General features: G+C 65.6%; 41 protein-coding genes and 1 tRNA gene. 16 read left to right on the top strand and 26 right to left on the bottom strand.

The window, feature by feature from the left end:
• Nucleotides 1-6: 6 nt before the first annotated feature.
• The 5 genes from C486_RS15555 to leuS form a co-directional block, all read right to left on the bottom strand.
• Nucleotides 7-666, bottom strand: coding sequence for a class I SAM-dependent methyltransferase (locus C486_RS15555; protein ID WP_008457771.1), 660 nt, complete (start codon nucleotides 664-666; stop codon nucleotides 7-9).
• Nucleotides 667-688: 22 nt separating this feature from the next.
• Nucleotides 689-1,588 (bottom strand): thiamine-phosphate synthase family protein, encoded by a 900-nt coding sequence (locus C486_RS15550; protein ID WP_008457769.1) that lies wholly within the window; start codon nucleotides 1,586-1,588, stop codon nucleotides 689-691.
• 138 nt (nucleotides 1,589-1,726) lie between these two features.
• Nucleotides 1,727-2,332, bottom strand: a complete 606-nt coding sequence (locus C486_RS15545; RefSeq protein WP_008457766.1) for a DUF420 domain-containing protein — start codon at nucleotides 2,330-2,332, stop codon at nucleotides 1,727-1,729.
• Between the two features lie 160 nt (nucleotides 2,333-2,492).
• Nucleotides 2,493-2,786: a HalOD1 output domain-containing protein gene (locus C486_RS15540; protein WP_049888390.1), complete on the bottom strand. Its 294-nt coding sequence runs from the start codon at nucleotides 2,784-2,786 to the stop codon at nucleotides 2,493-2,495.
• A 117-nt stretch (nucleotides 2,787-2,903) separates the two neighbouring features.
• Nucleotides 2,904-5,666: a leucine--tRNA ligase gene (gene leuS / locus C486_RS15535; RefSeq protein ID WP_008457763.1), complete on the bottom strand. Its 2,763-nt coding sequence runs from the start codon at nucleotides 5,664-5,666 to the stop codon at nucleotides 2,904-2,906.
• A gap of 216 nt (nucleotides 5,667-5,882) precedes the next feature.
• Here leuS and C486_RS15530 point away from each other — a divergent pair, with 216 nt between their 5' ends.
• A complete protein-coding gene (locus C486_RS15530) occupies nucleotides 5,883-6,659 on the top strand; it encodes a hypothetical protein (protein ID WP_008457761.1) in 777 nt (258 codons plus the stop codon).
• Nucleotides 6,660-6,776: 117 nt separating this feature from the next.
• Complete coding sequence (locus C486_RS15525) at nucleotides 6,777-7,751, top strand: SDR family oxidoreductase (protein ID WP_008457759.1); 975 nt, start codon at nucleotides 6,777-6,779, stop codon at nucleotides 7,749-7,751.
• Nucleotides 7,752-7,790: 39 nt separating this feature from the next.
• On the opposite strand, the gene C486_RS15520 is transcribed toward C486_RS15525, so the two are convergent.
• On the bottom strand, nucleotides 7,791-8,252 hold the full coding sequence (locus C486_RS15520; protein WP_008457758.1) for an SPW repeat protein: 462 nt from the start codon (nucleotides 8,250-8,252) through the stop codon (nucleotides 7,791-7,793).
• A gap of 324 nt (nucleotides 8,253-8,576) precedes the next feature.
• Between C486_RS15520 and C486_RS20410 the strand changes: the two genes are divergently transcribed.
• Together C486_RS20410 and C486_RS15515 are read left to right on the top strand one after the other, a co-directional pair.
• Nucleotides 8,577-8,828 carry a hypothetical protein gene (locus C486_RS20410; protein ID WP_083866042.1) on the top strand — a complete coding sequence of 84 codons (252 nt, stop codon included), beginning with the start codon at nucleotides 8,577-8,579 and terminating at the stop codon, nucleotides 8,826-8,828.
• 29 nt (nucleotides 8,829-8,857) lie between these two features.
• Nucleotides 8,858-9,832, top strand: coding sequence for a carboxypeptidase-like regulatory domain-containing protein (locus tag C486_RS15515; RefSeq protein ID WP_008457756.1), 975 nt, complete (start codon nucleotides 8,858-8,860; stop codon nucleotides 9,830-9,832).
• 505 nt (nucleotides 9,833-10,337) lie between these two features.
• Here the strand turns inward: C486_RS15515 and glmS are convergent.
• From glmS to C486_RS15505, 3 genes are all read right to left on the bottom strand, one after another.
• Nucleotides 10,338-12,149, bottom strand: a complete 1,812-nt coding sequence (gene glmS, locus C486_RS15510; RefSeq protein WP_008457752.1) for a glutamine--fructose-6-phosphate transaminase (isomerizing) — start codon at nucleotides 12,147-12,149, stop codon at nucleotides 10,338-10,340.
• The gene (locus tag C486_RS21795; protein WP_008457750.1) at nucleotides 12,149-12,292 is read right to left on the bottom strand and encodes a hypothetical protein; all 144 of its coding nucleotides are present in this window, start codon (nucleotides 12,290-12,292) and stop codon (nucleotides 12,149-12,151) included. Before C486_RS21795 ends, glmS begins: the two co-directional genes overlap by 1 nt.
• 387 nt (nucleotides 12,293-12,679) lie before the next feature.
• The gene (locus C486_RS15505) at nucleotides 12,680-13,327 is read right to left on the bottom strand and encodes a helix-turn-helix transcriptional regulator (protein WP_008457748.1); all 648 of its coding nucleotides are present in this window, start codon (nucleotides 13,325-13,327) and stop codon (nucleotides 12,680-12,682) included.
• Between the two features lie 350 nt (nucleotides 13,328-13,677).
• Between C486_RS15505 and C486_RS15500 the strand changes: the two genes are divergently transcribed.
• The 4 genes from C486_RS15500 to C486_RS15485 all read left to right on the top strand — a co-directional run bounded on the left by C486_RS15500 (nucleotide 13,678) and on the right by C486_RS15485 (nucleotide 19,200).
• The gene (locus C486_RS15500) at nucleotides 13,678-15,084 is read left to right on the top strand and encodes a nucleotide sugar dehydrogenase (protein WP_008457746.1); all 1,407 of its coding nucleotides are present in this window, start codon (nucleotides 13,678-13,680) and stop codon (nucleotides 15,082-15,084) included.
• A 117-nt stretch (nucleotides 15,085-15,201) separates the two neighbouring features.
• Nucleotides 15,202-16,272, top strand: a complete 1,071-nt coding sequence (locus C486_RS15495; protein ID WP_049910618.1) for a DUF354 domain-containing protein — start codon at nucleotides 15,202-15,204, stop codon at nucleotides 16,270-16,272.
• Nucleotides 16,272-17,234, top strand: coding sequence for a glycosyltransferase (locus C486_RS15490; protein WP_008457743.1), 963 nt, complete (start codon nucleotides 16,272-16,274; stop codon nucleotides 17,232-17,234). The genes C486_RS15495 and C486_RS15490 overlap by 1 nt, the downstream gene beginning before the upstream one ends.
• Nucleotides 17,224-19,200: a hypothetical protein gene (locus tag C486_RS15485; protein ID WP_008457742.1), complete on the top strand. Its 1,977-nt coding sequence runs from the start codon at nucleotides 17,224-17,226 to the stop codon at nucleotides 19,198-19,200. Before C486_RS15490 ends, C486_RS15485 begins: the two co-directional genes overlap by 11 nt.
• 319 nt (nucleotides 19,201-19,519) lie before the next feature.
• Here C486_RS15485 and C486_RS15475 read toward each other — a convergent pair whose 3' ends face one another.
• Both C486_RS15475 and C486_RS15470 read right to left on the bottom strand, forming a co-directional pair.
• Entirely contained in the window at nucleotides 19,520-20,104 is a 585-nt protein-coding gene (locus C486_RS15475) for a metal-dependent hydrolase (protein WP_008457740.1), read from the bottom strand.
• Nucleotides 20,105-21,094, bottom strand: a complete 990-nt coding sequence (locus C486_RS15470) for a DUF1616 domain-containing protein (protein ID WP_008457738.1) — start codon at nucleotides 21,092-21,094, stop codon at nucleotides 20,105-20,107.
• 390 nt (nucleotides 21,095-21,484) lie between these two features.
• On the opposite strand from C486_RS15470, the gene C486_RS15465 reads away from it, so the two are divergent.
• The gene (locus C486_RS15465; protein WP_008457736.1) at nucleotides 21,485-22,096 is read left to right on the top strand and encodes a DUF7344 domain-containing protein; all 612 of its coding nucleotides are present in this window, start codon (nucleotides 21,485-21,487) and stop codon (nucleotides 22,094-22,096) included.
• A gap of 53 nt (nucleotides 22,097-22,149) precedes the next feature.
• Here the strand turns inward: C486_RS15465 and C486_RS15460 are convergent, their stop codons facing one another.
• Nucleotides 22,150-22,545: a hypothetical protein gene (locus C486_RS15460; protein WP_008457734.1), complete on the bottom strand. Its 396-nt coding sequence runs from the start codon at nucleotides 22,543-22,545 to the stop codon at nucleotides 22,150-22,152.
• Between the two features lie 210 nt (nucleotides 22,546-22,755).
• Nucleotides 22,756-24,468, bottom strand: a complete 1,713-nt coding sequence (locus C486_RS15455) for an asparagine synthase-related protein (protein ID WP_008457732.1) — start codon at nucleotides 24,466-24,468, stop codon at nucleotides 22,756-22,758.
• A gap of 211 nt (nucleotides 24,469-24,679) precedes the next feature.
• Between C486_RS15455 and C486_RS15450 the strand changes: the two genes are divergently transcribed.
• Nucleotides 24,680-26,008 carry a polysaccharide deacetylase family protein gene (locus C486_RS15450; protein WP_008457731.1) on the top strand — a complete coding sequence of 443 codons (1,329 nt, stop codon included), beginning with the start codon at nucleotides 24,680-24,682 and terminating at the stop codon, nucleotides 26,006-26,008.
• 82 nt (nucleotides 26,009-26,090) lie between these two features.
• Here C486_RS15450 and C486_RS15445 read toward each other — a convergent pair whose 3' ends face one another.
• Nucleotides 26,091-27,065 carry a glycosyltransferase family 2 protein gene (locus tag C486_RS15445; protein ID WP_008457729.1) on the bottom strand — a complete coding sequence of 325 codons (975 nt, stop codon included), beginning with the start codon at nucleotides 27,063-27,065 and terminating at the stop codon, nucleotides 26,091-26,093.
• Between the two features lie 176 nt (nucleotides 27,066-27,241).
• Between C486_RS15445 and C486_RS21790 the strand changes: the two genes are divergently transcribed.
• On the top strand, nucleotides 27,242-27,382 hold the full coding sequence (locus C486_RS21790) for a hypothetical protein (protein ID WP_008457727.1): 141 nt from the start codon (nucleotides 27,242-27,244) through the stop codon (nucleotides 27,380-27,382).
• The gene (locus C486_RS15440) at nucleotides 27,382-28,440 is read left to right on the top strand and encodes a glycosyltransferase family 2 protein (protein ID WP_008457725.1); all 1,059 of its coding nucleotides are present in this window, start codon (nucleotides 27,382-27,384) and stop codon (nucleotides 28,438-28,440) included. The genes C486_RS21790 and C486_RS15440 overlap by 1 nt, the downstream gene beginning before the upstream one ends.
• 106 nt (nucleotides 28,441-28,546) lie before the next feature.
• Here the strand turns inward: C486_RS15440 and C486_RS15435 are convergent, their stop codons facing one another.
• The 5 genes from C486_RS15435 to C486_RS15415 form a co-directional block, all read right to left on the bottom strand.
• Complete coding sequence (locus tag C486_RS15435) at nucleotides 28,547-30,169, bottom strand: oligosaccharide flippase family protein (protein WP_008457723.1); 1,623 nt, start codon at nucleotides 30,167-30,169, stop codon at nucleotides 28,547-28,549.
• A 170-nt stretch (nucleotides 30,170-30,339) separates the two neighbouring features.
• Nucleotides 30,340-31,848: a hypothetical protein gene (locus C486_RS15430; RefSeq protein ID WP_008457721.1), complete on the bottom strand. Its 1,509-nt coding sequence runs from the start codon at nucleotides 31,846-31,848 to the stop codon at nucleotides 30,340-30,342.
• 438 nt (nucleotides 31,849-32,286) lie between these two features.
• Entirely contained in the window at nucleotides 32,287-32,949 is a 663-nt protein-coding gene (locus tag C486_RS15425) for a helix-turn-helix domain-containing protein (RefSeq protein WP_008457719.1), read from the bottom strand.
• A gap of 108 nt (nucleotides 32,950-33,057) precedes the next feature.
• Complete coding sequence (locus tag C486_RS15420; RefSeq protein WP_008457717.1) at nucleotides 33,058-34,743, bottom strand: alkaline phosphatase family protein; 1,686 nt, start codon at nucleotides 34,741-34,743, stop codon at nucleotides 33,058-33,060.
• Nucleotides 34,744-35,017: 274 nt separating this feature from the next.
• A complete protein-coding gene (locus C486_RS15415) occupies nucleotides 35,018-36,355 on the bottom strand; it encodes a phosphoglucosamine mutase (RefSeq protein ID WP_008457715.1) in 1,338 nt (445 codons plus the stop codon).
• A gap of 703 nt (nucleotides 36,356-37,058) precedes the next feature.
• Here C486_RS15415 and C486_RS21100 point away from each other — a divergent pair.
• Complete coding sequence (locus tag C486_RS21100; protein WP_152419182.1) at nucleotides 37,059-37,388, top strand: hypothetical protein; 330 nt, start codon at nucleotides 37,059-37,061, stop codon at nucleotides 37,386-37,388.
• Here C486_RS21100 and C486_RS15410 read toward each other — a convergent pair whose 3' ends face one another.
• On the bottom strand, nucleotides 37,389-38,597 hold the full coding sequence (locus tag C486_RS15410; protein ID WP_049910615.1) for an inorganic phosphate transporter: 1,209 nt from the start codon (nucleotides 38,595-38,597) through the stop codon (nucleotides 37,389-37,391).
• A gap of 759 nt (nucleotides 38,598-39,356) precedes the next feature.
• Here C486_RS15410 and C486_RS15405 point away from each other — a divergent pair.
• The 3 genes from C486_RS15405 (at nucleotide 39,357) to C486_RS15395 (ending at nucleotide 40,879) form a co-directional block, all read left to right on the top strand.
• Nucleotides 39,357-39,599: a hypothetical protein gene (locus C486_RS15405; RefSeq protein WP_008457711.1), complete on the top strand. Its 243-nt coding sequence runs from the start codon at nucleotides 39,357-39,359 to the stop codon at nucleotides 39,597-39,599.
• A 408-nt stretch (nucleotides 39,600-40,007) separates the two neighbouring features.
• On the top strand, nucleotides 40,008-40,337 hold the full coding sequence (locus C486_RS15400) for a hypothetical protein (protein WP_008457709.1): 330 nt from the start codon (nucleotides 40,008-40,010) through the stop codon (nucleotides 40,335-40,337).
• A 2-nt stretch (nucleotides 40,338-40,339) separates the two neighbouring features.
• Nucleotides 40,340-40,879 (top strand): winged helix-turn-helix transcriptional regulator, encoded by a 540-nt coding sequence (locus tag C486_RS15395; protein ID WP_008457707.1) that lies wholly within the window; start codon nucleotides 40,340-40,342, stop codon nucleotides 40,877-40,879.
• Here the strand turns inward: C486_RS15395 and C486_RS15390 are convergent.
• The 6 genes from C486_RS15390 to C486_RS15355 form a co-directional block, all read right to left on the bottom strand.
• Complete coding sequence (locus C486_RS15390) at nucleotides 40,876-41,424, bottom strand: hypothetical protein (protein WP_008457706.1); 549 nt, start codon at nucleotides 41,422-41,424, stop codon at nucleotides 40,876-40,878. The two genes, C486_RS15395 and C486_RS15390, sit on opposite strands and share 4 nt — an antisense overlap.
• On the bottom strand, nucleotides 41,424-41,711 hold the full coding sequence (locus C486_RS15385) for a thrombospondin type 3 repeat-containing protein (protein ID WP_008457703.1): 288 nt from the start codon (nucleotides 41,709-41,711) through the stop codon (nucleotides 41,424-41,426). The genes C486_RS15390 and C486_RS15385 overlap by 1 nt, the downstream gene beginning before the upstream one ends.
• Nucleotides 41,695-42,564 carry an FAD:protein FMN transferase gene (locus tag C486_RS15380; protein ID WP_008457702.1) on the bottom strand — a complete coding sequence of 290 codons (870 nt, stop codon included), beginning with the start codon at nucleotides 42,562-42,564 and terminating at the stop codon, nucleotides 41,695-41,697. The genes C486_RS15385 and C486_RS15380 overlap by 17 nt, the downstream gene beginning before the upstream one ends.
• Before the next feature lie 2 nt (nucleotides 42,565-42,566).
• A complete protein-coding gene (locus C486_RS15375) occupies nucleotides 42,567-42,875 on the bottom strand; it encodes a hypothetical protein (protein WP_008457700.1) in 309 nt (102 codons plus the stop codon).
• Nucleotides 42,876-43,404: 529 nt separating this feature from the next.
• Nucleotides 43,405-43,477 (bottom strand) — tRNA-Gln (locus C486_RS15365).
• Between the two features lie 375 nt (nucleotides 43,478-43,852).
• The coding region (locus C486_RS15355) for a pyridoxal phosphate-dependent aminotransferase (RefSeq protein WP_008457695.1) at nucleotides 43,853-44,711 on the bottom strand (859 nt) is incomplete at its 5' end.

The following is a 44,711-nucleotide window of genomic DNA, read 5'->3' as shown; positions in this document are numbered from 1 at the left end:
GCCCGCTCAGAGATGTGTATAAGAGCCAGCCACACGCTCGCGGAGACGGGCGTGTGCGTGACTGATCTTCTTGTCGAGCCGGCGATGTGGATCGCTCTCGTAGCGGAGTTTCGTCGTCGGCGGCGTCGAGAGGACGACGATCGCCCGGAACACGGCGTTGACCGGCGGGGCGTACCACGTCCCGCTTCTGGCGGCGTTGGCGAGGACGACCGTCCCGTCGGGCCCGGCGAGGTCACACCAGTCGTCGACCGCGTCCGCCGGCTCCGCGAGCATGCCGACGACGAACGTCGCGAGGACAGCGTCGATATCGCCGGCGACCGTGTCCAGCACGCCGGCTCCGTCACGCCCGCCACCGACCGGTGGCTGCGTCGCGTCCTCCTGCAGGACGTGGACGTTGTCGTACGCCGCCGTCGCCGCACGCGCCCGCTCGAGGACGGGTCGCGTCACGTCGAGTCCGATCACGGTCCCCTCGGGTCCGACCCGCTCGCGGAGGACGGGGAGGTTCGCGCCCGTGCCACAGCCCATCTCGACGACCGTGTCGCCGGGCTCGAGGCGACAGGCGGCGGCCGCCCGATCCCGGAGGCGGGCGATACCCGGCGTTCGTCGCGCGATCAGATCGTAGAGGCGTGCCCAGCGACCGTAGAACTCCTGTGTTGACTCCGTCATTGGCTGTTGTCGCGTGCGCCGTTCAGACGAGCGACCGGAGCGTGTCCGCGACCGACTCCGCATCCGGGCCGAGGACGTAAATCAGCGGTTCGATTCCCATGCCGCCGGTCTGGTAGAGCACCGTCGCCTCGGGTTCGTTCTCGATCGCCGCGCCGACGCTCGAGGCGACGTCGCCGGATTCGTCGAACTCGGCGGCGACGTGGCCCTGCTCGGTCAGGGCATCGATCAGGCCCGGCTCGTACGTGACGTTGATCGCCGCCGAGACGTCCGCACCGTGGCGGCGAGCGGCCAACAGCACCCGCGCGACGTGCTCCGAGACGCCGAACTCGGGGTCCGCGGGGACCGTTGCGCGCCCCTTTACGTCGAAGATGCGGCCGGGCACGCCCGCGACGTCGTCGACGTCGTCCGCGTCGGGCGTACAGGCGACCAGGTTCGAGCCGACTGCAGGGATCAGGCTCGTAAACCCGCTTGCGGTCTCGAGGATGCCCAGCCCTCGCCGGAGCGACGAGAGCACCCGCTCGCTGGTCCGCAAGTCGCTTTCGGGGTCGTGGACGCGGAAACTCGCGCCGTGATCGGCGAGTTCCGGCACGGCCTCCTCGTGGAGTTGGGCGAGCAGGTCCCCGCCGGACTCGAGGTCGCGGATCAGGACCTCGATCTCGATGAGGGCTTGTACCGGCGAGATTTCGCCGGCGGCCAGTCCGGTGCCGAGCTCGTCGACGAGATCCAACACCCGATCGTCCGTAGCGATGCGGTCGTTGACCGTCACGTCGCCGTGGGCGTACTTCGAGACGGCGCTCTGGCTGATGCCGAGCACGTCGGCGACCTCGCTTTGCGTGAACCCTCGCTCTCGGAGATCGCCGGCGAGCAGCGAGCGGACGGTCGGAAGGAACTCGTCTACGACGATTTCTTCGACGAATTGCATTCGTTGCTCGACGGTACGGCGGGCGACGGGATAACTTGTGGGTCCCGCCCTCGAGCGGGGACCACCGGCGGGACGGCTCGTGCTCGCGGGCGATCGTAACGAAACGGGTGCGATGCGTTAGCGTCGGTATGCGACGCGTTAGACGGCGACGGGGAGGATCATCGACGCGAACTCGTAGGCGAAGACGTGGTTGAGCAGGACGTAGGTGACGACGCCGAGGAAGAGGCTCAGAATCCACGCGCCGGCGGCGATACGGCCCACTTTGGCGTGTGGCGTCTCCCGGAGTTCCGCGGGCGTGTGACTCAGCCCGAGGACTAGGGCATAGAGGACGACCGGGACCGAGACGATCGAGAGGATGATATGGATCGCCAGCATGACGAGATACGGGTAGTAGGCTATATCGGGGCCGACGAACTCCTTGGTTCCGCCACCGCCGACCTTGAGCAGGTAGACGACCAGAAAGCCGAGGATCAACACGAACCCGCTGACCATCGCCAGCCGGTGTTTCTCGACGTCGCCGGCGCGGATCCAGTACCAGCCGAGCAGCAAGACGGCCGTCGCGGTCGTGTTGATGACTGCGATCACGTGAGACAGCAGATTGACCTGTGCGTTCGTCAGGTCGGGATAGATCGGAACGTCCAGCAGAAACGTTCCGAGCACCAGCGCATACCCGACGATCGTCAGGAGGATCGTTGCGCCCACCGGTTGCTGCCGGAGTCGCCGTTTGGCGTCAGCGGTTGCCATTATCGGACGTTAGGAACACCGCCGTATCATGCTTGCTGTTCCGGGTGCGATCCGAGAGCGATCGCTCCGGCGCGTGATCGCGCCTGGTCGATCCCCGCCGAAGCGTTCGCCGCGGGAGAAACGGATCGCGAGCAGCCACGACCATCCGTCGAGGGGACCATCAGTCGTCCGAGTCAGTCGGCTCGCCGAGCGTTACCTGTCCGTCCTGATCGACGGTTACATCGTAGTTACAGAATGAAAACGAAACTGTTCCTCCGGGCCTGCTCGCGCCGTTAGAGCGGTCCGCGAAGAGTGCGTCCAGTGCCGCCGGATCGACGACGGCGTGGAGGGATTGGTAGTCCGGTGGCGAGATCGCCGCCGGCGAAACGCCTTCCGCCTCGGCGACCGCCTCGATCACTGCTTGGCTCGGTGCTCGTTGGGACGACGAGCCGACGCTACCGCCACCCTCCACCATCGTATTTGGGTCTACCGAAGCCGGTTGAATAAAACTGTCCTTCCCGAGTTCCCGGAGCCGCTCGAGCGGACCGCGCCCGCGCCGCCGATAGCGACCCATCGCCCCGGTCGGTGACCCCTAACTGATTCGAATCGCGGGTTTGCCGGGTCGGGCTTTGGCGGCCTGCGCGTCGTCGCCGGTGGCCCGTCGAACGGTGACGGCCGCATCGAACTCGTCGGTGATGAGCCAGGACGCGCGGTCGAGAATCGCCAGCTCGCGGTCCGCGCTTCGTCCCTCCTCGCCGTCCCCGCCGTCGCGTCCGACGAGTTCGCCCGCGAACGCCGCGACGCGAGCGGGGTCGGGGGCGGCGACCGAGTCGTCCGCCAGAACCGCGTCGACGACCGAGTCGACGGGGTCTGCCCCATCGTCACCGCTGGCGGTTCGACTCGCCAACTCGGCGGCCCGGTACTTCCAGTCGGGGGCGACGACCAGTTCGATCCGTTCGGGGTCGTCGATGTCGGCGACGCCGACGATGTCTCGAACGTCCTCGAGCGTCCGATCGACCAGGCGGCGCTCGAGCCGATACCGCGAGGCGTCGCGGTCGGGTTCGGGCCAGTCGGCCTCGACGGCGAGCCCGTCCCCGCGGAGTTTGTTCCAGAGTTCCTCGCCGAGGTGGGGTGCCATCGGGGCGATCAGCGCGGCCAGAGTCAGCAGGCCGCGCCGGTAGACGTCGCCGTGCGGGCGGTCGTACTCGCGGTAGCGCCGGAGCAGCCGCGCCAGTTCCCGAATCTCGGTTGCGGCGCGGTGGAACCGGTACCGGTCGTACTCCGCCGTGACCGCGGCGATGGTTCGGTCGATCTCCCGGGCGACGTACTCGTCGTGGTCCCGTCGCTCGACGCGGGCATCGCCTTCCTCGACGAAGGCGGTCGCCATCCGGTAGAGGGTCTGCTGGAGTTCGTAGGCTCCGCGGACGTTGTTGGCGGTCCACTCGAAGTCCTGTTCGGGATGCGCCGCCGAGAGCACGAACAGGCGCGTCGTCTCCGCGCCGTACTCCTCGGGGGTGACGACGTTGCCCTTCGAACTGGACATCTTCTCGCCGTCGTACAGCACCGTCCCCTGGCTCATGAGCTCGCGGATCGGCTCCCGGCGCTCGAGGAGGTCGAGATCGGCAAGCGCCTTCGTGAAGAAGCGGGTGTACAGCAGATGCAGGATGGCGTGCTCGTCGCCACCGACGTAGAGATCGATCGGGAGCCAGTCGTTCGCGACATCGGTATCGAACGGCGCGTCCGCGAGAGCCGGCGAGAGAAAACGCAGGTAGTACCACGAGGAATCGACGAACGTGTCCATCGTGTCCGTTTCGCGCCGGGCGGGTCCGCCACAGTCCGGACAGGTCGTCTCGGTCCATTCCTCGGCCGCGTCCAGCGGGTTCCCCGTCGTCCGGACGAACGCCGGGAGCTCGACCGGGAGGTGCTCGTCCGACACCGGAACGCGTCCGCACTCGTCACAGTGGACCATCGGGATCGGCGTCCCCCAATAGCGCTGGCGGGAGATCAGCCAGTCCCGGAGCCGATAGGTGACATCGTTCGCGAGCGCGTCGTGGTCCGCGACGATCCGCTCGCCGGCCACCCCGCTCTCGAGGCCGTCGTACTCGCCGCTGTGCTCGAGGACGCCATCACCGGTGTACGGGCCGCCTTCGTCGGTTTCGGTCCCGCTACCGCCGTTGTCGTCCGCGTCGGGAACGATCACGCGCTCGATCGGCAGGTCGTGCTCGCGCGCAAACGAGTGGTCGCGCTCGTTGTGGCCGGGAACGCCCATCACGGCACCGGTACCGACGTCCTCGAGGACGTAGCCGGCGACGTAGACCGGGAGTTCCGCACCGGTCAGCGGGTGGACCGCGGTGGCGTCAGTCTCGATACCGGAAAACCCGACTCGGCCAGGGTCCTGCTCGCGAACGGTCGCGATGTACTCGGCGACGGCGTCGTCGTCCTCGGCCAGGGTGCGAGCGAGGTCGTGCCCCGGCGAGACGGCGAGATAGGTCGCGCCGTAGATCGTCTCTGGACGGGTGCTGAACACGTCGACGGTTCGGTCGTCGTCACCGTCGCCGTTCCCGTCAGCGCCGCTGTAACCGGCCACGTCGAACGTGATCCGTGTCCCTTCCTGCCGGCCGATCCAGTTGCGCTGGATCTCACGGACGCCCTCGGGCCAGCCCTCGAGATCGGCGAGTCCCGCGTGGAGTTCCTCGGCGTAGTCGGTGATCGTGAAGAACCACTGATCGAGTTCCCGTCGCCCGACCGGGGTCTCACACCGCCAGCAGACGCGATCGCCGTGGCCGCTCGCGGCGTCGCCGGGTCCCTGCTCCGCGGCCTCACCGTGTTCGGCCTCGCGCTCGACGACTTGCGCGTCGGCCAGTACCGTCTCGCAGTCGGGACACCAGTTGACCGTCGCCGCCTCGTATTCGACGAGTCCCGCCTCGTAGAGGCGCTTGAACAGCCACTGATTCCACCGGTAGTACTCGGGCTCGCAGGTCGTAATCTCCCGTGACCAGTCGTAGCCAAAGCCCATTGTCTCGAGTTCCTCGCGCATGCGCCGGATACACGCCTGGGTCCAGGACTCGGGGTCAGTCCCGCGGTCGAACGCCGCGTTTTCGGCGGGGAGGCCGAACGCGTCCCATCCCATCGGATGAAGAACGTCGTCGCCACGCATGCGACGATAGCGCGAGTAAGCGTCGGTGATCGCGTAGTTGCGGACGTGCCCCATGTGGAGCGTGCCCGACGTGTAGGGAAACATGCCGAGGACGTAGGTCGGGTCCGTGGCGTCGGCATCGAGCGCGTAGACGTCGTCGCGCTCCCAGACGTATTGCCAAAACTCCTGTACCTGCGCGTGATCGTAATGACTCGTCATTGTCGGCGGTGTCCGTTGTTCCCACTGGACGGGCCGACTATATCATTGTTCGGCCGCCCACGGCCTTCGTCCTGTGCCGCGACCGACGCCGTTTCTCGAGTCCGAAGCGAGCCGATACGAACGGAAATGATCGCGTATCAGCCGACACCCGTCGGTTCGCTCCGCTGTGGGCCGAGAGTAACAAAGCGGGCGGACCGTCTACAGTCGAGGCGTCGAATGTCACGCCTTCGAGACGATCTCCCATCGGCGTTCGCGTTGCTGGTTCCCATCGTGGCCGTCCTGCTCACGTTCGGCGTCCTGACGGTAGTCGTCGCCCCGGATCTGCGGGCGGACGAGACGAATTCGTCTGCCACTGCAGTGGAGCACGACGACGCGTCGGCCGCCGAGTCAACCGCGCCGACCGACGACCGTGACGACGCGGTCGTCCCCGAACCCGAGCCCGACTCGAGTCCGGACGGGGACGACGGCAGTGCGACGGAACCGCCAGGCGACCCGGTGCCGCCGACCGATTCCGACCCGTCGGTCGCCGACCCCGACGGAGACGACGACCCGGCGGACGATGCCGCCCGACCGTCACCGGGCGGTCCCGCCGAGCCGGCCGACCCCGCGACTCCCGATGAACCACCCAAACCGGACGACGTGGACGAAGCAACTGATCCGGATACCCCCTCTGAACCGGACGAACCCACTGATTCGGACGAACCAATCGAACCGGACGAGTCCGACGACGCGGACGACGACTTCGATGGCGGTTTCGAGCGGACGCTCGAGGACGCCGGGCTGATCGACGATGCGGACGACTCGGCGGCGAACGACCGTGATCCGTCGGCAGATGACGAGCGGGAGCCGTCGACCGGCATCGAACGGGGGCTGCCGGAAGACGACGAACTGGGGCTCCCGGACGTGCCGCGGGGACCGCCGGACGGTCTCGAACGGGGATCACCGGCGGATCCACGAAGTCCGTCGGACCCCGTTGCTCCGTTCGAGGACTGACGGTTCCGTTCCCCCCTTCGGGGATCGACGACCGCTCTCGGAGCCGTCGATAGCCATGACAGTCCTCGAGTCCGGGATCTGGGGACTGCCTTCTACGATGCCATCGTAGAACGGCGCATGGCGACGACCGCACTCGTGACCGGCTGTTCGTCGGGCATCGGCTACGAAACGGCGCGCGCACTGCTCGCGGCGGGATGGCGGGTCTATGCGACCGCTCGTGATCGCGATCGGGACGGCCTCGAGCGACTGGCCGACCGCGGGGCCGACATCGCGGCACTGGATCTGACCGCCCCCGACGATATCGACCGCGTCGTCAAGCGCGTCCGCGACGAAGCCGGCGGCGTCGAGTGCCTCGTCAACAACGCCGGCTACGGGCAGTTCGGCCCGGTCGAAGACGTGCCCACGAGGCTGCTCGAGCGCCAGTTTGCCGTCCACTGTTTCGGGCCGCACCGACTGATTCGGGCGGTGCTTCCGGGGATGCGCGACCGCGGCGGTGGCCGCATTATCACCGTCACCAGCGCTGCGGATCGGCTCGCGCTCGCCGGGATCGGTGCCTATACCGCCTCCAAGTGGGCGATGGCGAGTCTGAGCGACGCGCTGCGACAGGAGCTGACCGGCTCCGGGATCGATGTCGTCGTCGTGCAACCGGGTATCGTGCGGACGCCGTTCTACGACCGCGCCGTGACGGCGGTCGATGACGCGGCCGCGGCCGCTCGACCGGTCGACGGCGCGGCGGCGATGGAGACGGACCGGCAAGAGTCGAGCAGGAACGTAACCGTCGTCAGCCCCGCGGGGTACGCCGATCTCTACCGCATCCTCCGGCGACTCCGCGCCGTCGAAGGTGGCGGTCCGTTGATCAACGATCCCGACCGGGTCGCCGCGACGATTCGGGAGGCCGCGACCGTTCCGAACCCCGACACGCACTATCGCGTCGGCCCGGTCCCCGTCCTCGGATCGCTATACGGTACGCTCGTTCCGGGCGCAATACGGGATCGGCTCACCACGCTCGGGATTCGACTGGCTGCGAGCGAGCCCGTGCTCGACCTGCTCGAGCGGCACGCGGCGGACGCACCGCCCGATCGATACCCCTGATCGCGGCGAACGGCGACGAAAAAAGCCGCGTCCCGGTCGTTATCGCGTCCCGGCGGCCGTTCCGCGCGGGACGCCGCGACCGGCAGCGTAGGCGATGTACGCCGACAGCGCCGCGGCGACGAGTCCCGAGACGATGTTGCTCCAGGCCAGGCCCGCACTGGCGACCTCGAGGCCGCCGATCGCGAACTGCCCACCGATCGCGAAGTGGGAGACGACCATCCACAGCGCGAGCAGGGCGACGAGCGACATCACGCCGGTACTGGTCGGGTGGGCGGTGATGATCCGGTAGTAGTTGTACCCCGCCAGGAGGAAGATCGCACCCCCGACCAGCAGGTTGTTCCACAGCATGGACTGGGCCGGGCCGTAGACGAACGGTGACGCGGCCAGCCACAGGCCGATCAGCGAGACGAAGCCGCTCAGCCACTTCTGGCTGTCCGGCTCACCTTGGTCGCGGGTGTGCGATTCGCCGGCCGCCGGGTCGTTTGTCGTGGATTCGCTCATGGGCTCTCAACCGGGACTCCGACAGGAACACTGAAAAAGCGCGCCGACCGTTCACGCTCCACGCTCGAAATCCGTCCGGAGATTCCGTGTTCGGCGATCGGTCAACGAGCCGTGAGAGCGGCCAAAACCGCCGTTACGACTCGCCAATCGGCGACTTGTGCTCCCCCGCCGGACTGGGTAATACGGGATTACTGGCCGCTCGATCGCACAGCCGAGTGCTAGTGACGGTATCGCCACCACAGTCCGCCGTCGAAGACGGTTTGCGGTAGTGAAACGGTTTTATCGTCCGTATAGTGAACCCTCGAACCGGGGAAGCGTCGCGTAATGAATTCACTCGGACGTGACCGATCGAACTCCCGGGCGACTGGCCGCCGTCGGCAGGTGAGCCGCCAGCACTCCGGGGCACGGGACCCGACTCGAGGCGCGTCGGACGACGCGGCGGCTACACCAGTAACGTCCGAGACGGAAAGCGTTCCGACCGGCACCCGCGCGAGCGCTGGCCGACCGAAAGCGGACGTGTCCGATGGAGAGTGGAACGCGTCGGTCGCGGACGGAGACGGGACGGTGCGCGCGTAACAACTGATCACGACTCACAAGTGTCACGTATGCGTCGCAATGTCCAACGACAGCGAACGGAGACCAGATCGATTCGGAGCAGCGTCCAGATTCTGCTCACCGTCAGTGGCATCGTGTTCCTGCTGGCCGGGTTAGTACTCGCTGCGAGCGGTGCGTCCGTCAGTAGCGCCGTCGGATCGGTCACTGACCGATTCGACGACTCGCAGCAGCCGGCCGACGACGACATCGAGTCGTCGGATGACAGCGCTGCGGACGCCGGCAGCGGGAACGAAACCGACGAAACCAGCGGCGAGAACGACGAGAGCGAGGACGGGACCGCTGCTGACGGCGGAGGCGACAACGGTGGCAGCGACGGGAGCACCGACAGCGGCGACGGCGAGACGGACGGGGATCGCAGCGACGGCAATACCGATGACAGCGGGACGGACGGCGGTAGCGACGGCACCAGCGGTGACGGCGATGACGGACCGCACACGGTGACCGTGACCGTGGAAGATCGGGCCGGGAACGCGATTGCCGGAGCCAACGTCAGTCACAATGGGACCGTCGGCGCTGGACGAACGACCGACGAAAACGGCGAGGTCGCCTGGAAGGTCGAGAACGGCACCTACACCGTGTCCGCGAACGCGGACGGGTACCTGTCCGCGGAAGACAGCGTCGACATCGACGGCGGCAACGCGTCGCTCACGCTGACGCTCGAGGCGGAACGCGACGGGTCGGGAACTGACGACTCGAGCGACGACGGGAGCACGGTGACGTTCGCCGTGGAAGACGGGAGCGGCGAACCGCTCGACAACGCGACCGTTGCGCTCGAGCGGGAACCGCTGAGTCTGCAAGGCAAAGAGCGCAAGCCCGTCGATCGGAACGGCGAGGTCGACTTCGAGCGCGAGGACGGCGAGTACACGTTTACCGTGATCGGAGACGGGACCGAGTCGGACGAGCGGACCGTCGATGTCGATGGCGACACGAGACGGCGCGTGACAGTGGCGACGACCGACGGCTAGGGACTGGTCGGTCGCCGGTATGCTGTCGCGGTGTGTCGCTCGTTGGTATCAGTGCGGACTTCTGGCCCTTCCGTCGGCGTCACCGACCGCCTCGAGCACCGCGTGATGTCGGCTCGTTGCCGTGCCGACGGCACCGCCGCCTCGAGCCCTGTTCGGCAGCCGCTTACTGTCCTCTTGGTGAGTGCGTTCGCTGCACGGCGACCGCAGGACCAACGTGCGGGCGTCGCCACCGAGCGCGCGGCTCCGTCCCGTGGAATCGTCCATCGTCGACTGTCCGGCCGCGGTCACGACAACCGACACTCCCGATTCCTCGAAGCGAGAGCCCTCCGATCGCTCGAGCGGTGTGGCATCGTGTCCGCGCGGCGTGGGCTGCGGCCTCGGTTCGACAGAGCAACGGCAGCGCTCGGGGGTCGGCCGTCATGATCGCTCACGGGATCGGCTCGAGAATCGACGGTCCGCTTTCGAACTGACGCATCAAAAAGGCGTTATTCGGCGAACGGGACGGTCATTCGACCGTGACGCTCTTCGCGAGGTTGCGCGGTTTATCGATCGGGCGCTCGAGTTGCGTCGCGGCGTGGTAGGAGAGCAACTGGAGCTGGACGTTCGCGAGCAACCCCACCCAGACGGGATGGGTGTTGGGGACCGGCAGGTGCGCATCGGCGATGTCGACGAGGGGCTGCTCGTCCGGACCGACAGCGACGATCGGCGCACCGCGAGACTGGGCCTCGATCGCGTTCGTCTTCGTCTTCTCGTCGTCGTCGCCGCCGGTCACGACCGCGAACACGGGCGTGTCCTCGGTCACGAGCGCGAGCGGTCCGTGTTTCAGTTCTCCGGCGGCGAATCCTTCGGCGTGCTCGTAGGTGATCTCCTTGAACTTCAACGCGCCCTCGAGCGCCACCGAGTGCCCGAGTCCGTGCCCGATGAAGAAGTACGAGTCACTGTCGAACAGGTCCCGTGCGAGGGGTTCCGCCCGTTCCCTTTCGAGGACGGTCTCGACGTGCGCTGGAAGGGCTTCGAGCGCCTCGAGCATGGCCGCTCGGTCCGCGACGGGTGTCGCGTCCGGAACGTCGCCGGCGATGCGCTGGCTGAGCAGGGCGAGCGTGACCGCCTGCGAGGAGTAGGTCTTCGTCGCCGCGACGCCGACTTCCGGGCCGGCGCGGATGTAAACGGCGTCGTCGGCTTCGCGTGCGGCGGTCGAGCCGACCACGTTAGTGACGGCGAGTGTCCGCGCGCCACGGGCGGCTCCGTTCCGGACCGCGTCGAGGGTATCGGCGGTTTCGCCGCTCTGCGTGACCGCGACGACGAGCGTGGTCTCGTCGACCGGTCCGGCCGTCGATTCGTACTCGCTCGCGCGGAGGACATCGGCCCGTACGCCCGCCTCCCGCACTAACTGCCCGCCGTACATCGCCGCGTGATACGACGTCCCGCAGGCGACGAACTGGACGGACTCGATCCCGTCGAACGAGCCGGGCGGGAGGTCCTCGAAGGCGACGTCCCCACCATCGATCCGCCCCTCGATCGTGTTCGAGAGGGCCGTCGGCTGCGTCTCGATCTCCTTGCGCATGTAGTGGTCGTACTCGCCTTTCCCTGCATCGTCCGGGTCCCAGTCGACGGTGTCGACGGCTCGCTCGATCCGTGTGCCGTCGAGATCGGTGATTCGGTAGGCGTCCGGCTCGAGAACGACGAGGTCGCCGTCCTCGAGATAGATCACGTCGTCAGTGTGATCGAGGAACGCCGGCACGTCGCTGGCGAGATACCACTCCTCGTCGTCGAGACCGAGGACGAGCGGGGAGCCCTTTCGCGCCGCGTAGACGCGCTCCTCGCCGTCGACGATCGCAGCGATCGCGTAACTCCCCTCGAGCGTGTCGACGGCCTTGCGGACCGCCCGCTCGGTGTCGTCGGTCGACTGCAGGTACTCGTCGATAAGGTGCGGGATGACCTCCGTATCGGTCTCGCTCTCGAACTCGTGGCCCGTCGCGGCGAGATCCGCCCTGAGTTCGTCGTAGTTGTCGATGACGCCGTTGTGGACGACCGCCACGTCACCCGCCGTGTCCGTATGCGGATGGGCGTTCTCGTCGGTCGGTGGGCCATGGGTGCTCCAGCGGGTGTGACCGATCCCCATGTTCCCGTGGGGACGGCCGTCGAGCGACGACTTGAGGTCGGACACTTCGCCGGACGTCTTGTGAACCGTGACGCCGGACCCGTTCTGGACCGCGATCCCCGCCGAGTCGTAGCCGCGGTACTCGAGGTTCTCGAGGCCCGAGAGAAGCGTCTCCGCCGCGCTGCCGCGGCCGATGCGCGCGATAATACCGCACATCAGCGCAGCACCTCCCGAGCAGCGGCCGTCGACCGCGATGGCCCACCGACCGTGGGGCAGCCGAGGTCGCTGCCGATGGTCGTCTCGGTCGTTTCGAGCCGGTTCGAGACCGCTGCCTGAACTGCAGTACTGGTTCGTGTCATTGGTAGCTCGACCTCGGCCGACGGTCCTGTCGACGGCCGAGGCTTCACTCCAAGGACGTGTGACAGGGGCCATTACTATAGCACGAATAAGGCGGTACTGCGAATACGACGGTCGCTACCGGCCGTATAATCCTCCGTTCGACCCTCGAAACCCCCTTTCCGATGCGACGGGGCGGGACGACTGGCGGCGATCGATTGCCCCGCGTCGGGACGATACCGGTGCCCGCCGTGGCCGTCCCCTGTTTCTTTCCCGTCGCCCGACGGTCGGCTCGAGACGGGCCATCGTCGGGGGTACTCCTCGCCGACGAGAACTGCGATGGACGCGAGCGATGTGGCGGTGGGAAAAAAAGCGATGTGACTGGTGGGTGAACGGCAGTCGGATCGTGCCTACTGAGCGGGGGTCTCGACTTCGTCCGTCGCCTGCTCTCGAGTCGCCGGTCGATCGGCCAGCGTGATGACGTTCTCCCGCCCGACCGAGCGTTTCTCGATCGTGCCGTCGGCGTGCATTCGCGAGCAGATCCGGCTCACTTTCGACTTCGACCAGCCGGTCCGCTCGGTAATTCGATGCTGGCGAATCCGACCGTGATTCGCGATGAGGAGTCGAACCACCTCACCCTCGTCGCTCAGGAGCCGCGATGGCGTTTCCGGCGAGAGATACGACTCGTACCCGCGGTGGGTGTCGTTCGGTGGCTGCTCGGAGTCGTCTCGGTCGCCGACCGCGTCCGCCATCAGCGGCAGCGACGACGCGTCGATATCGCGATCCGAGAGCGCGGCGGCCAGCCGGAGCCCGACGAGTCCGCTGATCAGCAGGAACAGCGCCGCGATCAGGGCGGACTCCCAGAACGACGTCACGCGAAACAGTTGTATCCAGGACAACGTTCCGCCGGACCGATCGCCGAGCCGCGGAACGACCGTTCTCGATGCCATCACGTGCACGTCGTGCTGCTGTGTCGGAGCCGGGCCCGGATCGGCCGAGACGGTGCTCCGCATCGATGCGAGCCGGGCGCTGACTCCGAGCTGGGGCGTGGACACCATGATTCCCGTCTGCTGCAGTCGGTACGCGATCGAGTCACGAGCGTCGCGATGTCGCCGACCGCATCGGGGATGCGATCCACGCCACCTTCATTATAGAGCAGTACAGGTGGGGTTAACAACGTTCTAAGCGCTCGGTCGGCCGTCCACCCTTGGACCGCCGACGCCGCCAGCGGCGCGTCCGCCGGCCACGAGCCGCTCGGTGACGCTCCCGTACTCGTTTATTCGCGGTATAGTAAACCACCGCCACCGACTCGTCGGTTCCACGGGACGCCCCGCCGATCGCGGGTGCACCGATCCCGAAGTGATCGTTGCACGCGGTTGTGTGACGGGGCAGCGACACCGCATCACCCATGACCACGATACTCAGCGACACGGAGACGCGAACCGACGATCGGGAGAGCGACCAGGACACACGACAATCGAGCCCCGACGGCGGCGGCACTGCCCTCGAGCACTCGAGAACACAGTCGACGAATGCAGCGACGATCTGCGTCGTCGGATTGGGATACGTCGGGCTCCCGCTCGCAGTCGGGTTCGCCCGGTCGAACTACCGCGTCATCGGCTACGACGTCGACGACGTGACGGTGAGTCGACTGCAGGAGGGGATCGACACGACCGGTGACCTCTCCGACGACGCGATCCAGGACGGCGACATCTCGTATACGACCGACGCGACCGATATCGGCGCGGCGGACTACGTCATCATCGCCGTTCCCACGCCGATCGACGACGACGATCGGCCGGACCTCGGCTACGTCGAGAGCGCGGCAACCACCGTCGGATCGAAGATGGGCCCGGGTACGACGGTCGTCCTCGAGTCGACGGTCTACCCGGGCACGACGCGCGAAACACTCGTCCCGGCGCTCGAGGACGCGTCCGGACTGACCGCGGGCACGGACTTCTTCGTCGGGTACTCCCCGGAACGCGCCACGCCGGGCGACGCCGACCACGGCCTCGAAGACGTCGTCAAAGTCGTCAGCGCGCAGACAGAGACGGTGCTCGAAGACGTGGCGACGTTGTACGAGTCGATCGTCGACGCGGGCGTCCATCGCGCGCCGTCGATCGAGGTCGCCGAGGCCTGCAAGGTCGTCGAGAACGCCCAGCGGGACCTCAACATCGCGTTCGTCAACGAACTCACGATGGCGCTCGACACCATGGACATCGACGGCCGAGCCGTCCTCGAGGCCGCGGGCACGAAGTGGAACTTCCACGAGTACCGTCCGGGGCTGGTCGGCGGCCACTGCATTCCGGTCGATCCGTACTTCTTCGCGTACCGGTCGGCCCAGGAGGGGTTCGACCCGGAACTCATGCAAACGGGCCGGCAGGTCAACGAGTCGGTCCCCGACCACGTCGCCGAGTTGACGATCAAGGCGCTCAACCAGTGTCACAAGACGCTCCGCGAGAGTCGCGTCCTGGTGCTGGGGCTGGCGTACAAACCGGACGTCGGCGACATTCGAAGTTCGAAGATCGGCACCGTCATCGACGAACTGCAGGAGTACGACATCGACGTTGCGGGGTTCGACCCGTTCGCGGACGACGAGGCGGCCCGAGAGTCGTTCGGCATCGAGATCCAGGATCGACTCTCGTTCGAGGGCTTCGACGCCGTCGTGCTCGCGACGCCCCACGAGGAGTTCGACCATCTCGATCTCGGGACGGTCGCGGACGACCTCGCCGACGAGCCCGCCCTGATCGATGTGACCGGCGCGGTCGACGAAGATGTCGCCGCCGACGCGGGACTCGCCTACCGGAGGTTGTGACGCGATGCGAGCCCAGCGACGCGTCTTCGACGGATCAGTGGCCCGGGCGGCACGTCGACCGCCGTCGACGGCGACTGCCGTCTCGAGCCGCCGGCCTGTCGCGGAGGTGGGTCGCCGATGCGGGTGATGATAACGATCCAGCACCCCGGCCACGTCCACTTCTTCCGACACCCGATCGCGGAACTGAACGCGCGAGGCCACGACGTTCACGTCTTCGCTCGCGAGAGCGGCGTCGCCGTTCGGCTCCTCGAGGCGTACGACATCGACCACGAGGTCGTGGCCGGCGACGCCGACTCGCTGGCCTCCCTGGCGGCGGTGCAGGCGACGTACGAGTTCCGACTGCTACGGCGAGCGCAGCGGCTCGATCCCGACGTGATTACCGCGATCGGCGGCGTCGCCGCCGCTCACGTCGCGTCGCTTACGGGGGCGACGAGTCTCGTCTTCTACGACACCGAGCACGCGACCCTCATCACGACCCTCGGCTACCCGTTCGCGGACGTGATCGCTACGCCGGCGTGTTATCGGGACGAGATCGGCTCGAAACAGGTGACGTACCCGGGCTATCACGAACTCGCCTATCTCCATCCCGAGCGGTTCACCCCCGATCCAACGGTGCTCGAGGAGGTCGGGCTCGCCCCAGACGCACGGGTCGCCGTCGTCCGACTCAGCAGTTGGGACGCCTCCCACGACGTCGGCCACGGCGGCTTCGACGACCCTCAGGAGATCGTCGACCGGCTCGAGGATGCGGGTCTGCAGGTCCTGCTCACGGCGGAGGGAGAACTCCCGCCCCCCCTCGAATCGTACCGGTTCGAGACCTCGCCGACCCGGCTGCACGACCTGCTCGCGGCCGCCGATGTCGTCCTGAGCGAGGGGGCGACGACCGCAGCGGAAGCCGCCGTGCTCGGCACGCCCGCGGTCTACGTGAACCCGCTTTCGCTCGGCTACACGACGGAACTCGAGGCGGAATACGGCCTGTTGTTCGAATACGACGGCGATGCGAGACACGCGCGCGGGCTCGAGAAAGCCGTCTCGGTCGTCGAGGAACCCGCCGAGACGTGGACGCGGCGTCGCGAGCGCCTGCTCGCCGAGCGGATCGATGTCACGGACTACGTCGTCCGGCAACTCGAGACGCTCGCGCAGCCGCGTCCCGCGGGCCGATCGACGCCGACAGCCGATCGAGGGCACTGATGAAGGTACTCCAACTGGTCACGTCGCCGCGGCCCTTTTTCGACCAGCAGGTGGCCGCTCTCGAGGCTCGCGGCGTCGACTGTACGGTCCTCGAAGTCCCCGGCGAACACAGCGGCGCGTCGGGCCGGTCGGCGGTGGAGTACGCCCGCTTGTATTCGACCCTCCTCTCGGAGGTCCGCTCGACGGCGTACGACCTGGTGCACGCGAACTACGGGCTCGTCGCCCCGTTCGCGTTTGCCCAGCCGACGCGACCGGTCGTCGTGACGCTGTGGGGAACCGATCTCATGGGCGAGCGGTCGTGGCTCCGATCGATCAGTCGCCACAGCGCCCGCCGGTCGGACGCCGCGATCGTCCCGAGCCGAACCATGGCACGCGAACTCGCGACCGACCACCGACTGATCCCGTTCGGCGTCGACACCGATCTGTTCCGACCGATGGCTCGAGCACGCGCGCGCGAGTACATCGGCTGGGAAACCGACCGCCCGGTCGCACTCTTCCCGTACGACCGGACCCGATCGGTCAAGGACTTTTCACGCGCTCGCCGGCTCGTCGAACGTGCGGACGTCGATGTCGACCTCCGAACCGTCTCCGGCGTCGCTCACGAGACGATGCCCTACTTCATGAACGCGAGCGACGTCCTGCTGGTCACGTCGACACGCGAGAGCGGCCCGATGGTCGTCAAGGAAGCCGCCGCGTGTAACCTGCCGGTCGTCTCGACGGATGTCGGCTTCGTCCGCGAGACGGTCCACGGCGTGACCAACTGCGTCGTCAGCGACCACGACGGGGCGCTCCTCGGCGGCCTCGAGCGGGCCGTCGAAAACGGGGGTCGCTCCGACGGCCGCGATTCGGTCGACGGACTCGCCGTCGAGTCCCTCGGGGAACGCCTCCACGGACTGTACTGCGAGCTAGTGGGCCGAGAGGAAGCGTTCGGGAATCCGACGGGGGTCAGCAATGACGTATAGCTCGCTGTCGGAGCTGCGACCGCTGCGTCTCGACACCGTCGCGGCGATCGGCGGCGTCCTGCTCGCGGCGGTGCTATTTCCGTTGCGGTTTCTCACGTCACAGATTTACCTCGATACCGTTCCAGTACTCCTCGGCACCGCGTGTACGTTGTATCTCCTCTCCCTGTATCAGCGGGACGACTCCGGGGCGTTCCCGACCCTGCCGTCGGCGGTATCGATGGCACTCCCGAGTGCCGTCCTGGTCGGGCTCGCGGGGCTCATACTGCTGCCCGTCGTTCAGGGGGCGCGAACGCACCTCTTCTTCGGACTGGCGAGCGTCGTCGGGACGCTAATCATCGGCCAGATCGTCTTCGCGAGCGATCGCGACCTCAATCCCGGCCTGTTGCTCCTCCAGATCGTCTGCTTCGCGTTCATCTTCCGGTTTACCGCGCTGTACGCGACGCCGGGATATATCGGGATCGACATCTGGACCCACCACGAGTTCATCGACGCGATTCTCGCGGACCAGTCCCTCGGCGCGATCTCCCACGACAAACACTACGGGTCGCCGTTTTACCACCTGTTGGTCGCCGCGTCGTCGCTGCTGTACGACGTTCCGATTCGCGCCGCGCTGTACCTCTCCGTGGGCCTCGTGATGCCGCTCTCGGTCCTGCTCGTCTACGCGACCACGAACCTGCTCGTCTCGCCGCGATGGGCGGTGCTGGCAACGGCGCTGTACGCCTTCGCGAGCCACGTCGCGAGATGGGGGATGCACCTCATCCCCACGAGTCTGGGGCTCGTCTTCTTCCTCGCGATGTTGTACGCGTTACTCCGAGTGATGCGGATCGAGTACACGATCCGGGACTTCTCGCTGCTCCTGCTGTCGAGCGTCGCGGTTATTCTCACCCATCAGGTGTCGACGTTCATCATGCTCGTCCTGTTGCTCGCGGCGTTTCTCGCACAGCTCGTGTTCGTGGTCGGCCCGCTCGGGCTCACACGCCTCGACGCGAGCGTCTTCCGGACGAAAAAGCCGGTCAACCTCGTCGGGCTCGTCGTGTTCAACCTCGGCCTGACGATCTTCGTCTGGTCGCTGACGCCGTATCGACAGGACTCGTTCCTGGCGACGGTCCTGAGTTACTTCACGCAGACGCTCGAGGAGAGCGCCGGCTTCCTCAATACCGCGGGCGACTCGTCCGACGGGGCCAAAGCGGCGGCGGAGGCCGCGCCAACGCTGATGGAACGGCTCGTCCCCTACGTGGACAACCTCGGGTTCCTGCTCCTGCTCGGTGCCACGTTCGTGGGCTGTCTGTACGTCGTCCACAGGCGACGCGCCGAACAGTCGGTGTTCACCCTCCTGCTGGCGGCGGCGTTCATGCTGGTGTTCATCCTCGGGCTGCCGATGTTCGGCATTCGGAGCTTCATTCCGACGCGCTGGTTCGCGTTCCTCTACGCCCCGATGGCCGTCCTCGGGGCGATCGGCGTGCGGACGCTGCGGGGGAACATGACGCCGGCGCTGGTCGCCGCCGTGTTGCTCGTCATCGTACTCGTCTATCCGGGCGCGATGGTCCTCGCCGCCGAGAGCAACGCGGAAAACCCGGTCTTCTCGAGCCAGCACGAGCGCCTCGCATACGATGAATCGGAGCTCGCCGCCGCCGAGTCGATCGGCGAGCTGACCGGGTCGCCCCAGGGTGCGGAAATCCGCCCCGATCAGCAACTCCACACCGATCATCCGTATCAAACCCTGTTCAGTCGGACCGGCGCGTATCCGTCGACGACGACGGCCACGGTTCCAGAGGACGGCGTCGCGGACCACGATTACACGGTCTATCGATCGGCTCAGTCGACCGAGGCGACGTACGTTACGGACGGCGACGGGAACACGCGGATCGCACAGCTCTCTCGAGGCCAACTCTGTCGCCCGGACCAGGCCACGGTCTACACGAACGGGGATGTGACGATGTGTACGCCCTCGCCCGCGAGTAATTGATCGGCCGTCGACATCGATGTCCGCCCGTCGTTTTTCGGGCTGCCGTACCCACCTCCGATCGCGGGCGGACCGACGGACCTGTCCCGATCGGCGGACGGGTCGCCGGCGAACGGCCGTCTATCGGCCGTCTCCCGCCGTCCGGATGTGACGGGTTTCTCGATGCTGAGACGCCACCCATGCGATCCCGAACTCGAGAGGATGATCGCCACTGCTCCCCTGTACGATTCTCGACGCACGCCCGGTCGGAGCCGCGTCAGGGCTCGGCTGAGACCGTCACCCCGACTGTATAAATCCCGATTCGACGGCAGTTAGTCGCCGATCAGCGGTGCCGGCGGGCGCGCAGCAGCTGCCAGGCGTCGGCGAGGACGGGCGCGCCGTCGAACAGCCACAGCGTCAGAACGGCGAGCCCCAACAGGAACTGGAAGGCGAGCTGCACCGTCAGCCCACCGGTGAGGAGGTGGTGCACGTATCGGACGAAGTATCGAACGAAGTGATCGAGGAAGCCACCGTGAGACGTCGCTGGCGGCGATGCGATCGGCCAGAGGACGGTCCGAAGGTCGACGCCCCGTCCCCTGAGCAACTGGCTGAGCATGTCCGCAATCGGGTGTGTGAGGTACGCGAGCGCGAAGGCACCGACGCCAGCGGGGACCCGTTCCCACCGCCGGGCGGCCACCGCGTATACCACGAGGCAAACGAACGGAGCGACGAACAGCGAGTGCCCGACCGAGTAGCCGCTTTCCGTGAGACCGACCGTCCAGGCGAGCGGTTTATCGACGAGATCCGGGAACTGTGACCCGACGGCGACGGCGATCGCTTCGCGGGCCGAGGGCGACGTTCGAACGACGACGTTCGCCGTCAGCGAGTACAGGACGTACGCGAACGCGAGATGTTCCCACGGCCACATCTATTCCACCTCGATCGGAAGCCGGACGGCACGATAGGCGTTGTCGACCGTCGGCTCCGCCGGCGGCTCACCGTCGTACAGGAGCAGCGTCAGCCGAAGGTCGTCCCCCCGCATCGTCGGCGTGATCTCGAGGGACTGTCGGTGTGCGTCGCCATCGGGAACCATCGCCGTTTGTCTGTCCATCTCGGTCGATTCGCGGACGGTCACGCCGGTTCCGTCGTCGCTCACCCGCTGGAGTAGTACCACGGTCGTGTAGGTCCGTGTGTCGTGTTCCCGGTTCGTGATCGTCGCCTGCAGTTCCTGTCGTTCTCCCGCAGTATACGTCGAGTCATACATCGTGTCCGTGTCTCCGGTGACGTTCTGTGAGCCGACCGACAGTTCCGTGAACCCCTCGTGCTGTGGCGGGTTCGCGAGGGCGAAGCCACCGCTTGCGAGCAGGAGCACCAGCCCGATTCCGATCGCGACGTTGTACGGTCGGTAGTTGGATCGCTCGTACGGACTCGGACGTCCTCGAGTGAAGAACGGAGTGACCGACGGGAGCGAGGGCGTGAACCGCCGGTCCGGCGGACAGCGGGACCGAACGCCGATCGCGAGGAGAGCGAGAAGAACGGTTACCACCGCCAACCCGGAAAGGATCGGTTCGAGGGTCACACCCCCTGGAGTAACGGTTGCAAAAAGGGTGATCGCGGGAACGATCGCGACACTCAAGACGACTGAAAGGATCGTGCGTTCGATCGCCTCGAGTCCACCGCTGACCAGCACCGGGCTGCCCAGGCCGGTCTTCTCCTCGTCAAAGGTCCGATAGTCGTCGTTCGGTTCGTCCGGAAAGAGCGCCGAGACGAGTGCATACCCGGGCAGAAAGAGAACGAGCGGAATCGTCACCGCGATTCTCACCAGCCCGTTTCCACCTGCAAGAATGCCGAACGTGAGGACGCCAGTGACCGCGATGGCGACTGCCAGGTCGAAGAACCACCAGTGGGTATCGCTCATTTCGTCGTCTCTAGGGGACAGTGGTGGTTTATTATCGCCGAGATAAGCCCTGATTCCACGGGTCGATCCGACGGCCTTCTAACCCCGAACCATAACGATCCCGACACTGATTCCGCTTAAGTCTCTTTCGCTCGTTCTTGAACGTCATCGAATCCGGAATGATCGTAAACTCGGAATGAACGTCGGAAAGACACACCGGTCTCTTTCTCGAAATAAACGTCCAGTATTCTTTCCCTGAATCGCACCCTGATGCGCCATATAGTCCGAAATACGGGAATAAAAATAACCCAAAAGAAAATCAGACATCGTGAATATATCTAAATCGTATCGTTCCAGAATACACGATATCTATCCTTTATTACCCACTTCTGAATAGGGAGGATTGGCGCAATGAAAGCGAAACATATCAGCTCCGAAGAGAAGGACGAGGCGGATGTGATCGACGACGATCAGGGCGCGGATGAGGACGCCGATTGCCGCTCCGAGGAGCCTGCGTTTTCGAAGGACGAACTCTTTCATCTCCTGCAGAACGAACGCCGTCGGATGGTTCTCCGGTATCTCAGGGGCACCGAAGGGCCCGTACGCATGCGCGATGTCGCAGAACAGGTCGCGGCGTGGGAGCACGAAACCACCGTCGAAGACCTCACCTCGACACAGCGCCAGCGCGTCTATATCCCCCTCTATCAGTCACATCTCTCCAAGCTCGACGATGCGGGCCTGATCGAGTACCAGCAAAACCGCGGGATCGTCGAGCGAAAACCCCCCGCCGATCGCGTCGACAAGTACCTCGAGGGGGAGTCGACCGCGGAGTCGGCGGACGAGGAGCAGGCCGAGAACCCGCAGTGGGACGATTACTATATCGGCGCGACGGTCGTCTCCTACGCCATCCTTCTCGGTGCAGTAATGGAATTGCCGTTTACCTCGTTGCTCTCGGGGATCGGTCTGAGCGCGCTCATCCTCGCGCTCTTTACCGTGCTGACGATCAGACGACTCGTCGAGTGACGGCCGCCGCGGCTGTCCACCGACGCGGAGACATCGGCACGCGAAGCCGTCCGTTACGAAATCAAGACGGATACCGAGACGAGCGTGAGAAAGACGAGCAACAATCCGATCGAAATCGTTGCGAGCACGGCCGGCGAGAAGCGTCGCTCCTTGCCCGTTCGAGCGGCGGGCCACTCGATCAGGCCCTGCGTTTCGTCGAACTCGATGGCCCCCGACGCGTCGAGTGCCGGCAGACGGTCCCGATGCAGTCGCTCGTGGACGAGTGCCCACGTCTCGATCGGCGGATGGGCCGGGTCGATCAGCGCGTCGGTGACTTCGTCGACGGTCGCGGGCGTCTGCATCTCGTCGAGGAGAGCCACGAGGGCATCATCGGAGTCCGGAACGAACGCCGCGGCTCGAGACTCGGCGTCCGGTTCCACCGCACTGTCCTGCCCCGGGTCGTAGACCATCGTCAGTCCGGAGCTCGTATCGGATCCCCCAGGAGACGCTTCGTCGGAATCGGACGAAGAGCGCAACCACGGCGGCGTCAGACGCATATTCCGCGCTTAAACACCATGGTATATAAGGCTTCTCACGGTTTACGCCTGTGAACGGAATAAATGCCACGGAGAGCGGCTTTCGCGGACGACACCCGCATCATCGCTCGTCCGAGTCGCCGACTACCCGAACGTGTTAGCGACCGTCCGTTCCGGCGGTCGCAGCCACGGCTGGAGTCGGGCCTGTGAGTCCCAGCACTCGAGCCACCCGCGCAGGTCGGTGAGCCTGAGTTTGTACCTGGCTGGCAGGCGATGGACGTGCTCGAGGTCGCCCAACAGCCGCCGATCGAGGTCGTCGCGCTCGAAGAGCGCCTCGCGGTCCGGCCACGGCGGTTCGAACGACGAGAGAAACGGCGTCTTCCGGCGAACGAAGCCTTCGACCTCGTTGAGCAGCGTCGAATCGTGCGGGCGGTCGGGCGGGCGGTGTCGCAGGATGTCGTCGTCGATCCGGGTACACGCACGGAGGAACGTGTCCGTCGTTCGGTCTGCCGGCGGCGTCATGAGGTGCCAGTCGATCAGGTCGCGGTCCGCGGCCAGAAACGAGGTCACGAAGTGATCGGACAGGTGCGTATGGAACGGCATCGACGGCTGATTCGCGATGCCACAGCAGGTGAGTGCGTTCTGAACCGTCCCCGCGCGATCCCGTCTCGCCGCGAACTCGTCGGCGAGAGCGTCCCTGACGAACGCGTCCGGATCCGCGTCGAACGACGTGCGCTCGGCGAGCGCACGGCTGGCGTCGCGGCTGTAACCGACCTTCTCGAGGAGCGTCTCGACGGGAGCCGGGTCCGGATCGAGCCGCCCGGTTGGAACGCGTTTGTCGAGGACGTCGACGGTCTCCGAGGCCGTGAAATGGCCACGGAAGAACGTATCACAGAGGAGGCCGTGATACATCGTGTCGACAGCGATGTCGTCCGTGTAGCCGGCGTGGTGGATGTGCAGGGACTCTTTGATCCCCTGTGAGTAGCGCACCTTCGACTCGTCGGGCCGGAGATAGCGCTCGTCCGGCGGGAACGCAGTGTGGCTCGTACCGTACTGGGCGGCGACCGATCGCGCGCCGCGGACCTCCTGTGCCTCGAGCGAGCCCACCGTGTAACTGCGGGCGATCGCGTCGACTCGCGAGAGGATGATTCGCGAGTCATAGCCCGCCGAGAGGAGCACACCTGCTCGGCCTGGGAGCCCCGACCGCCGTCGGAGCGCCCGCTCGAGTCGCTCGGCGAGTTCGTCGACCGGGTCGAACGCCTCAGGAGGCTGCGGATCGTAGACGAATCGATCGAACGGCTCGACCGACGCGGGCATGAGCCGGCTGTCGATCGGGAGCCGACGGAGTTCCGTGACGGCCGTCTGCTCGCCGAGGATCACCCCGAGATGGAGGAACTCCAGGACGCCATCCCGGGAGAGCGTCGGCTCCGCGATCGTGCGGCCGATCGCGGCAGCGTCGGTGCCGAAGACGCGGGTTCCCGGATCGTCGGTATAGAAACACTCCCGGGACCGAACGGGATCAGTAGCGACGAACGCATCGCCGCTCGACTCGGCGTCGACCACGGCCAGATACGATCCGTTGAGGGCCGTCAGCGCCTCCTGTCCGTCCGCCGCGTAGCGCTCGAGGAGCCACCGCGCGGCGTTGGAGTCGTCGCCGGGGACGTACGCCTCGCCCCAGACGAGACAGCACCCCTCGTCGCCGGTGTACGCGGCGCTCCACCCGGGTGTGCCGAGGTCGGAATCCCTGATGCCGACCGTCAGCGTCGGCCCGGCAAGTACCTCATCGAAGTCGTCGCTGGACCTGAGTCGCTCGAACGCGTCGATACCGCCGAATACACCGAAAAGTTCCCTGTTCATCGTCGAAGACAGCCTCACGGACGGCGACCCGTGGTGAGCGCCGACCGCTCGTCGGTGCCGGACGCCGCCGTGGATTTCCTCCGATCGAGCACTCAATTACTATGCGACGGTTAAGCCCCGAGCCGACGGATTCGGCACCGCTCGGACGATCGTCGCGACGGCCTATCGGATCCATAATAATGGGATCGCTGTCGGTAGCTTCGGAGCGTCAATGTCACGGAAACGCGCGACGCGACGTCGGTTCCTCGCACTGTCGGGTGCGACCGGGATCGCCGGTATGGCCGGCTGTGCGGATCGGATCAAGTCGGCGTCCGACGAGGTCGGCGGCGATTCAGCGGCCGATACCCCGAGCGGTTCGGACGGCCCCACGCCGGGGCTCACGGACGGGGTGCCGCCGCTCGAAACCGCATTCGACAGCCGAGACCGGTACCGTAAGCCGGGCGAGTCGCTCGATGACTTCGCCGATCTCGACCGCTGGACCGTCAGCCAGGGATCGGGCGACGCGGACACGGACGTGGTGTTCGACGGCGAACAAAGTTTCAAGCTCCAGTCCAACGGCAGCGAGAACATCGTCGCGGAGCGGAGTCTCGAGGGTGAGGACCTGACGGAGACGGATCTCTCCGTCGCGATCCGGACGACGACGCCACAAAGCATCGCGGTCAACCTGCGTCTCGTCGATCAGTTCGGCAGCGAGAAGGTGTACTCGCTCCGGGAGATCAGGTATCGTGCGCCCGATGTCGGCTGGTTTCGGACGAGCCCCGGCGTCTTCCAGCAGGACGACGTCGAGCCGTCGCTGGACTATCTTGATCGGCTCGAGATTCGGGTGCTCCACTCCATGCCGGAAGCCGAACTCTGGGTCGACGATCTGCGGGCTCACGGGACGCCCGAGCAGGGGTACGTCATGCTGAGCTGGGACGACGGGATGCGTGACTACTACGAGACGGCCGCGCCGCTCCACGACGAGTACGGGTTTCCGGCGGTCCAAGCGCCGGTCCCGCGGTGGGTCGAACAGAGCCGGGACGGGGTCATGTCGCTCTCGGAACTTCAGGAGCGCCAGGACGCCGGCGACCAGATCGTCGTCCACGGGACGCACGATCCGATTCACGAACTCGACGACGAAGGCGCGCTCGACGAACGGCTCAGGAACGACAAACGGTGGTATATCGACAACGGCTTCGAGGGAGCGAACTACATCGTCCATCCGCACAACAGTTTCGACAAGACGAGCCTCGAGCGGACGAGCGATTACCACTACTGCGGCGGCTTCAACCAGGCCGGGAACGTCAATACGACGAGCGTCTACGGCTTCGACCCGTTGGTGTTGCCGCGGACGATCGGCCACGACCTCGGGATTTCGAAACGGTGTGTCGATCTCGCCGCCCGGCACAACCAGTGTACGATCCTGAACTTCCACACGTTCGAGGCCGACAATACGATGCCCACGGACGACTACGAGGCGTTGCTCGAGCACATCGACAGTGCCGACGTCGAGGTCATCACCTTCGACGACCTCTGGCGGCTGCGAACGAACGACCGCTGATTTTCGGCCACAGCCCCCGTCACGATCCGCACCGGTGGACTCGACCCTCCGATCGTTCCGGATCAGCGTCCAACCGGTGTCTTCACCGGGATCGGACACGCCGACAGAGCGGGGTCACGACGAGGAGGACGGCCAGCGCCGCGGCGATCGGCCTCGAGCGCCGCCGAACGCCCATCCCGGCGGCCCAACAGACGCCGGGATACGCCCGCGGCGAGACGGTGGCCGCGCGGACGTGCCACGCGCCGCGGAGGAACCGTCCCTCCGCGAAGTACCGCTTCGCGAGGACGAGTTCGTGACTCGAGCGGATATCGTACCCCGCGTCCTCGAAGCGATCGATCTCGGCTTCGTACGCCGAGCGGTACTGCTCGCTCGCGTTCGCGACGACGGCCGCCGACGGGTGACCGGTCTCCTCGCGGCGGACGAGCACCGCGTCGACGTAGGCGAGTTTCCCGTGTTCGAGTACGCGCAGACAGAACTCCGGGTCCTGAAACCGGTCGAGGTCCGGGTCGAAGCCGCCGGCGGCCCTGGCGACCGCGGTCCGGACGAGCAGCGTCGAGCCGGCTCCCGGTTGGACATTGTCCGCGAGTATTTCGCCGATCAGATCCTCGTTCCCCTCCCGCGTCGGCTCGTCGGCCCCGCGAGCGAGGACGGCCGCGGCGGCCGACCGGAGCCGGCCGCTCGCGCCGGACAGGTCGTACGCCGAGTCACAGTAGGCACCGACCCAGTCGCTCGAGCGCTCCTCGAGAACCGCGAGTTGGCGCTCGAGCTTCTCGGGGAGCCACTCGTCGTCGGAGTCCAGGAAGGCCACGTACTCCCCGCGTGCGTACTCGAGGCCCGTGTTCCGGGCGACGTTTGCACCCTGATTGGTCGCGTGGACCACCGGCCGAACCCGCGGGTCCTCGTACGCGGCCAGCACCGCCTCGGTGTCGTCGGTCGAGCCGTCGTCGACGACGACCACCTCGAGGTCGTCGACCGTTTGCTCGAGCGCGCTGTCGATCGCGCGCGGAAGCGTCGCCGCTCTGTTGTACGTCGGGATGATGACGCTGACGCGAGTCATGGCGGCACTTCCGGCCCGGCCGGGTTTATTATCGCCCGGCTAAGCGTCGGAGGCCGCAGCACCCGATCGCGTCATCGACCGGTGACATCGCCGCAGTCGCGAGTTCGGTGGCCAGCTCGGCGATGACCGCGCTAACGGCCGTATAAGCAAGAGCGAACGGCGCGTCGACGCGGTCGATGACGAATCGAAACCGACGACCGGTCGTAGTCGCGGTCGCATCGGCCGACGCGTTCGAACCGAGCGATCGCGTCGAGACCCGCGACGGCTGGACGGCGACGATCGACGCCAGCGACCACGATGGCGGAGGGGACCACTGATGTACCGAGGCGCGAGCGTCGGCGTCGTGATACCCGCCTACAACGAGGAAGGGTTCGTCGGCGACGTGATCCGTGAGATGCCCGCGTACGTCGACCGGATGTACGTGATCGACGATCGGTCGACGGACGGGACCGGCGCGGAGATCCGCGAGGCCGCCCGGGAGGACGCGCTCGAGAACGCGGGACGTGTCGACGAGGCCGGCGAACGGCTCGCGGCCGACGGCGGCGCGTCCGCACTGGCAAACCGGGCGACGGTCGGCGACGCCATCGGTCGGGTCGTCCCGATCGAGCACCGCGAGAATCGTGGTGCTGGCGGCGCGATCAAGACCGGCTATCTCGCCGCGCTCGCGGACGGCGTGGACGCGACGGTCACCGTCGACGCGGACGGCCAGATGGACCTCTCGCAGATGCAGCGGCTCCTCGATCCGATCGTCGCGGGCGACGCCGAGTACGCGAAGGGCAACCGACTCCTGTCACGAGAGTACCGGGCGGCCATGCCGCGGTTTCGGCTCGTCGGCAACGCGACCCTGACCGTCCTGACGAAGATCGCGTCCGGCTACTGGAAGACGATGGACCCCCAAAACGGGTATACGGCGATCTCACACGACGCGCTCGCGGCGATCGACGTGCCGGCCCTCTACGAGTATTACGGCTACTGTAACGATCTGCTGGTCAAGCTGAACGTCCACGGGATGCGCGTCGCCGACGTGGCGATGCCGGCCGTCTACGGCGACGAAGAGTCGAGCATCACCTACTCCCGATACGTCCCGAAGGTGTCACTGCTGTTGCTGCGCGACTTCCTGTGGCGGTTGCGAACCAAGTACCTCGTCCTCGACTTCCACCCGCTCGCGTTGCTCTACCTGTTCGGGGCCGCGACGGCCGCGACCGCCGTTCTCGGTGCCGGGACATCGCTGGGCGCTGTGCTCTCGAGCAGCGGGGTTCCGGCCCTCCGGGTCGCGACGAGCCTGCTGTTGTTCGTCGCGGGAATCGGGGTCCTCCTGCTCGCGATGGTCTTCGACATGGCGGAGAGCGAACCGCTCGAGACCCAGGTTCGATAAGCGACGGGGATTCCGGTCCGTCCGGGTCGGCCGCGTCGATCTGTCTCTTCGCCCTGGGTCCCGATGGTGGCACGAGCGTGAGCGCGACTCGCTCGAGGACCGCCACTCACACGCCGGGATCGAGTATGCCCAGTGCGAGCCCCGAGACGAGCAGGGACAGGCCGACGACGAACAGGAGGAGTTGCAACCAGTTACGCGTCGCGTCGTCGCTCCCGCCGCCCGCGATCCGATCGTGAATCGCGTCCGCCGTCGATCCGATCGGGTCCGGAAACACCGACAGGATCTCGAACGGTTCGGCCGGGTCCAGCGCACCGACCAGGAGCGCGAACGTGACGAAGATTGCGAATCCGATGGGCGGGACGACAGCGAGCGCGAGCCACGGGTTCGCGATCGCCATCGAGAGGGCGATGATGGGAACGGCCGCGAGAACGGTCGTCAGAACTGCGCGACCGATCCGGGCGTCCGCGAGCGGATCGAACCCGACGCGTCGAGCGCTCCAGCAGTGGCAGACGAACATCGACCCGTATCCGACGCTGGTCGCGACGGCTGCACCTTGCATCCCGTAGCGCGGAATGAGGGCGAGGTTGAGTCCCAGATTGAGCAGCGCCGCGCCGCCGGTGGCCGCGACCGGGTACCGGAGCGTCCCTTCCCCCTGCGAAATCGCGAGAATCGGTCGCGCGAGGGCGAAGCCGAGCGCGCCGGGGAGCAACAGCAACAGGGGCGTGATCGCCGGCTCGGCCTCGGCACCGAAGTAGATCGGGACGGCGACATCCGCCAGCGCCGCGAGCCCGACCGCCATCACGCCCGTCAGCAGAAACGTATAGCGCGTCGTCCGCGAGGCGAGCGCGGAGATCTTCCCGTAGCGGTTCTGCGACCACAGCTCCGACGTCGAGTGGACGAAGACCGTCTGAATCGCCATCGGGACGAACCAGAGGAACTCGGCGAGCGTCAGCGCCGCCCGATAGTTACCGACCGCCGCGTCCGTCCGGAACCGGTGGAGCATCACGACATCGATGTGGTAGAGCGACATCAGCAGGAAGATCAACGCGATACTCATCGAGTTGAACGCGAACATCTCCTTCCGGGGAAACCGCGCCGACGTCCTGGTGAACACGCACGACAGCGAGACGCGTCGATGGACGAGGACGAGTCCGACCGCGGCGACGAGACCGCTCGCGAACACGTGGCCCGCAAGCGCCCCCATCACGCCGACGCCGACGTAGGTCAGCGGGATCGCGACCGCGACGAAGCCGAGTTTGTCGAGGACCTTGAGCGGTTCCGAGTACCGCTCGAGGCCGAATCCCATGAGCGTCTTCCGCGCGTAATCGCGAAACTGCGCCGAAATCACGAGCGCCGCGAGGACGTAGAAGTACGTCGTGAGCTCGGCTCCGAACGCGAGGGCGACGATTCCGGCCCGGGTCGCGAGGACCAGCAGGAGGGCCCCGATAGCCGAGAGGGAGACCGCCAGCCGGAAGTAGAAGCCGACGACGTGTTCGCTCCAGTTCGCCGCGGCGCGGTCCTCCGCGAGGAACTTTCGGACGCCGTCGGTGACCCCGGAGCTGACGAAGATCATGTAGATCGCGAAGACGGACAGCAGAAACGCGTACTCGCCGAACGCCGACGCCCCGAGGAACCGGTAGAGCAGCGGCGTTGAAAGCGCGGTGACGACGAGGACGACGATTTTCGCACTGACGACGGAGACGACGCCGCTCGCAATACTTCTGTTCACGGGTTCGCCCCCACACGTTCGAGTCGACGATCGACAGCCCCGTTCGCCGCCGACCGGTCGCGATCCGACGGACTCACTGTAGCAGTACCGGGGCGACAGCGAAGCCTTATTATACGGGAGGTAAACGACCCTGAACGCGACATCGAGTCGGGCGCGGGCGCGAATCGCGACTACTCGTACGTGTTCTCCCAGGTCGTCACGCCGCTCGCGCCGAGGTCGCGAATACCGCCGACCAGCCGGTTTTTCTTGAAGGTCGGATTCGTCGACGACGAGTAGAGGCAGACGGCCTCATGGTCGGCCGACGACTCGAGCGTCGAGTCGCGAACGAGCGCGCCGGACCCGAGATCGATGTATGGATACTGATTGGCCCGCAGTTCGCTCCGGTAGACGGTCAGATCAGCGCCCGTGTTGACGATGGCGTTTCGATCCACGCCGTCGCGTCCGTGCTGTGTGACATCGACATGACTGAACCGGCAGTCGTCCCGTTCACAGCGAATGCCGTCCCGGAACCCGCCGCCATCGCCCGCACGTCCCGAAATCGTGAGGTGCTCCGCGAGCACCTGTCCGGCACTGTCGCTGTCCCGAATCCAGAGCGGGTAGCCGCCCCCGGTTGCGTGGGTGATCTCCGTGTCGATGATCGTCGCCTCGCCACACTCCGGCGAGATGACGATCCCGTGGTTTACCTCCGGCCCCTGCAACTGGATGCGAGTCGTATCGATTCGTGCGCTGTCGCAGGTGTTCATCACCGAAATTGCGTGGCTGGTCGGTTTGGGAGCGGTGATCTCGACGGCGGCACCGTAGATTTCGATGTTACGGCCGTTCTCGATCCGAATGCCGCGCTGGGATACGTCCTCCAGTCGCGTCGTGTCGACTTCGACCGTCGGCCAGCGAATCTCGCTGTCTCGGCCGCCGACGCGAACGTTTGCACCGTTGCTGTTCCGGTAGATCCCCCCGTGGACGATGATCGTCCCGTCGCCGCCCGCGGCATAGAGACCGTTGTTCGGAAAGCCACCGAGCGCGCAGTGTCTGAACTCGAGTCGCCCTCGGTTCTCGTTCGCTTCGATGCCGATCGGGCCGCGCCAGCGGTTGCCCGCGTTCGGCGTGTTGTTTACCCACGCGCCGCCGTCGGGCGCGCGGAACCGTTCGACGATGCCTCGCCCGTCTGGGTCGGTGACGTTGAACAGTCCCGGCCCCCACGTCCCGCTGTCGTGATAGCCGGTGATCGTCACGTCGCGCACCTCGAGCCGGTCGGCGGCGTAGGCCTCGATCGCCCTGATCCCCGTCTCGGGGGCCGTCTGATCGATGTCGAACCCCTCGAAGCGGAGATGCCCCCCGGGACTGTACGCGACGCCGAGCCGGAACAGTCGATACTGTGGGCCGTCGAACTCGTGGTAGTTCGCCGGGATCAGCGTCGCGTTCTCGCCGACGACGCCGAAGTTATCGAAGCCCGTGAACCGGAACTGTTCGTCCATGTAATACTCCCCTTCAGGGAACACGAGCAGCGTCTCGTCACGGCGGAGGTCTTCGAGTACGGGCGTGATCGATTCGGTACCGGTGTCGTCCGCGCCCGCCTCGGTGACGTCGACGACGGTTTCGTAGTCGTCGTAGTAGTACCCGTACGGGTCCGTGGCTGCGCTGGCGGTCGTGGTCAGCCCGATCCCGGCGAGACACGCTGTCACGGCCCCTCCCAGAAACGACCGTCGTGACCGCCTCTGCGATATCGAGTCGTCGAGAGATGGCCGCCGATCCCCCTCCCTATCCGGCCGAGACCGGCCAGCACTGTCCCCATCCGGGCGCTGCAGACTACGTCGTTCCGACATTGAGAATCACTTCGTTGTGAGTGAGTCTAGGGCCCAGTATCTACGGATTCGGATAGCAAGCCTTTAAGATCGACCGACGGAACGACGGTTTCGAGATGCCCGTCACGATTTCGCGTCTCGGAACAGTTGCATGAATCTCAAATGGCGAGTTCGGTCGCGATCGTGCCGAGTTTTCACCGTTTCCGGTTCGGTGTTTAAACCCTGGTTAAACGCCTGCGACTCGGGCGCAGCTGCCCGAGAAGCGCCAGTCCCGGCGAGGGCTCGAGCAACCCACGAGCGACCGCGGGCCGGCCGTGCTCATCCGTACCCGTCGGGCGTGCGATCGTTCTCCAAGGTCGTCGCGATCAGTTCGGAGACGGCGCGCCGAATTCGCTGGGAAACCGCCGAATCCGAGATCCCGAGCCGGGCCGCAAGATCGTCCTGGGTAGCTCGCCGCGGCACCTCGAAGTAGCCGGCGTAGTACGCCATCGTGAGAATTTCGTGCTGTCGTTCGGTCAGGGAGTAGGTCCGGTCGTCGGTCGCCGACGAGTCGTACAATTGAGTCACGCGAAACGAGATGCCGCGGTCGCGACAGTGCGTCCGGAATGCGGCCAGCGCGCCCCGATCGGGAAGGTGGACCCGTGCGAGCCATCCCCCGTCGTCGCTCGTGACCGTAAAGACGAACAGCCCGTCCTCGATGCACCGGTCGGGAACGATCTCGAGGTCGCTGTCGACGGCGACGCGGTAGACCGCTCGGTTCTCGAACGTCGCGACGCGAGTCGGGTTCGAGACGGTCGGATCGGCGGCCATCGCGCTCTCGAGGGCCGCACGCTCGTCGCCGAAGGCCGACACGACCCGGAAACAGTGCTTCCCGGTCGTCGCCCCGTACTCGTATCTAAGCGTCGCGTCCGCACAGCGCGCGATCGTCGGAACCAACGGCAGTTCGTCGTGAGCGAGGTGGACTGCTGCGATAAATCCCATTGCGAGATCGATGTCGTACTCGGTCGTCGGGTCCGGTGGCCTATACTTATACCGCGGGTAAGCGGATTGCAACGGCGCGAACGCAGCCGCGACCTGCGATTCGGCGAGTCAGTTCATGTACCCGAGATCGGCCAGCCGATCGGTGACGGCCTCGTCGGTCGCCGGTCGACGCTCGCCGTTTCCCGCCTCGTATGCGGGGTAGGCCATCGGGTCGATCGGATCGACGACGGGCACGACGCTGCCGTCCATCCGGTCGCTGTAGGGGACCCCCATCGTGGCCATGATCGTCGGCGCGACATCGAAGAGGTGTGCCCGCTCGAGCGTGGTGTCCTCGTCGATCCCCTCGCCTGCCGCGACGAAGACGCCCTGGAGCTTGTGGTTCCAGGGTTCGGCCGGGCCGAAGTAGTCGCCGTCACCCACCTGTTCGGAGAGCATGTGGTCGAAGTCGGTCGGGATCGTGACGATATCGACCGTCTCCTCGACGTGCTCGCCGTGGAAGTACTGCTCGCGGGGCGCGACCGTCTCGAAGAACGGCTCGCCGTCGGGCGTTTCGACCGCCTGTAGCGCCCGCATGAGTTCCTCGCGGCGTTCCTCGTACTCGTCGGGGGGAACGACGCCCATTGGCTCTCGCCCCTCGAGATTGAGCCGAACGCCGAGTTCGGTTCGCGCACGGACGTACGCTTCGGACTCGGCGAAGTCGACCTGTTCGTTCGCCGTCCGGGAGACGCCGCTCGGCGCGTACTCGACCGCGAGGTCGGCCAGCCCGACCCGCTCGAGGACGGCCCGTATTCGTCGCGCGGTGACGCCGAACCGCGCGGCGACCGACGCCGCGCGTGCGATCGGACCGGGCTCCCACGTGTCGTATGCCTCGCCCTCGCGGAGGCGTCTCCGCATCGGCGTCCACGACGGCATACCCTTGCCGCCGGTCGTCGTCTCGAGAAAGCCCATGTCCCGGAGGTACTCGTTGACCCGGAACTCGTAGCCCTCGTACTCGCCCATGCCGTGGTCGCTCACCAGGAAGACGCGGTCCGGATCGCAGGCCGCGAGGATCTCTCCGATCTGTTCGTCAGTCGCCTCGTAGACGCGATCGACGTGTCGTTGCTCGCCGCTGAACTCGTGGAAGACCGTGTCCGTCTTCTGGAACTGGACGAAGCCGAAGTCCGGCTCGAACTCGGCGGCGAGATACCGAAACGCCTCGCCGCGCAGCCGGACGAGTTCCCGGTACTCCGCGATCTTCTCGCGGTCGGAGAGGGAATCGTCGTCGCGCGTATAGTTCGGATAGATGCGGTACTCCCCGATCGCGTCGCGGACGTCGTCGAGAAGCCCTTCGGGGTGACACGGCGGTTGCTCAGGGCCGAGAAAGCCGGGTATCACTGCCCCGTCGAACTCGTCGGGCGGATGGGTGACCGGGGCGTTGACGACGACGCTCGAGCGGTCGTGGCGGTCCAACAGCGTCCACAGTGGCTTTGCGCGGACATCGTCGTTGCTCGTCACGTGCCAGTCGTAGCCATCGTACCCGACGAAACCGACCGCGCCGTGCTTGCCGGGATTGACGCCGGTGTAGAGCGACGGCCAGGCGCTCGGCGTCCACGGCGGCATCTGTGACTCGAGCGGGGCGGTTACGCCTGTCGAACAGAGCCGCTCGATAGTCGGAATCCGATCCGCCTCGAAGAGCCGCTCGAAGACCGGCAGACACCCCGCATCGATGCCGATGAGGAGCGTGTCCAGCCCGTCCGATTCGCTCTCGGTACCCCCGGTCGATGTCGCGTCGTCACGGACAAACTTCCGAGTCATCGTTGTAGTTGTCGTTTCGTAACCCGCGTTCCCGTTCGACCGCTGTCGACGTGCCACGACAGCGGTGTCGTTCGTTGCACCACGTCTCTAGACCCGGCGAGGATGACGGACCACTTCATTATCGCTCCGTTAAGGCCACCAGCGGGTCCCGAGCGTCGCGTTCCGTCGGGTACTGGGGGCGCCGGCCTCGCGGCCTCGAGCCAGCGGGTGTCCGGTTCGACTGCGCGGGCTCGTGGCGGGTCAAACGAGAGACGAATGGTCGTCGGGCCACCGCTCACGGTCGAAGTCCCGACACCGTCGCGATCGCCGTTTCGAGGAGTCCGATCGCGTCGGCTTCCAGTCGCTCGGCTCGAAACTCGTCTCGTGCCTCGACCGTGAGATGGATCGCCGACTCGGTATCGCTCGCACGCAGGAACAGCCAGCCGGGACCGGTATCGACGTAGACACCACCGAGCGTGTCGACATCGTCGTACCACTCGTGGGCACACTCTCGAACCTGGTTCATCACGGCGGTTTGCTCCTCGACCGCGACCGACGCGCGGCGGCTGGGGTACGTTTCGATGGCCGCGGCGAGCGACGAGAGCGGCCCGCGATCGGCGACGAGTTCGACGAGTTTGCACGCGGCAAGTGGCCCGTCGGGAGACGGCGTCTCGTCCGGCCAGATCCACGCCCCGCTCGGGTCGCCGCCGAAGGCGACGTCCGGCCACGTCGTGCAGTCGGCGACGAACGTGTCGCCGACCCGCGTTCGACGCACCGTCGCGCCGACGGTCGCGAGCGCGTCGTCGACGGCCATGCTCGTCCCGACCGGCGCAACGACGATGTCACCGTTGGTCGCAGTCACCCGCGCGAACAGCGCCAGCAGCGCGTTCCGCGGGACGACGGCCCCCGTCTCGTCGACGGCCAGCATCCGATCGGCGTCGCCGTCGTGGGCGATCCCGAGCCGCGCGTCCGTCGCTTCCACGAGCGACGACAGCGCTCCGAGCGTCTCTCCGGCCGGCTCGCCCGGCCACCCGGGAACGGCCTCCTTCCGCCGTCCGTGCAGCGTCCCGACGTCACAACCGAGCGCCGAGAGCACGCGCGCCGTGATCTCGCCGGCCCCGTCCCCGACATCGACAACGACGCTCGGTGGGTCAGTCACCGAGACGGCCTCGACCAGTTCCGTCGCGTGCCGTTCGCTCGCGTCCGCCACCGTCTCCGTCGACCCCCTGCCGTCCTGGGGGTGGAGATCGTACTTGCCGCGTTCGACTCGAGCGGCGATCGCAGCCCGCTGCTCGGGGCCGACCGCCTTTCCGGATGCCGTCCGGAGCATGAGCTCATCGTCCGGTGTCGGGTCGTGAGCCGCCGTGACGACGATCCCCGCCTCCGCGTCCGTTCGCGAGACGGTTCGCGCGATCGTCGGCGTCGGTGCGACGCCGACCGCGAGAACGTCCGCACCACACTCTCGAAGACCGGCAGTCACCGCATCGGCCAGTACCGCTCCGGTCGCTCGAGCGTTGCGGCCGACGACGACGCGATCGGAGCCGTCGGACGCGACGGCGCGACCGACGGAGAGCGCGCGTGCGGCCGTGATCTCTTCACCGCCCGGTCCTCCGATACCGCGTGGGCCAACCATAGCGACAAAATCTGATAGCGAACTGATTATTATGGAGTTGTTAGAACGGGCACAGTGGTGGTTTCGTCCCGTTTCGCGCAGTGGCCGCGCGGCCCTCGAGACGCCCGCTCTCGGGACGGCGGTCGGTGTCGTCACCCGGTTGCGGCTCCCGCCACGTCAGCGTAGTCGCCGGCGAAGCACGGCCGACCCGTCTCGCGCGATCAGCCAGCCGTCGACCGAGCCCCGATTCCTCACCGTCCCTCGATCGGTTCGGGACCGATACCGATGTCGACCACTCGTTGGTGGTGGACAGGGGACTCGAGGCGGAGTAGCCGAGTGCACGGACGCTCGGGCCGCCAGTGGACTGTGGCCGGGGGCGCGACGATCGAATGGGGTCCGTCTCGCCGAGAACAAAATAGCACTTCTAGTGACTGCAGTCCCGGGTAGATTCGAACCGCGGGGATATTTGCAGCTCACGGGTTGGTCGCTGCAATGTTCTCTGCTGAATACTTGCCCTGGATCGGTCACACCAATACTGACAGACACTGAGTTGATCGAAGAGGAACTGTTAGATTGGGAAAAGTCTGAGCTCAAAACGGCAATCAATGGGCCTATCTGGCCTGCTTGCGAAAAGACTGTACTGATTACGGAGTTGCTACAGTAAGACGGTCTCAAAGTTGCCTCGTCACTGGGCTTACGGGGCTTGAGACACGAACACGATAATATGGTTCTTGACTCCAGAGTCAAGACCCCCGATTCGCTGCATACTAGTCTTAGAACAGCAATCAAACAGGCACTCACACTGGAATCATGGGTTTCCGAGTCCCGTGAGCGGGTCGCCTCGGAGACGTTCATTCGCCGCCACACACAGTTCAACTCAGTGGCCGAGTTCTGTACGGCCTGCCCGTGTGACGACGATACGATCGGGGGTGTTCAACGGCTCTCAACAGACAAACGGGATGCGTTCGTAGCGCGGACGACCGATTTTGAGGCGTGGACAGAAATGAAGCAGACCGCAGCGACCGAAGATCTCGTCACACTCCAGAACGTCTGATCATTCCAGTCCCGGGAGGGCAGCAAGCACGTGGTAGAGTGCGAAACTGATCGCGCCACCGCCGACCATTGAGACGATCCACGCCCCGACCGTGTATCCCGTCTTCGTGGCGGACACCCCGTCCGAACTTGACGACCCGCCGACCAGCCCGGCTCCGATGATGCTCGAGATCATCACCTTGTTGAACGAGATGGGATAGCCGAGAACGATCGCGGCCTGCGCGATGAGAAACGCGGGGATGAACGCGGCGATCGATCGTTTGGGCCCGAGCGAGGCGTACTCACGGGCCACTGCCTGAATGAGACGCGGCGACCGGAACCAGCCACCGAAGAGAATGCCGAGTCCGCCGAGCGCGAGCAAGTATAGTGAGGGCAGACCGAGCGACGATTCGAAGACGGATTCCAGTGGCCCGGTGGCGAGTCCGACTTGCGAACCCCCGCTGGTGAATACGACGACGAGGGCGAGTGCGACCAGCATCCGGTTGATCCCGGTCGTCACGTCACGCCGGAGTTGCCAGTAGACTATGCCAGCGGTGAGAAGTCCGATTACACCCCCGATGAGGACGATTCCAGCCCCGCCACCCCCTATTGATGCGACGTTGAATTGACGCGTGACGACGCCCGCGATCGACCCTTGGTTGCTCTGTGGGGCCGGGAGAAACGATAGCTGGATGTTGGCGAGTGCATAGCCGACACCGCCGGCGAGGAGTGGAATACTCAGCGTGTCCGAGACCGTCTCGTCCAGCAACAGCCACGCGAGACCGTACGCGAGGACGCCCTCAACGACGGGGATAGCGAACCAGAACCCCAGAATCTTGGCGTACGTCACGACCGCAAAGCCGCCGCCGAGAGCGACACCGGCACCGATCGCGGCACCGGTGACGGTGAATGCTGAGGGGATTGGGTAGCCACGGGAATTCCCGATGGTGATGAGTGTCGCTGCCGTGAGCAGCGTCGCAGTAGCGGCCAGCGGGGTAATCGTCACGCCGGTCACCAGTCCATGGCCGATGGTCTCAGAGATGCTGCCACCTTGTGCGATAGCCCCGAGGGCGGCAACGATCCCGACCAGTAACGCCCCTCGTAAGGTGGAGAGCGCGTTCGCCCCAACGGCGGGCGCGATCGGGGCGGAGTTACTGTTCGCCCCGACAGTGAATGACATAAAAAGCGATGCAACGAGCGCAACACTGACGATGCCAATTACTGAGGACATAGATGGATTCAGGCGATGTTGAGACTCGGGAATAAGGCTCTGACACCCTACACTCCCGAACAGACATGTATGACTCTGTTGGTAGCGTGCGTTTGTGTTACCGAAATGAGTAGTAAGCACGCGGATCAAACTGACTCTTCTCGTCTTCCGGACCGAATCCGATGTCCCACTCCCTTCACTCGCTCGCTGTTTCAGTTCATGGCCTCCCCGACTGCTCATCGCTTACGTCCGAGGAACTGCCTCACTCGTTTTATTCCTTCGTCGAATCTGGCTTTCTCAACAGGTTCGGTGCAGCTGCTTCAGTAGTTCGATGAGAACAAATACGCCCTCTATTTCTGCAGCCAACTGTCGGCATATTTCGGATAGATCGCTAGCTGCTTGCCCTGTACTGGGCGTTCGATCTTCCACGGTGATCACTCATCAGCCCGTGCCACATTCGCGCTCTGTCTTCAGCACGACTCCGTCAACATCACCGGTAGATGGGAGAGTATCAGCGTTAAGTTCGCATCTGTAGTTAACACCTGTTTCGAGGAGAACCGGTCGTAGTATAGATTTCAATAGAGGTGATTCTCCTAACCCTTTTATCAACCACTGCTGTTGATTCTTTCACGAGGGGCGGAGATCAGACACAACGCGTTGCCGAAGTGTGTATTTTCGACATGAACGACAAGCGTAAGTGATATTCACAATTTCAACAACCAGTTCGAGTACCAACTGCAGAAACTCGAGGAGGCAGACATCGACGACTGCGATCGAAAGGTGAGCAAGGAACTCATTCCCTACCGGGACACCCAGCGGAATCTCGCCGCCAGTACGACCGTCAACAACTGCTCCGATCTCCGACTCAGTGCCGAGCGTGCAGATACGCCGCTGGTCGACATGGAGCGCAAAGACATCGAGGCGCTGCTGTTCGAATACAAGCACGAGCGCGAAATAGCGAAGGACCCCCCTCCGGAACTACCGGAAGGCGTTCCGGAAGTTCTTCCCATACCACGGCCGTGACTGGGCGGAAGACATCGAGATCGGCGCGAACCCCGGACCGCGAGTTCGGCCTGGACTTCGTCGATGACCGCGTCGAGATCCACGCGCTCCGTGGGTCGACCGATCACCCGCGGAACAAGGTCTTGCTCGAGATGCCGAAAATCGCTTCATGTAGAAACAGAAGTCCTCTAGGTTCGAACCGCCGAGGAGACCTGCTGCTCACGAATTTGTTCGCAGCAGAAGTAGTCCCGGGCGGGGCTGCCAGTCCGAGCTTTGCATCTTGCAGCGCCGTAACTCCGTTGAGTCGGGAAATCGTCTCGATGACCATTTAGCGCCTGCCAACCCGACGTCGGGACCAGACCGGCTGCCGATTCGACGCTTGGACGACAATCCTTTTTCTTTCCCAATACCACTGCCGAGTCGTACCGAATGGCAGTGCTCGTCCCGGAATTCGTCACGATGGTCATTGCACTGACGCTCGCCCAGCAACTCGAGCAGAGTATCAGCCTCGGGATTTTTCTCCTTGGCGCGGTGCTCGCACTGCTCAGCGCGCTGGCATGGCGACGGGAACGCGACCGTCGCATGGCTGTTGTCGCCGTCGGCTATCTCATGTTCGCGATCTACGGGTTCGTCGTCTTCCTCGAGTACTACCTCTTCTCGTATTTCTCCGTGCGGACCGTCGAGTTGCTCGAGCACAGCGCGGCGGCACTCATCCTCGTGGGACTGCTCGCGTTCTTCCTCGCGTTGACTTGGGACTGACCATGACGGACCCCGACCCCGACGCGGACCCGGCGCTGGAACTGCGGTCGCGGCGGACGATCTATCAGCACGTCCGCGACAATCCCGGGATCCACTTTCGGGCTCTCTTCGAGGCTCTCGAGTATGCGCAGGGAACACTGCAGTACCCCCTCCGCCAGCTGGAAACCCAAGGGTTGCTCGAGAAGTCGGACGACGGGAAGTACACTCGGTACTATCCGGCAACGGAGTTCGACGAGGCTGATCAGGCCGTGATGAACGCGCTGCGACGCGAGTACGCCCGCCGGATCATCGCCCACCTCGCCGTCGAAGGAGCGCTGTCGACCGCCGACCTGAGCGATCGCCTCGATCGGTCGCCGTCGACGGTGTCGTGGCACCTCTCGAAACTCGAGGACGCGGATCTCGTGACCAAGGAGCGGAACGGGCGCAGCGTCGAATACGAACTGCACGATCCAGAGCGCGTGCAGTATCTCTACACGATCCACCGGCGAACATTTACGGATCGAGTTGTCGACCGGCTGTTCGACCTGTGGGACAGCTACTAGCTATGCTTCGTCGTCGCGGGCGTCGACAGCTGCCCGCTGGCCACCAGCAGGCGCAACAGCAGGACGTAGCCGAGGAACGCGATCGCCGGGCCGAAGACTGGACGGATCAGCCCCGCGACATCGGTCCCGATGACGACTGCGTGGATCGTCGCGAACACGAAGCCACCGTAGGCGAATGCATGGACGACCCGCGGTCCCCAGGGCCGGTCGAACCGCTGTGCGTCGAGAAAGCCACGGACCGCGACGACGAGCACCTGCAGCGCCCCGACGCCGACCACGACACCAGCGAGCAGGTACGTTGTCGAGTATGCGGGCTGGGGGGCCGACCCGGAGACGATGAACCAGGTATCGAGGACACCGAGGACGCCGTGGAGGAGCGTCATGAGCATCGCAAACACCGACACTTCGATGTGGACCCGGCGAGAGAGCCGGTAGAGCGGGCCGAACGACCGCGCGGTGTAGAGAATCCCCGTCAAGACCGCCAGATACAGCGCGGGGTAAGCGACCAGCGCCGCACCACGGTCGAGATACCAAATGACCTCCATTACGAGGCCCCCGTTGTCTCGACGACGTCCGGACAGCCGTCGCCGTCCTGAAAGCCGTTCGTCGTCTCCGATCGCGTCGGGCACTGGTCCGTGTCGTCACGAATCCCGTCGCCGTCGTAATCGTTCGGTGCCTGTCTCGTCGGCACCGTCGAGTCGACGAGGTCCGCCTGCTCGCGGTCGACCGCCTGCGTCTTGCGAACGTCAGCGATCCCCCACAACACCGGAATCGTGGCGACAAGTAGCACGACCGCGATGACCGTGATCTTCCCGCTATGCGACGTGCGCATCGAATCCCTCCGTCGTCCGAAAGACGCCGTCATGAATCACGAACGCCTCGAGGTCCGGCCACGCTGCTGCGCGCTCGAGCGCGTCCGAGAGCGGCAGTGCGGCGAGCGTCGTCGCGAGCGCGTCGGCCTCCATGCAGTCGCGCTGTGCGACGACGGTGACCGACTCATGTCGCGCACCGAGTCGCTCCGTCGTCGGATCGTAGACGTGGTCGACACCGTCGCGCTCCCGGCGATAGCCCCCGGAGGTGGCGACGTTCCAGTCGGTGTCGAGAATTTTGAGCGGACGCGAATCCCCGTAGGGGTTCTCGACGGCGATCGGGCCGGTCGGCGGCGACATATCGCCACCGCCGCTGACGAAGCCACGTCGGCCCGACCCCGCTGCTGCGGCGGTCGCACGGTCGACGATGTACCCCTTCGCAAGACCGTTTAAGTCGAGTTCCGTCTCAGTGACAACGAGGTCGCCGTCGATGCGTACCGACCCGGTTTCAAACGCTGGCGAAACGGATTCTCGGTCGCCGCGGAGGTATGCCTTCAGGTCGTGTTCAACCGCCCCCTGCCGGATGTCGAAGACGCCGTCGGTGCGCTCGCCGTACTCGAGACCGCGCCGGACCAAGCGAGCGACGTGTTCGTTCTCGATGCGTCCGGTCCGATTGAGATGCGCAACTGCGCTTTCCGGATCGAACGCGTTGAGTTCGGCCTCGAGTGACAGCGCGGTATCGCGGGCGCGCTCGGCTGCGGCGTTGGCATGGTAGCCCGTCGTCCGAACCACGAAGTCGGTATCGCAGCACCGAAACTCCAGTCTGGCATCACCGAGTCGCGTGCGGGCGGCAGTAAGGGAGTCCGCCAAGCTCATCGCTAGTCGTCCTCCTCTTCGTGTTCCCCGTATTCGTCCTCTTCATATTCCTCGTATTCGTCCTCGTACTCCTCGTGTTCTTCGTACTCGTCGTCCTCGTGTTCACCGCCGCCTTGCGTCCCGACCGCCGGTGTGAAGTCCTCGTTCGGCGTCGGTGCATCGCTCGCGACCGTCGGGTTCTCGTCGTCGGTCAGCGAATCGACGCCGAGCCCGAGTCCGGGGGCTGCCAGCGCGAGCGCGACGAACGCAGTTACCACCGCGCCGGCGAGCGTCAGCGAAACGAGTCTGTTCGTCGGAAGTGGGGATCTCATGGACAAGTGTAGGTAGATTACGGTCTTATCTATCGTTTCGCGTGCATCAATCGAATGTTCGTCCAACCGTCGAATCGTCTGGGCCGGTCACCGATCGCCCACGATTCTTTGCTCCTGCCTCGAGTAACCTGCCCGATGCTCACAGGGCTCTCCTGGTTGGTGCACAAGGCCAAATCTCTCGAGCCAGCGTGGGCGTTCTATGAGGAAATGCTGGAACTTCCCGTCAGTGAGCGCGGGGACAACGAATTCGTCGCCGCGGCCGGCGAAACAGATCTCGTGCTCCTGCGGACGAGCGGGCTCACGGCCGTGACCGGGCGGAAGATATCGAGACCGGCGCGGTCACGGACCGCGAGGTTGACGCGGACAAGACGCTGACCGAGGACGAGATCAACGCGCTCCGTGGGTCGGCAGATCACCCGCGGAATAAGGCCTTGCTCGAGATGCCGAAAATCACTTCATGTAGAAACAGAAGTCCTCTGGGTGTCGAATCCGGTGGACTATTCGCTCCTCACGTTCGTTCGTCGCAGAATAGTCCCGGGCGGATTCGAACCGCCGTCATGGGCTCCAAAGGCCCATATGATTGGCCACTACACCACGGGACTGCTCGGTTCACCTACCGGATAGGTCGCCACCGCACAATAGTGTTACTTTTCGTCGTGAGGTGGTGGTGTGTTTCCGATCACCGATGTCAGCTTCGATCCGAGCCGAGAACGCTACTCGTCGCGAGGGTCGTCTCGCAGTTCGAAGAGGCGCGTTCCGTCGTGGACACACGATATGTGTCCGGCAGCCTCGAGCACTTCGAGTCGGTTGTAGACGCTGTTTCTCGAGTAGCCGGTCCAATCGACGAGTGCATTTGGTGGCTCGGCCGCCCCGAAGCTCGTCGAGAATCGCGGTGTCCACGTCCGTCAGATCATCCCGTTCCATCGGCACCTCGTTCGGTCCGTCATGTTCGCCCGTGGATCGCCTCGGTGCTGTCCTTACAGGTAGCCTTCCGCGGCCAGCCGCTCGATCCCCTCCTCGAGTCGCTCCTCGCTCGCGGCGTAGGAGATCCGCGCGTAGCCGGGGGTGCCGAACGCGCTGCCGGGGACCGTCGCGACGTGGGCGTCCTCGATCGCGCCCTCGCACCAGGCCTGGTCGTCCTCGGCCACTGGGAGCATCATGTAGAACGCGCCATCAGGGACAGCCACGTCGACATCGTGTTCGGCGAGCAGGTCGACGACGAGGTCCCGGCGTTCTTCGAAGGCCGCGACCATTTCGGTGACGGCGTCTTCGGTCTCGAGGGCCTCGAGACCGGCGTGTTGGACGAAGTTCACGGCCGAGGAGACGGAGTGGCTGTGGAGTTTGCCGGCCTGGTCGACCAAGTCCTCGGGGCCGGCGAAGTAGCCGAGCCGCCAGCCGGTCATCGAATAGGCCTTCGAGAAGCCGTTGACGGTGACGGTACGGTCGGCCATCCCCTCGAGCGTGCCGAGACTCGTCGGCTCGACGCCGTAGGTGATCTCCTTGTAGATCTCGTCGGAGATGACGGTGATGTCGTGTTCGACGGCGAGATCGCGAACGCCCTCGAGTGCGGCGTCGGAGTAAACCGCGCCGGTGGGGTTCGACGGCGAGTTGACGACCAGCAGTTCGGTCTCGTCGGAGACGGCGGCCGCGAGGGCATCGAGCGCAGGCTCGAGTTGGAAGTCGGTCTCGGAGAGGTCGACGCGGGTGAGGTCGCCGCCGGCCATCTTGACCATCGCCTCGTAGGAGACCCACGCGGGGTCCAGCAGGACGACTTCGTCGCCGTCCTCGACGAGCGCCTGGACGACCTCGTAGAGGGCCTGTCTCTTATACACATCT

The sequence above is a fragment of the Natrinema gari JCM 14663 genome, from assembly GCF_000337175.1.
Taxonomy (GTDB): Archaea; Halobacteriota; Halobacteria; order Halobacteriales; family Natrialbaceae; genus Natrinema; species Natrinema gari.
This window is presented reverse-complemented; position numbering and strand designations above follow the sequence as displayed.

Excerpts from the sequence above, each read along its gene's own strand:
- C486_RS15520 (WP_008457758.1), bottom strand. The coding sequence starts at position 8,252 with ATGAGCGAATCCACGACAAACGACCCGGCGGCCGGCGAATCGCACACC.
- C486_RS15550 (WP_008457769.1), bottom strand. The coding sequence starts at position 1,588 with ATGCAATTCGTCGAAGAAATCGTCGTAGACGAGTTCCTTCCGACCGTC.
- C486_RS15495 (WP_049910618.1), top strand. The coding sequence starts at position 15,202 with ATGCGGGTGATGATAACGATCCAGCACCCCGGCCACGTCCACTTCTTC.
- C486_RS15410 (WP_049910615.1), bottom strand. The coding sequence starts at position 38,597 with ATGTCCTCAGTAATTGGCATCGTCAGTGTTGCGCTCGTTGCATCGCTT.
- C486_RS15525 (WP_008457759.1), top strand. The coding sequence starts at position 6,777 with ATGGCGACGACCGCACTCGTGACCGGCTGTTCGTCGGGCATCGGCTAC.
- C486_RS15470 (WP_008457738.1), bottom strand. The coding sequence starts at position 21,094 with ATGAGCGATACCCACTGGTGGTTCTTCGACCTGGCAGTCGCCATCGCG.
- C486_RS15445 (WP_008457729.1), bottom strand. The coding sequence starts at position 27,065 with ATGACTCGCGTCAGCGTCATCATCCCGACGTACAACAGAGCGGCGACG.
- C486_RS15395 (WP_008457707.1), top strand. The coding sequence starts at position 40,340 with ATGACGGACCCCGACCCCGACGCGGACCCGGCGCTGGAACTGCGGTCG.
- C486_RS15500 (WP_008457746.1), top strand. The coding sequence starts at position 13,678 with ATGACCACGATACTCAGCGACACGGAGACGCGAACCGACGATCGGGAG.
- C486_RS15390 (WP_008457706.1), bottom strand. The coding sequence starts at position 41,424 with ATGGAGGTCATTTGGTATCTCGACCGTGGTGCGGCGCTGGTCGCTTAC.
- C486_RS15440 (WP_008457725.1), top strand. The coding sequence starts at position 27,382 with ATGTACCGAGGCGCGAGCGTCGGCGTCGTGATACCCGCCTACAACGAG.
- C486_RS15455 (WP_008457732.1), bottom strand. The coding sequence starts at position 24,468 with ATGAACAGGGAACTTTTCGGTGTATTCGGCGGTATCGACGCGTTCGAG.
- C486_RS15460 (WP_008457734.1), bottom strand. The coding sequence starts at position 22,545 with ATGGTCTACGACCCGGGGCAGGACAGTGCGGTGGAACCGGACGCCGAG.
- C486_RS21790 (WP_008457727.1), top strand. The coding sequence starts at position 27,242 with ATGACGAATCGAAACCGACGACCGGTCGTAGTCGCGGTCGCATCGGCC.
- C486_RS15545 (WP_008457766.1), bottom strand. The coding sequence starts at position 2,332 with ATGGCAACCGCTGACGCCAAACGGCGACTCCGGCAGCAACCGGTGGGC.
- C486_RS15420 (WP_008457717.1), bottom strand. The coding sequence starts at position 34,743 with ATGACTCGGAAGTTTGTCCGTGACGACGCGACATCGACCGGGGGTACC.
- C486_RS15540 (WP_049888390.1), bottom strand. The coding sequence starts at position 2,786 with ATGGTGGAGGGTGGCGGTAGCGTCGGCTCGTCGTCCCAACGAGCACCG.
- C486_RS15465 (WP_008457736.1), top strand. The coding sequence starts at position 21,485 with ATGAAAGCGAAACATATCAGCTCCGAAGAGAAGGACGAGGCGGATGTG.
- C486_RS21795 (WP_008457750.1), bottom strand. The coding sequence starts at position 12,292 with ATGACACGAACCAGTACTGCAGTTCAGGCAGCGGTCTCGAACCGGCTC.
- C486_RS21100 (WP_152419182.1), top strand. The coding sequence starts at position 37,059 with ATGGTTCTTGACTCCAGAGTCAAGACCCCCGATTCGCTGCATACTAGT.
- C486_RS15400 (WP_008457709.1), top strand. The coding sequence starts at position 40,008 with ATGGCAGTGCTCGTCCCGGAATTCGTCACGATGGTCATTGCACTGACG.
- C486_RS15380 (WP_008457702.1), bottom strand. The coding sequence starts at position 42,564 with ATGAGCTTGGCGGACTCCCTTACTGCCGCCCGCACGCGACTCGGTGAT.
- C486_RS15530 (WP_008457761.1), top strand. The coding sequence starts at position 5,883 with ATGTCACGCCTTCGAGACGATCTCCCATCGGCGTTCGCGTTGCTGGTT.
- C486_RS15415 (WP_008457715.1), bottom strand. The coding sequence starts at position 36,355 with ATGGTTGGCCCACGCGGTATCGGAGGACCGGGCGGTGAAGAGATCACG.
- C486_RS15490 (WP_008457743.1), top strand. The coding sequence starts at position 16,272 with ATGAAGGTACTCCAACTGGTCACGTCGCCGCGGCCCTTTTTCGACCAG.
- C486_RS15475 (WP_008457740.1), bottom strand. The coding sequence starts at position 20,104 with ATGTGGCCGTGGGAACATCTCGCGTTCGCGTACGTCCTGTACTCGCTG.
- C486_RS15515 (WP_008457756.1), top strand. The coding sequence starts at position 8,858 with ATGCGTCGCAATGTCCAACGACAGCGAACGGAGACCAGATCGATTCGG.
- C486_RS15485 (WP_008457742.1), top strand. The coding sequence starts at position 17,224 with ATGACGTATAGCTCGCTGTCGGAGCTGCGACCGCTGCGTCTCGACACC.
- C486_RS20410 (WP_083866042.1), top strand. The coding sequence starts at position 8,577 with ATGAATTCACTCGGACGTGACCGATCGAACTCCCGGGCGACTGGCCGC.
- leuS (WP_008457763.1), bottom strand. The coding sequence starts at position 5,666 with ATGACGAGTCATTACGATCACGCGCAGGTACAGGAGTTTTGGCAATAC.
- C486_RS15505 (WP_008457748.1), bottom strand. The coding sequence starts at position 13,327 with ATGGTGTCCACGCCCCAGCTCGGAGTCAGCGCCCGGCTCGCATCGATG.
- C486_RS15375 (WP_008457700.1), bottom strand. The coding sequence starts at position 42,875 with ATGAGATCCCCACTTCCGACGAACAGACTCGTTTCGCTGACGCTCGCC.
- glmS (WP_008457752.1), bottom strand. The coding sequence starts at position 12,149 with ATGTGCGGTATTATCGCGCGCATCGGCCGCGGCAGCGCGGCGGAGACG.
- C486_RS15555 (WP_008457771.1), bottom strand. The coding sequence starts at position 666 with ATGACGGAGTCAACACAGGAGTTCTACGGTCGCTGGGCACGCCTCTAC.
- C486_RS15425 (WP_008457719.1), bottom strand. The coding sequence starts at position 32,949 with ATGGGATTTATCGCAGCAGTCCACCTCGCTCACGACGAACTGCCGTTG.
- C486_RS15385 (WP_008457703.1), bottom strand. The coding sequence starts at position 41,711 with ATGCGCACGTCGCATAGCGGGAAGATCACGGTCATCGCGGTCGTGCTA.
- C486_RS15450 (WP_008457731.1), top strand. The coding sequence starts at position 24,680 with ATGTCACGGAAACGCGCGACGCGACGTCGGTTCCTCGCACTGTCGGGT.